We start from the raw sequence: 57671 nt of genomic DNA, 5'->3' as shown, positions 1-57671 counted from the left end.
TTGTTGCGGATGCGGGCCAGCTCGTCGTCGTTAAGCTGGGAGACGTCGTGGCCGTTGAGCCAGTAGCGGCCCTTGCTGGGAGAATCGAGGCAGCCGATGAGGTTCATCAGCGTCGACTTGCCCGAGCCCGATGGACCCATGATGGCGACATACTCATTGTGGCGGATGCGGATGTCCACGCCACGAAGAGCATGCACCAGCTGGTCGCCCATCTCGTACGTCTTCCACAGGTTGTCGGTGACGATCACGTCTCCGGGGTGGGGGCCGCCTGCGTTGACGCCCGGGGCGTCGATTGTCGGCGGTTCAACCATCGTGTCGGCCATCGGTCATCCTTCCAATTCTTCTAGCTGTGGCCCGATTGCGGGCCCAAGATCTTGTGATGCTGTGGTGGCCGGCTTGCGGCCACCACGGTTGGTAAGACGAGTTGGGTTTAGTCGCTCGAAGAGCTGCTGTCAGGAGTCACAGTCGTTGGTGCGGTGTCCCGCTTGACCGCCGTTCCGCTGCGCAGGACTCGAAGTACCTGATACCGGCCGGTGACGATCTCATCCCCGTCCTTGAGGCCACTGAGCACTTCCGTGTCTGTCGCGCCAACAATGCCAGTATTCACAGCGACGAACTTCACGCGCGTGCGACCCGAGTCCTTCACGAGCACGAAGACTCCCTGTTGAGCCTCAGACTTCTTGTTGTCCGTGGAGCTGGCCGAGGACGAGATCTTCCCGTGATCCTTGAAGTACGCTACCTCGGCGGCGGGGTCGCGTTCCACCAGTGCCTGGATCGGAATCGTCAGCACGTTCGGCTTGCGCGAGGTGGTGATCTTTGCCGTGCACGAAAGGCCCGGGCGCAGGTTGTCCGAGGTGTTGACGTCCAGCGTGACGACGACCTTGAAGTCCTTTGCCTCTTCGGTGCCGGTGGTCGACTGCGATGTGGCGACGCCGGTGGTGCGCAACAGCGCCTGGTCACCAACTTCGGTCACGCGACCGTGAAAGCTCTTGCCCGGGAACGCATCGATCGTGACATCCACGCTCTGATCGAGCGCTACGTTGACGATGTCGCTCTCGTCGACTTTGACCTCGGCGGTGATCACGCTCATGTCGGCAAGGGTCATCAGGGTCGAGCCTTCAGCGTTCTGAATGCCGACGACGACCGTCTCGCCCTCGCGGACGGGAACGTTGGTGACAAGACCGTCAAACGGAGCGCGGCTTATGGTCTTGTCGAGCGTGTCGTAGTTCGCTCGCTGGGTTGCGACCGCCTGGTTCATGTGGCCGCGAGCCGAGTCCGTCTGTGCCCTGGCCTGCGCCACCGATGCCTGGCGCTGGGCCAGCGTGGCTACGGACATGTCGTAGGCGGCCTTCTTGGCGTCGAAGTCCTGCTTGGCGATGAGGCGGTCGTTGAAGAGCTGCTGGGCACGGTTGTAGTCCAGCGTCTTCTGTTCGAGGTCAGCTTTGCCTTGAACGACGTTGGCCTCGGCCGTCTTCTCGGCGGCCTGGTAGCTGGCAATATCGGTCTGCGACGCAGCGATGGCGGCTTTCTGGGCGGAGACAGTCGCCTCCGGCTGCACGTTTTCCACGGTGGCGAGTACATCGCCCTTCTTCACGTGGTCGCCTTCCTTCACGTAGAGGTGCGTAATGCGACCGAACGAGGTCGCGCCCACGTTAACGTAGGTCTTCGGCTTGATCTGCCCGGTGCCGCTCACCGTCGCTACGAGATCCTGATGGGTCGCTTTCGCCGTGGTGACGGCTTGTACAGCGGACCGGTTGTAGATGATGGTTCCCGCCAGAAGACCTCCCAGTACAAGGAGGACAACGACGATCAAGGCGATCTTTTTTCCGCTCATGGACGCTTTGAGAACTTTCCGGGGCAGCCTCGGAGGTTCCGGCCGCTCCGGAATTCCCACGCGCCGATACCCTGATGGCACAACATACGCAGGCTGAGGGAGACAGGTTCCCGGCGTGCCTGACGTTCGCTGCGAAATTTGGTCACAGCCCGCTTACAAAAAGAAAACGGGATGCGTCGTAATGATAGCAACCCCAGTCCTTGTGTCGGCATCGCGCGAGCACTAGAATGAGAGGGTCGATTCGATGCAGGAGCAGGCCCAAATGAAGAAGCGGATTCTCCCCCCCAGTGCAACATTTCTGGCGTTGCTGTGCGTAAGTGTGGGGATCGTAGCCCAAAGCACGAGCACGTCCTCCGGCTCGAGCACCCCAGCTGCGCAGCCGCAGACCATTCACGACGACGGCAAGGTCGTCCAAACGCCGCCGGTCGAGGAAAAGCCCGACCCGCTGAAGCGTCGCATGTCGGATCACGACGAGGCAAATCGCCGCAAGGCCGCCAAGGTCGAGATCAGGGGCGAGTACAAGAAGTGGCTTGACGAGGACGTGCGCTGGATCATCACGGACGAAGAGGTTCGCTCCTTCAAGAGCCTCTCCAACGATGAAGAGCGCGATCAGTTCATCGAGCAGTTCTGGCTCCGCCGCAATCCGAATCCCGACTCCCCGGAGAACGAGTTCAAGGACGAGCACTATGCTCGGATCGCTTATTCCAACGAGCACTTTGCCGCTGGCAAGCCCGGCTGGCTCACGGATCGCGGCCACATCTATATCGCTTACGGCAAGCCCGACTCGATCGACTCGCATCCCTCGGGCGGTAACTACGAGCGCCCCATTGAAGAAGGCGGTGGCAATACCTCGACCTTCCCGTTTGAGGTGTGGCACTACCGCTACCTCGCCGGCGTGGGCGACAACGTGGATATCGAATTCGTCGATACCTGCATGTGCGGCGACTATCACGCCACCATCGATCGTTCCGAGAAGGACGCCCTGAAGCACACCCCAGGCGCCGGCCAGACGCTCTATGAGCAGATGGGCATGGCCAAGCAGTCCGATCGTTTCCAGGGCGGTATGGAGCAACTGGGCAACGGTCCGATGGCCTCGATGCAGCAGTCCAAGCAGTTCGACCGTCTCGATCGCTTTGCGAAGCTCTTCGCTCCGCCGCCGGTCAAGTTTGCCGACCTGGACGAGTTTCTGAGCTCGTCGAAGATCCTCAACGGACCGCCGTTTGTCTTCGACGTGCGCACGGACTACGTGAAGCTGACCAACGACACGGTCCTTGTGCCTATCACGCTGCAGATCAGCAACGGCGACGTGACCTACAAGAGCAAGGACACCGTATCGACTGGCACCGTGAACATTCTCGGCCGTGTCTCGACCATCACGGGGCACATCGTGCAGACCTTTGAGGACACGGTGTCCTTCGAGACGCCGGACGATTTGCTGGCCAAGAGTAAGGGCGGCTCACACGTGTACTGGAAGGCTCTTCCGCTGTCGCCCGGCCGCTACAAGGTTGAGATTGCGGTGAAGGACGTCAACAACCCGGACCACCTCGGCGCCTGGAAGCGCAGCCTCGATGTTCCGAAGTATGACGATGACCAGCTGGCGACCTCATCGCTGATCCTGGCTACCTCCATGGAGCGTGTGCCGTCGAAGGACGTAGGCACCGGCAACTTCGTCATCGGCAACACGAAGGTGGTTCCACGGGTTCCGACCACGATCACGACGCCGGTCACCTTCCACCGTGCGCAGAACCTGAACTTCTGGATGCAGGTCTATAACCTCGGTATCGGCGACAACCGTCGTAACAATGCGACGATCGACTACCAGGTGCTGGATCTGGCGACGAACAAGCAGGTTCTCCAGGCATCGGAGACCGCCGCAAAGATGAACCCCAACGCGGACCAGGTCACACTGGAAAAGACGATGCCGCTGGGCAGCCTCACGCCGGGCCGGTATCAGGTCGTCATCAAGGTCAACGACGGTGTAACGAACCAGGTGATTAGCCAAAGCGCTCCGTTCATCGTCGAACAGTAAGACACGATGGCCCGGGGCGGCGTGCCCCGGGCCATTCGCAACATGGGTTGAGTAGCCCGGAGTGGTCGCCAGCGGCCCCTTCGGGGTGGTAAATTTTGGATAACAATGGAAGCAGGCCGCGAGGACACGCAGAGCGCAGCCACTTCAGAGTTCAACCGCACGACGCTTCTCCTGGAGCCGGGGAAGCGAAAGCCGATGAGCCACAAGGCGCGCGGGAGGATCCAAGCGCGGTGAGACGAGCTGTACCAGGTCTTGTGCTACTGATCTCGCTGTACGGTGCTGCGGCCTCGCGGGCTGCGTCGCCTGACGCTGCCGTGTCGGGTGTCGTTCGCGACTCCCATGGCACGCCGCAGATGGGTGCCCTCGTGGTGCTCATGAGCGCTACCTCGTCCACGATTGCCTCTGCGTTTACCGACGACCACGGCCGTTACATCATGCCGTCGGTGCTGCCTGGGCGTTATCAGGTGCGCGCCACTGCCGCCTTCTTCTCCCCGACGACCAAGCCGAACGTTCGCCTGGCCGCCGGGGCTCAAGCCATCGTCAACCTCACGATGAGCACTTTGTTCGAGGTGGAGAACTGGCTTCCTGCCCAGAGACGCCTGCCGGACGAGCCCGCCGATGACTGGAAGTGGACGCTGAAGTCCACGGCGAGCCGCCCGTTGCTGCGTCTGGCCGATTCGTCCGACCCCGATAATGGTCAGTCGATCTCCTCCAGCGGAGAGTCGGCACACAAGTCCATCGACCAAGGTCGCGTGATGGTGCTCTCCGGTTCCGGGGTCTTCGGGGAGGGCGGGACGCACCAGGTCGTGGTGCTCAATCGCACCATCGAAAACAATGACAGTGCGATGTTCCGCGCCGATGTCGGGGATCCCGTCAGCCCGTATCCCTCCGGCGGTTCTGTAGCTGTGAGTGCGGGTTACGAGCGCCGGTCTGTCCTTGGAGGCAGTACCCGTCTGGTCTCCATCATGCAGTCGCACCCGGAGCTGATGGACGCGGGCAACGCGGGCTTTGAGGTGCTGGAGCTGGCGAGCACCCAGCAGATTGAGCTGGGCGACCTGATCGAGATCGACGCAGGCACGCTGATGGAGGCCGAACGCCTGGAGCGCACCCGGGTGATGACCCGGCCGTTCCTGCATGCGACGCTGCATGCCAGCGATAACGTACTGCTGGAGTATCGCTATGCCCGCAGCCGGGAGCTCGAGAGCTCCGAGGATCTGGACCGCCTGAAGCCCGCGGTAGCGGTTCTGTCCGATGCCCAGGGCCGTCCTATCGATCCTGACGCTGGCCACAATGAGATCGCTGTCAGCCGCAAACTCGGCGACAAGCGCGTCGTCACCTTCGCGGCGTACGCAGACCGATTCAACGCGGCCACGCTCACAGGTGGTGGTGCGATCGACCGCTCAGCGATCGAGTCGCTGCCAATGATCGCCGACCCGACCACGGGCACCTTCCGCTTCGCAGGGCCGGCCTACCAGGCCAAGGGCGTCAGCGTGACCTACATGGAGCCCATCACGCACACGCTTTCGGCGTACTTCGAGTACGACCTTGGGACCGCGCTGGTGCGTCAGGGCGGCTCTGCTGCAGGTACACCTGAGCTGGCCAGCCTTCCCGCCAGCCTGGTGACGAAGACGCAGCCGGCAGTGCGCGCTTCGCTCCGCGGCAATATCGCTCATACGGGAACGGCGCTCAAGGCAGAATACCGCTGGCAGAACCTGAACAATCTCACCGCGGTCAACGCCTACAACGCGTCGCCGAATGAGGCCTATCTGACGCTCTTTGTGCGGCAGCGGCTTTGGGCTGGGCGCTTCCTTCCCTCGGGGCTGGACGCAGTTGTGGAAGCGACCAACCTGCTCGAGCAGGGCTATCAGCCGGTACTGGCGCCCGATGGCAAGACGCTCTTCCTGGCACAGGTGCCCCGAGCGATCCAGGCAGGATTGGCCTTCAACTTCTAAAGGAAGACAGTAGAGGTTAGACAGTGGACAGTTCGAAGGACTGTGCAACAAGAAGGCCGCCCTTGATGGGGTGGCCTTCTTGCATTCGAGCCCAAAAGCAATCTCTACCCTCTACTGTCTGCTACTAGAACGTGATCCTCACCCCGCCCTGGTTCTCGCGGTGCGGGACCTTGCCGTTGGTCGAGGTGATCGTGCCCAGGGTGTAGTTGCTGGGGATGGTGCCGCCCTGCATGACGGTCACCGAGGAGTTGGGATCGGAGAACTGCGGGTGGTTGAGGACGTTGAAGGATTCGAACCGCAGCGAAACTTCGAGGTGCTCGAAGTGCAGCGTCTTGAAGGCGCTCATGTCCAGCGACTGGATGCCGGGCCCGCGAATCACGTTGCGGCTGCTGTTGCCGAAGAACCCTGCAGCCGGCTCCGCGAAGGCCGTCTGGCTGAACCAGTGGTTGACGTTCTTGACGAAGCCCGCGGGAAAGGGATTGCCGACGAGGTTGGCGCGCTCTCCGTTGGCCTCGTTGCAACCGTTGCAGGCATCCGTCGCACTCATCGAGAACGGAAAACCGCCCTGCACCGAGCCGATCGCGTTGAGCTGCCAGCCCCCGATCAGCAGGTTCATTCCATGCCCCACCGTGCCGCCGAAGTGCTCGCCCTGGCCGAAGGGAAGGTTGTAGACGAAGTTCGCCGCGATGCGATTGCCTACGTCATAGTCCGAGCGGGCGTAGTCACACTGACGGCAGAAGAAGTTCTGAAAGCCGTAGGGGCCACCAGCATCGCCCGTCACCGCCGCGGCGGCTGACTTGATGTCGAGCATCTTCGACCAGGTATAGGCGATCGTTCCGGTGAGGTCGTGCGAGCGGCGCTGCACCTTCACGTTCATCGCGTTGTAGTTGGAGAAGCCGCTCCAGTCCTCAATGATCATCTGGCCAAAGTTCTTGTAGCTGCGGCGCGGGAGACGACCGGCCACGGACTGGTTCGCCGCGAGCGTAGGATCGCAGCCATTGGCCAGCAGGCACTGGGTTGGCTGGTTGGCGTTCGTGCGGATGTTCAGGTGCGTACCGGTGTCGCCGACGTACTCCACCGAGGCCACCATCTTCGGGCCCAGCTGCTGCTCCACGCCGAAGGAGAACTGCTGCGCGTAGGGATTGAGCTTTTTGGGTGCTGCGATCTGCAGCAGCGAGTTCGCGAAGGTCGCTGTCGTTACACCAGCGAGGGACGTCGCGGGGAACATGGTGTCCGTCTCGTAGATGGTTCCTCCGGGCGTGGACACATAGGAGTACGTCGGCGCGAAGGGATAGACCGCGGTCGAAGAGACGAACTCGTTGGTCTCGAACTGGTCGTAGTAGATGCCGTAGCCACCGCGCACCACCAGCCCGCGATTCGTGAAGGGGCGGAACGCAAAGCCGATCCGTGGCGCGAGCACATTCTTCTGCGCGGGTCCCGGGCCACGCATGCCGTTGTAGGTGTAGAGCGTTCCTCCGTAGTTCGTCACCACGGACTGGTTGGCCATGTAGAGCCCGCCCGCGCCGCTGGGATTGAACCACGCGAGGTGGTTCTGCTCCTCATACGGAATCGTCTGAAAGTCATAGCGCATGCCAAGGTTGAGCGTCAGCTTGTCGCTCACCTTCCAGTCGTCTGCGATGTAGGGCGCCATCATCTTGAAGTGAAGGTGCACGGAGTTGCCCGTCAACACGTTGGAGATGGGGCCGGGCTGGGCGATGGTCGTCGATGCAGGATTGCCCAGCAGCAGGTCGGCAATCTCGTTGTGCGAGAGGATGCCGCTGAAGCTGTAGTTGCCCAGCGGGTTCACCGTGCTTTGGCGATCCAGCACCACGTCGCGATAGGTGAAACCAAAGGACAACGTGTGCTTGCCATGGGTGTAGCTCACGGAGTCGGAGAGGTCCCATGCCGGCTGCAGGCTGCCGGTGGGCAGGTTCGCAGGTCCGCCAACGGTGCTGAGCGTTTGCGTCGCGCTGCCCGCGGCTGTCTGCGAGAGACCAATACCGAGTGAGATGACCGGATAGTCCGCGTCGACCATCTTGAAGTTGTTCACGAGGCCCAGCGAGCTTGCATCTGTCGGATCGACGACGTAGCCCAGCCGCAGAACCTGCGCTTCGAGATAGCCGATGCGCGCCTGGTTCACGAAGTTCGGCGTGAAGATGTGGGTCTCGGTGATCTGGTAGTTCCGCGTCTGCTGGTTCTGCTGCTGCGAGGTGTACTTGGTGATGGCGGGCTGCACGACGAAGACGCTCGCATAGGTACCGCGCACGAACATCGAGTCCTTGCTGCCCAGGACCTGGTCGATGCGATAGGTCTGCTGATCTTCGTTCACCGTCGAAGGCGAGTTGGTGATGTAGTTGTACGCGGCGTTGCCAGTGACATTCGGTGTCGCGAAGAGCTTGCTGGCTGCGAGCTGTCCGAGCCGGGAGATGCGGCTCTGCGGGATCACATAGGCGCCATTGCTATTGGTCGGGAAGGGAAGCCCCGTCAGCGGATCGACGATGGTCGCCGTGGCGTTGCTCGTGAAGGTTGAGGTCTGGAAGACGCCCGTGAGCTCTGCAGGCTGCGGCATGTTGCCGGTGATTGTCTGTTGCGTTCGGATGCGGAGACCCTCGTAGTTGGCGAAGAAGAAGGTCCGGTCCTTGCCGTTGTAGATGTGTGGGATGCGGATGGGGCCGCCCAGCGAGTAGCCGAACTGGTTCTGCTTCAGCGGAGCGACCGGCTGTGGCTTCACGTTGAACCAGTCCCGCGCATCGACTGCGGTGTTGCGGATGAACTCGAAGACTGAACCGTGCAGGCTGTTGGTGCCGGCGCGCGTGGAGAAGTTCACCTGGTTGGAACCGAAGCCATACTCCGCGGAGTAGTTCTTCTCCTGCATCTTGAACTCCTGGACGGCATCCAGTGAGATGGCAAACGCAGGCGTGTCATACGCGGTGTCGGTGATCGTGGTGCCATCGAGGGTGAAGCTGTTGGACGCGCTGACGCCGCCTCCAATGCTGATGGCATCGCCCACGCCATAGCGATAGGTGGACTGCTCGCCGCCGGTGGTGACCGCGCCGGGTTCGAGGAAGAGCAGGTTGACGAAGTTGCGGCCGTTGAGCGGAAGGTCGTTGATCTGCTTCCGCTCGATGACCTGGCCGATGGAGGAAGTGTCTGTATCGAGGGTGAGGGCGGTCGCGTCTACCTCGACCTTCTCGCTCATTTCGCCCAGCTGCAGCGCTGCGTTCACGCGCACGGTCTGGTCGATCTCGAGTCCCACACCCTTTCTCTCATCGGTCTTGAAGCCCGACGCCGAGATGGAGACCGTGTAGGTGCCGGGCAGCAGCAGCGTGGCGGTGTAGTCGCCGCTGCCGTCGGTCGTCACCGTGCGAGTCGCTCCGGTGCCGGTGTTGGTGATGGCCACCTTCGCGTTGGGCACGACAGCACCGGTGGGGTCTGTGGCTCGTCCGGTGATCGTTCCGGTGGTGTTCTGCGCGTAAGCCGCCGGACCTAACAGCGTCGCTGCCGCCACCAGCAGCCAAATCCAAAGTCTGCGTGTCATCGCCATTCCTCGTTTCGCTTCCTGTCCCTTGCGGTGAGAGGAGAGTTCGTGTGGAGCAAACCGTCTCGATACCTTCCGCGGGAATGGCAGCCAACCTAGGTACGGCGCGATGCACTGTCAATCGCACGTTGCGCTGCAAGGGGGCTGCTTCGCGGATTCCGCTATGCGGGCAGGAGGGTAACTTGGGCCAAACCCGCTCCAGTATTGAAGAAACTGCCATTTCAGACCGTACGAGATGCAGATCGCTGCCCATCGTTGCAAGCTGAAACGAGGTGGTGGCACTCCCAGCATGCGGAACGATTTTCCGGGCAGTGAGCGAGGTGATGATTTTCATGGCGGACGGCATATTTATGGAAACGTTCTCTCGGGGCCGCGCGTTTCCTGCTTCCACGTGATCGGGTCAGCCCGCACGGCGTGCGCTACGCTCTGATACCTGCCGCTCGTCCCCGGTCTGCGGTAGGATGGGCACCCAAACGTATGCCGCCTATTCGTCGTCACCATCGCTCCGTCCTCGTCATGGCTATCGCTCCGTTGTTCGTGCTTGCCGGTAGCATCGCGCGCGCGGCCACTCCGCAGCGGTCTCTGCTCCTGGTCGCCAACCAGGGCGACGCTTCGCTGAGCCTCGTCGATCCTGCGACGAACATGCAGATCGTCGCACTGCCGGAAGGTGTGCCGAAGATGTTTGGGCACGAGGTCGCGACCTCACCTGACGGCCACTTCGCTTATCTGCCGCTCTATAGCGACGTCGGCGTGGGCAAGGTCGGTACGGACGGCAACGTCATCCTCATCGTTGACCTCGCGCAGCAGAAGATCGCGGACCGCATCGTCTTCGATCACGCGGTACGGCCGCATTGCGTGCTGTGGGAGCCGCACACCGGACTGCTCTACGTGACGACGGAGCTCGACAAGGCCGTGACGATCATCGATCCGCGCACCAAGAAGATCGTAGGGTCAATCCCCACGGGCGAAGAGCAGTCGCACATGCTGGTACTGAGCCACGACGGCAAACGCGGTTACACCGCCAACGTTGGCTCAGGTACCGTCTCCGTGCTGGACCTCGAGAACCGGAAGCTCATCACGCGCATTCCCATCTCGACGAACACACAGCGCATTTCGATCACGCCGGATGACCGCTGGGTCTTCACGTCGGACCAGGTCACGCCGCGGCTCGCGGTCATAGACTCCAGGACCAATGCCATTGCTCGCTGGGTCGATCTGCCGACGCCCGGCTACGGTGGTACCGTGACGCGTGATGGCAAGTTGCTGCTGCTGACCCTGATGACCGGAAATCAGCTGGCTGTCATCTACCTGAAGACATGGAAGGTGCTGCGTACCATCCCCGTAGGCCCCAAGCCGCAGGAGGTGCTGGTGCGGCCCGATGGCAAGCTCGCGTACGTCTCCTGCGAGGCCAGCCACATCGTCAATGTCATCGACACAGCAAGCTGGAAGATGGTCGCAACCATCAACGTGGGAGAGAAGGCCGACGGCATGGCGTGGGCGGGGAACTGATCTGGCTGGTACCTCGACTCGCTAGCGAATAGGTGGCGCCTGCACGGCTGCCGGTGGCCGATGCAAAGCGATCCACAGCCTCTCGCATCGAGTCGAATTCCCGTGCTATACTTCTCTAAGTGCGGTGATGATTCCCCGCGCGCAACTGAACCCTGACGCAACATGTGTGTTGAGGTTCGCTCTCCCCTCCCGGGGCAGGGCACAAGGTCTGGACGCGTAGCTCAGCTGGTAGAGCATTCGACTCTTAATCGACTGGTCGTAGGTTCGATCCCTACCGCGTCCACCATTCCTTCCTTCAAGATTCCCATACGGTCGATATTCAGCGAAGAGCATCAGGCTGGGAACTTTGTCTGGTTCCCATTGAGTGGCATCGCCATGAACGCAGAGATCGCCGAGCCAAGAGTCCTTCTGGCTGAAAACGAAGCGGTTGCCTAGGCAGCCGCGGGGAAGAATCCGTCGCAACCTGAGATCGGGGTGACCTTCAGGCGAAGAGTGGCGTGGCGTGGATGCCCACACTCATCCAGCAACTTCACATCGGCGCTTCGGCTAGTGGTGATGGAGACCAGCATCGGCGTACCAATGTGTGACTCGCCGAAATGAACGCACAGACCGCACTGACCCTTAAGCAGTGATTCCACGGTGGCACCTCTTACAAACAAAGATGCCGACCGTGGAATTTGGGTGCTGTTGCTGAAGGGAAAATTAATCGACGAAGTCGACGTTGGCCTTGTGCGGAATGATGCCGCGCTCGTAGCCCATATCGAGCAGCTTCCTGATGGCCTCGCGGCCGTCGGGACCGAAGTCCAGCGTGCGCTCGTTCACGTACATGCCGACGAAGCGGTTGGCGTCGCGGGTATCGAGGTCGCGGGCAAACTGCATCGCGTACTCCAGCGCCTGGTCGCGGTTGTCCAGCGCGTGCTGGATCGAATCGCGAAGAGCCTGCGTGGTGACCTTCTGGACCTCGGTGCCCAGCGAGCGGCGAATCGCGTTGCCACCCAGCGGCAGCGGGAGACCGGTCTGCTCCTTCCACCACACGCCCATGTCGATGATCTTGCGCAGGCCCTCGCGGCCATACGTGAGCTGGCCTTCGTGGATGATGAGGCCGGCTTCAAATTCACCTGCAAGAACCGCAGGGATGATCTTGTCGAAGTCGACGGTGACCGTCTCGATCTCCGGTGCGAAGAGCTTCAGCGCGAGGTACGCGGTGGTCAGCGTGCCCGGGACGGCGATCTTCACCTTCTTGATCTCGTCGAGCGTGTACTCACGCGGGGCCACGATCATGGGGCCGTAGTTCTCACCCACCGACCCACCGCAGGCCATCAGTGTGTAGTGCTCCTGCAGGTACGGATAGGCGTGGAAGCTGATCGCCGTCACGTCATACGTCTGCTCGGTCATCGCCTTGCGGTTCAGGGTCTCGATGTCGGTCAACGTGTGGGTGAATTTGTAGCCCGGGACGCGGACCTTGTTCGTGGCCAGGCCATAGAACATGAAGGCGTCATCGGAGTCGGGGCTGTGAGCAATGGTGATTTCGCGGACTGCTGCTGGTGCGGTAGACATGAATTCCTTAAGCCTGAAAAGGGGCGGTTCCTGTGTTTCGATGACCAACGGTCAAAGGGTTGCGACGGGCGGAGAGCGAAGGTTATCGGCTGCGCCGGAGGGTGCTGTAGATACCGGCGGCGGCGAGCACCTTGACGATCTCACCGGGAAGAAATGGAACGATGGCGCTCATGGCGACGAGTTGCAGCGAGACATGGCCGGGGGCCAGGATCTCGTTCCAGTGGGCAAGCCAGCCGGCGCCGAAGGCGAAGAGAATCGTCATCGCGGCGACGCCGCTCAATGTCGCGGCGAGGAAGCGCGGCATCCGCGGAGACATCCGCGTGGCGAGGCCGGCGACCATCGCGACCAGAGGGTAGCTCATCAGGTAGCCCCCGGTAGGGCCGACCAATTGGGCAACGCCGCCAGGACCTGTCGGGCTGAAGACCGGCAGGCCGCAGGCGCCCTCCAGAAGATATGCGGCGAGGACGGCGAATCCACCCATCGGCCCAAACGCTAGACCGACCGCGAGTACCGCGAGAGGCGTCAGGATGAAGGGTACCGGTGTAAACGGCAGGGGAAAGGCAACATGCGCGGCGGCTGCGACTACGAGGGTCGCGGCAAGTCCAAGCGCGATGCGACCGGGAACCGTACCGGCCAGCGACGCGGTGACCGAGCGCAGGGTGGGACGGGGAGCGGAAAGGGGCGAGACGGCTGTCTGCGACATAGCAGTTAAACCTTATCGCAAACCGGGTCGCGAAACATCCCCAGTGAGGCTGTGGAACCAGTCTCTATGCCTGGCGCTTCTGTTCTTCGGGAGTTCGTGGTTCTCGATTGCGTCCTCGTGGAGCGACGGGATCCGACAAATCGCCGAGATCCTTGCTGTAGTACGAGGAGAGATCGGGCCGGCGCAGCGGGGCGACCAGGTGACGCCCGGAGCTGTTGGCGGCGAGCTTCGGCGCCACGCGGTGGAACGCGGGCCCGGGGGGCATGATCTGCGATGGCGAGCCTAGCCGCGGAGCCCGCGAGATGTGAGACATGCCCGAGTCCATGCCGGCCTCGCGGAGCGCAGCAATCGCACCGGTGACGGTCTGGGCCTGCTGCGGACGGACCAGCGGAGGCGCTGGACGCTGCACCCGGAAGGGCACCGTCTTGTCAGATTTATCGGACTTGCCGGAATCGGGCTGATACCCAAAGGAGTGAGACACCGGGAAGGTCGGTGCGATCACTGGCTCGGAAGAGTCGTCTTCGGCCTCGAAAGAGCTTGCAGGCGCGGACGCCGGGATTACAAAACTTGAAGTTGCCGGGCGCAGTTCGGTCTCCTCCGCCGGATGGGCCAGAGGAGCCGGGGGCAGCGCGATTCCGGAGTGGGGCGCTGCTGTGCCACGGTTGATCTGGGCAAGATCCGCGACAGCCGACGGGACTTCGGCGTGCGTGAACTGGGATGACTCACCTTGCCAGACTGTTCCCGTTGTGTATGCCGTGCGGGAAAGCACTAACGGCCACGCTGGCGCCGTTGCCACCGTCGCCGGCAACGGCACCACTTCTTCGACGGTCAGCGCTGTCTCCGCGACTTCCATCGCGGGTTGCGGAAGTCCCCGAGCCATTACCGGCACAAAGATCGCCGAGAGTGGCTGGAGCTCTTCCGCTTCGACGAGTGGTTCCGGGGTCGTGGGCGCAACTTCGATCACCTCTGGAGAGGACGCAGCTCGAGCGAGGACCGGAACCATCATTCTGGCCGGAGCCACGTTGGGTTCGACGAAGGTCACGGGCTGTGTTGCGGACTGATCTGCCGGGATATCGTGCGCTTGAGGCTTTGGGACTGCCTCTGCTCGCGCTGAGGATTCTTCGGGGACGGGCAGTGTTCGCAGAATCGCGAGGACGGGCGGCCCGAAGGAGCTTGCTGCCGGAGTGGCTACGAATGCAGCGGCTGCGGTCACGACCGCCGCGCTTGCCTCCACTGCCATCGCGGGCTCGGGCGTCAAGGGAGTCGGAGACCACGTCACCTGTGGCTGTGCCTTTGGGGCTCCAGCAGAGCGCTGTGGCTTCGGCAGCGGACCGGTCTCGGCTCCGCGTGCAATCAGCTGCTGGGAACGGAGCGGTTCGAAGGTGAACGGTTCCCCGAAGAGCGTTGACGTGATCTGGCCCCGGGGAGTAACGATCGCGGACGGGAAGCTGCGCGAGGGCATGACGAAGTCCGGCATGGCCGTCTCTTCCCAGGCCTCCGACATCTTTGCGCGAGCCAGGAGAGCACGGTCTCCGCCGCTCAGCGTGCGAAGCAGGGATGTCTCCCACTCACCGTCTTCTTCGATGTCAGGCACCGCAGTGACAGGCGCAACAGCAGAGACAGGCTGAGCGACGGCCGCCTGCGGGATGGCGACCGGAGCCACGTCGGAACTCGGCGAGACCGCAACTGGAGCCGAGACGGGAAGCGTGGCCGTGCTGTTTGTGGGCCAGCTGAACGGTGCGGAGAACGTGGTGGACGCGATGACCGCCGCCGTCTCGTCGGAGATGCTGCCTGTCGGCGCGAGCGGCTGAGGCGCAGCCATCGCTGGTTCCGGGGTCACAGCTTCGAAGCCTGACCTGGACTGTGCGTCGAGGAAGTCGCTGCCGTCGGGAAGCTTGATTTCAGCGTCCGTTGTGCGACTTGAGGCTTCTTCTTCGAGCGAGGCCGCCACGACGACGGACTCCGAGAGCGAAGAACCGAGCGCGACAGTCTCAACGACAAACTGCTCCGCTGCGGATTCTGGCTCTGCGGCGAGGATTGCCGGAGCACTTGCATCCGAAACAGCAGGTGATTCTGGGTCGCGGAAGCTTAGCTCCGGGGCTTCGGGGATGAGGTCGATGCGCGAGTTGATCAGTCCCAGACCGAGACTGCCACTGGCGAAACTCTCATCTTCACGCAGACGTCTTGCGCGCCGGCGCGAACGCCGGACGTCCTGCACAATGGCCAGCACTGCCCAAACCATGGCCACCAGCGCGAGTACGAAGACCGCAACCACAACATCAATCACGCGCATGTGTGAAAATCCCGTCTCGAGCATAACAAACGAGATACCCTTTCCCGTCGCGTATTTTGTGACGATCTCAGGGGTTTTTACCGGTTTTTCCTCTGCTGCCGGCTGATTTCGTACCGCGTTGTCCACAGTGTGTTCAGCTGCTGGAAGCAACCTCAGTTACTGTCAGCAAGCTTGGTTCCCCCGCGTCATTGCTGAATGAAACGCGCCACGAGCTGAACGATACTGGGAAAGCAGCGCACCAAGCGTTGCGAAGCACGCCCGGGACAGCGCAGCAATGATCAGACCCGACCACAACATTTCAACCACGGACGACCAGCAACGGAAGCCACGCGGCGTACGCCATGCGGCTCCAGCGCTGGAGACCGCACGCGAGCGCTGGATGCGTTGGCGCCGCCGCGGTGCGACCGTGGCAGCGGGAGTGCTGGCCTGCATGATGGGCTACGGCGTGGTGTTCGGTCACAACGGGCTGATCGCATACGCGCACAAACGTGAGGAGTCACGCGATCTGACCAAGCAGGTCGATGTGCTGCAGCGCGAAAACCAGCGGCTCGAGGTTCACGTCGAGCGGTTGCAGAGCGATCCTGACGCCATCGAGCACCAGGCTCGCGAAGAGCTGCATTACACCCGCGCCGGTGAGGTGATCTACTCGCTGCCGGACAAGGAAGTCGCGCCCCAGGCTGCACCACAGGCCGCGAAGTAGATTTCTTCCGCGACTCTGAACTCCATCCGTCCGAAACCTTTGCCTTCAACAGGGATCCAAGCCTCCAGCAGTTACCCTGTACGAAGGGAAGGTGTGCGCCGCTTTGCAGTTGATCTCCACAGTGCAGGATTTTCTGGTTCAAGATTCTCTGGTTCATGGCGCGTTGGGCGCTGTGCTGGCAGACGTCCTGCGTGTGCCCCTGCTTCACGTCTCCCAGCTTCATGTGCGCGCCATCGAGCCGCTGGTTGCGGTGATTGGCGTGCAGCTGCTGGCCGCTGTCGCGGTCCTGCTGCTCAAGGAGGCGGAAGGACCGCTGCGTCGCGTGCTGCCCTTCGTCGTGAGCCTCGCTGTGGGTGTGCTGCTCGGAACCGGCGTCGTGCACCTTTTGCCGGAAGCGGTCGAGGCTCTCGGCAATCGCCCCGGCGTATGGACCACCCTGGTTGCCACCATCGTTACTCTCTATGCGTTTGAGCGGATCTTCCATGTGCTTGCGGGCGTCAGCGCCGAGCCCATGCAGGAGTTCGATCCGCACCACACCGACTGCGAGGAGCTTCACGGTCACCATTCGCACGCGCACGGAGCTTCGCGTCCTGCCACGCTACTGCTTGGCGCTGTGACGCACAGCTTCGTTGATGGGGCCAGCGTTGCTGTGGCCTTTGCGGTGGACGCTCGCATCGGCTGGATCACGGCTCTGGCTATTGGGCTGCACGAGATTCCCCATCGCCTCGGAGACTTCGCTCTGCTGTTGCACATGGGGGTTCATCGCAGCCGGGCCGCTACGCTGGCCATCGCCGCTGGAGGCTCGAGCCTTCTGGGCTGGGCGCTGGTCGCGTGGCTTGGTGCAACTCCCGGCTCAGGACTCACCCTCGTCCCCTGGCTGCTTCCCGTCAGTGCTGGAAGTTTCGTCTATATTGCTCTCGTCGATCTGCTGCCTGAGATCGGTGGAGAGCGTCGTCTCGGAGCCGCAATCGTCGAGGTCCTGGCGCTCGCCCTGGGACTGGCACTCGCGATAGCCTTGACCCGAATCCCCGGAGCCTGACGGGGAATTTTGAAGACCGGAGCTTGAAAGCACACGCATGCGCATCGGAATTGACCTCGGCGGTACGAAGATTGAAGCCATAGCCCTCGACGACCAGGGGGGAGAGCACAGCCGCATTCGCGTCGACACACCCCGCGGCGACTATCCCGGCACGGTCGCAGCCATCAAGGGCCTCGTCGAGCGCGTTGAGGCCAAGATGGGGATGAAGGGCACCGTCGGCGTCGGCATTCCGGGAACGGTGGTTCGCGCGACGGGCCTCGTCAAGAATGCCAACTCCACGTGGCTGAATGGGGAGCCGCTGGAAAGGGATCTCTCCGCCGCGCTGGGGCGCGAGGTGCGCTGCGCCAACGACGCCAACTGCTTTGCCGTGAGCGAAGCCACCGATGGCGCTGCGGCGGGCCACGCCATCGTCTTCGGTGTCATCCTCGGGACAGGTTGCGGAGGCGGAATCGCAATCCATGGAAATGTGCACTCGGGCCGCAATGGGAACGCCGGCGAGTGGGGACACACCCCGCTCCCCTGGGCGACAGGCAATGAGATTCCGGGCCGCCCCTGCTACTGCGGTCTCTCCGGCTGCCTCGAGACCTGGATCTCCGGCACCGCCTTCGAGAAGGACTTCACCGAGGTCACTGGCCGGACCCTGCGCGGTAAGGAGATCGTTGCCGGAGCGGAAAAGGGCGATGCTGAGTGCGCCGCAGCTTTGGATCGTCTCGAGAATCGGCTGGGCCGTGCGTTGGCGGTGATCGTGAATATTCTCGATCCGGACGTGATCGTGCTCGGCGGCGGCCTCTCCAACCTGGATCACCTGTACTCCGGTCGCGTTGAGAGCGTGATGCGCCAGTATGTCTTCGGCAAGCAGTGCGATACGCCGATTGTGCGCAACACGCACGGCGACTCGAGCGGAGTCCGTGGCGCAGCCTGGCTTTGGCCGGCGACTGCACCCGGCGGGGCGAGCTAAGGCCGGATTTCGCGGACGTTCACCGAAGTGGGGAGTCTCGGAGGGGCTCAGCGGCATCCCATGCTGCATGAGTCAAACCTCTGCCTCGCCCTCCGGAAACTCCCTCGGTTCATCGCTCCGCAAGGAGCTTGCAGCGCTGCTCGACGGCGGTCTGGCCCACGCAAGCTTCGCGCAGGCAGTGAAGGACTTTCCCGTCGAGCTGCGTGGAACCGTTCCGCAGGGACTGCCATACTCCGCCTGGCAGATCGTCGAGCACATCCGCGTGGCCCAGAAGGACATGCTCGAGTACTCAGACAACGCCGACGGCAGCTACAAGCCGATGAAGTGGCCGGCCGACTACTGGCCAAAGGACGCCGCCCCCACCAGCGACACCGCGTGGGACGAAACCATCGCAGCGATCTACGCTGACCGCAAGACCTTCGATGACCTGCTCGACTCGGCGAGCGACGATGAGCTGGTGACGCCATTCCCGTGGGGCACGGGCCAGACCCTGCTGCGCGAGGCGCTGCAGATCGCGGACCACAACGCGTATCACGTGGGAGAACTTATCGTTGTGCGGCGCATGCTGGGGGCATGGAAGTAGCCTTCTTCGAGGCATATCTGGTCGTTGAATCAGTTTTCTGTGGGCTTCTCGAGATGGTCGATCACGAGAACCTGCACTGGCGCTCTCGCATGCTCCAGCTTCAACCCCAATTGCTCCTGCACGGCCGTAAAGATTGAAGGTGCTGAAGGGTCCTCCGGTACGCTACCCGCAGTCGGGCTGGCATCGTCCGGTGTCCACTTCAGCGTGAAGTTGTAGTAGCCCATAAGCCCGGTCCTGTCTACAACGACGTGGCCGAGTTCCATCGTGAGCTGGTTGATCAGGGGCTTCATCGGCTGGCCCATGCTCTTGATCTGGCCCCGGCTTACCTGTCTTGCGCCACCCTCTTTCATGCCATTGGCACCAATAGCAGGTTGTATCTCCGTCATCCGGATGCCGTTCTTCCCGACAACCAGCGCATAGACGGGAAGCTCTTTCATCGCGTAATGGGATGTCAGGTGGAAGCGTTCCACCAGGAGCTTCTGCAGCATGGGCATGCGCTGAATAGGGTCAGTCACCTTGCGAAAGGCTGCTGCGTCTTCATCGGACACCTTCGCCGTGACATCGTAACGTTCCTGCCGCGCCCAGTCCGGTAGCCCTGCGATCTGGTCGTTCAGGAAGATTCCGAACGCCCATTGAAGGATGTTCTCCAACGGCATATTCGTGATGGTCACGCCATCGCTCATCGGCGGAGAGACGATTTTCATTACCGTTGAGCCGGAGTGGTTGGGCTTCACCGACATCACGTCGAACTCGATCGGCCTGCTGCCGTCTGCGGCCATCAACCTTGGTGTAGCGTACTGTGCGCCTGAAGCTAGCGGCGCGGCCAGCACCACCGATCCAACGAAAAGCAATACTTTCTGAATCACTCTCACGTCAATCTCCCGTTGATTTCGACTGGCGTTCCATCTCCATGACGCTCAACCGATGAGGCCGAACGACGAATGACTGGCGGCGCCCTCAGATGCCCAGCGCCGCAATCCATTCACTCGCGCTTTGCACCATGACGTCCGGTTTAGCCATTGCCAGGGAGGCCGGAGCCAGTCCAAAGCCGCACCCGACGCTGCGCGCGCCGATGCGCCGCGCCGTGAGCACGTCCACATCCGAGTCCCCGACCATCACCACGTCCGCCGGGTCGATGGGTGCGGCGCTGTGGTCCTCGTGACGCAGCGCCGCGCTGGCTTCGGCGATCAGTGCGAGCAATCCCTCCGGATCAGGCTTCTTCGTGGCGAAGGAGTTGCCACCGTAGTTCTGGAAGAAGTATGGCGTCAGACCCAGGGCGTCGCAGATACCGTGCGATGGGATCACCGGCTTGTTGGTAAGCACCGCCATAGGCAGCAGGGGACGGCGCTTGCGAATCTCCCGCAGCGCTTCCAGCACACCGGGGTAGCAATGCGTGTTGTCCAGCTTGTGCTCGCGGTAGTACTCGAGGAAGTAGTGGAAGGCTCGCTCGAAGAGCACCTCTCCCTCGGCCTTGTGGCGGCCGGAGTCCGCATCGCCCGGATCGGCCAGCGCGCGCCGCACCAGCATCGCCGCACCATCGCCGATGTAGGTCGCGATCAGTTCGTTTGGCAGCCGCGACTTGCCCACATGCTCCAGCGCCGCGTTCACGGAGTTGCAGAGATCCAGCGATGAGTTGATCAGGGTACCGTCGAGGTCGAAGACTACAAGCCGGGTGCGTGCCATTTAGCAAGTCTATGTTGCCATCGACGGAGCAGGCCAACCTGAGGTGCATCGGCGAGACCTGCGCAAGAAAAAAGGGGGCGTATGCATCGTCCCGCATACGCCCCGGCGCAAATCTTCAAACCGTTGTTTTCAGGAGGAGTGGGATTGGCGCCGAAAAGCTAGCGCGGCGAAATCTCGACGTCGCCCGAACCTGTGTGAATCTCCAGAGCCGGACCGCCACCGTTCACCGGGCCGGTGAGGTGATGACGCCAGTGCTCGCTCTGCTGCGGCGCATTGGGGAAGTGCACGCGGATGTCGCCTGAGCCGGTCGAGGCCTCGAGGTTGAAGTGCACGTCAGGGTTCAGCCGCAGCCGCACCGAACCGGAGCCCGTCGCTACGCTGGACTCGCCGTTGAGGCGGCCTTCGCCCTCGATGTCGCCGGAGCCAGTGCGGGCGCGCAGAGCACCGTCGAAGCCATGAATGCGGATGTTGCCGGAGCCGCTCTTGGCTTCGACCGCGCCGCCGCCGTCATCCTCAAGCTCAATGTCGCCCGAGCCCGTCTGCAGCTCGGCTGCACCATGCAGGCCATGCGCCCGCACATTGCCCGAACCGCTGTGACCAGAGAGATACCGGCCCACGTTGTCCACTTCGACGTCTCCGGACCCGGAGCGAAGGTTCAGCGCAGTCGACTTTGGCACGGTGATCTCGTAATCGATCGAGATGTTGTTGAACAGGTTGTGGTCGGTGTTCTCACCAATGTGGATGGTGTTGCCGCTCTGATCGATGGGGGGATTGTCCGCGACGCGGCGCACGCGCGCCTGCACATCGCCCATCGCGCTCCAGCCCGCATGAACGTGGCCGGTGATGTGGATCTGGTTATCGCTTCCAGGATGAATGCGAATGTTGCCAGAGCCGGTCGATACGTAGAGATCCGGCTGGCCGGAGATCGTGAGCGTGCGATCGAAGTTCGCGTCGGCGATTGCTGCTGTGGAGACTGCGAACGCCGCAGCCAGGGTGAGTAGTTGAATCTTCATCGTTGCCTCCTGTCGGCCCGCCTCTTTGGATCGGGGCGGTTCCGCATTGCCGTGCATTGCATTGCTGGTACAGCGTGGTCCTGGTGAGTTCCGACTTACGAAGTCTGTTGCAGCACAATCGTGTCGCCGGCCTTCAGGCCCGAGATCACCTCAACCTTGCTTCCGTTCGAGAGCCCAATCTTGATCGGCACCGCGCGATGGCCTTCCTTCTCCTTCGGATCGGGAATCCAGACGCTGGCGTTGCGGTCCTTGTCGTAGATGACCGCCTGCTCAGGGATCGTGAGCACATGCTTATGCTCTTCCATGACGATCTCGGCGTTGGCGGTCATGTTGGACTTCAGCTCGCCGCCCGGGTTGTCGATGGAGATCCACACCTCGAAGGTCGTGACGTTGTCCTTCTCCACACCCAGTGGCGCAATCTTCGTGACATGGCCTTCAAACGTCTTGCCTGGGAAGCTCTGCACCTTGATGCGCGCTCCCTGGTTCATGTACACCTTGCCGATGTCGGACTCGTCAACCTTGCCCTTGACGTACACCTGGTGCGTGTCGCCCAGCGTCATGACGAGGGTCGCCGTCGAGCCGAGCACGAGAATCGAGCTCACCGCGTCGCCTACCTGCACATCGCGCGAGAGCACCACGCCATCCATCGGAGAGCGCACGGTCGTGTAGCTGAGCTGCTCTTCGAGCTGCTTGAGCGAAGCTTCCGCCTGCTGCACCTGCGCGACCGCCTGCTTGTACTTCCCCTGGTCCACCAGCACCTGCGCCACACCCTTGTCGCGGACGTTGACCGCCGCGAGGTACTTCTGCTGGGCATCATCCAGCGACTGCTGCGAGACGACGCCTTCCTTCTGCATCGCGAGCTGCCGCTTGTAGCCGTGCTCGAGGTTTGGCAGGTCAGGCGCCTCGGCCGCAACCTTGTCATACTCCACGGCAGCAGCCGCGGACTTGGCGTTCGACTGTGCTGAAGCCAGTTGCGCCTGCTGGGCGGCGACCTGGTCCAGGATCTCCTGCTGATCAAGCTGGGCCAGCACCTGCCCGGTGTGCACCGGCTGGTTGATATCCGTGAACAGCTTGGTGACGATGCCCGAGGCCTTCGACTTTACCTCAACCTGCGTGATCGCCTGGACCTTGCCGGTCGCGACCACCGAGCGTGCCACGTCGGCCATCTCAGCGTGGGCCAGTTGGGTCGGATCGATCTTGGTTGAGCCCGACACCGACTTCACCGCGAAGACAGCAGCGATGACCAGGACGGTCAGTCCGGCCCCGAGGCCGATCCAAAGCTTCTTGCGTGATTTCTTCTGCTGCGACAAGGCCGCCATCCTCCGCGATTCGATTCAGAATCGTGTCGCTGGAGGATACGCAGCCTGCAGGGAATTGGTTCCAGCTAGGAATTTGAAGGCGAACCCGGACGGATTCCCGCCAGCGCAGGCCTAAGCGTACTTGCGGAGGATACCCAACACCTTACCTTGGATGGCCACCGATGCCGCTGGCGCGAAGATCGGGCTCATCTCCTTGTTCGAGGGCTGCAGCCGGATATACTCGCCCTCGCGGTAAAACCGCTTCAGCGTAGCGTCCGTGCCGTCTACCAGCGCTACGACGATCTCGCCCTCCCGGGCGGTGCGGGTGCGCTCGCAGAGCACGTAGTCGCCGGAGACGATATGCTCGTCGCGCATCGAATCGCCCCGGACTTCGAGCGCAAAGACATCGCGACTGCCAATAATGTCGCCTAGCGAGATCGTCTCGGAGGTCTCAACAGCTTCGACGGGCTTGCCTGCGGCAATGCGCCCCAGCAGGGGCAGCCGCTCCGATGCAGCCCGCCGTGCGCCACGCTGCGGCAGCACATCAATAGACCGGCTGCGGTTGTGCGCACGCTGCAGGAGGCCCTTGTTTTGCAGGTTCGTCACATGCTTGTGAACCGTTGCCAGTGAGCTGAGGCCAAGACCTTGCGCGATCTCCTCATACGACGGCGAATACCCGTTGGAAGTCGTGAAGGTGGAGAGGAAGTCGAGGACCTCTTTTTGTCGCCGCGTGATGGCCATGGCGGTCATTATGAGCGAATAAAAAGCGAACTGCAAGGGGAAAGTCGCAGATCTTGTGCACTTTCTCGATACTCTGGTGACGAAAGGGGTTCCATGACTCGGAACAAACGAGTTCTCGTGACGCGCGCGCCCGAACAGGCCGGCGAACTCGCCGACGCCCTCGTCGCCGCAGGCCTCGAGCCTGTTCTTGTCCCGACGCTCACCTTCCAGGAGGTTGCGTTCGACGATCTGGACGCGGCTCTTGGACGTCTCGACCACTTCGACTGGCTGGTGCTCGTGAGCGTCAACGCGGTGAAAGCGTTCGCCGCGAGGCTGGAGGCCAGGACGCACGTCCTTCCGGAGTCAATCCAGATCGCTGTGGTCGGGAGCGCGACAGGGAAGTCGGTGGAGCAGTTTCTTTTCGGCCGCCGCTCGGACCTGTTCTCCCCCGAGCCCATTGCCGACTCGCTTGCGGACGCGCTTGTGGCCCGGGTGTCGTCCTCCGATCGGCCGTCGCACCGCTTTCTCGTGGTGCGAGCGCAGGAGGGGCGCGAGATCATCGAGCAGAGGCTAAGGGCTGCAGGTGCTGAGGTTACCGTCGCGTCGGCCTATCGCACCGGAGCACCGGAAGAATCACTCGTCGCTCTCAGGGAGATGGCCACCTCCGGGGATTGGCCTGCCGCGGCCACCTTCACCAGCCCGTCCTCGGCGCGAAATCTGCTCGGTCTGCTGGAGCAGATCGGGGTCGAACTGCCTGAATCCGTCCGCCGGATTGTGATCGGACCAGTAACAGCGACGGCCCTCGAGGAACTCGGAACTCCTGCCCATGCTGTCGCCAATGAGCCGTCGTCTGCGGCCCTTGTGGCCGCAGTGCTCAGGACTTTGGCTGACTGAATTTCAGCTCATGAAAGTCTTTGGGGGTGCGACGGAGCGCGCATAATTATCAACTGCATTCATCTTGGCGAAACATCCGGGCTCGGGATAGCATCACGAATCACCGCTTTTCCAGGGATGCGGTTCCCAGACTGAATCGATGGAACGACGCTCCGCACCTCTCCTGCTGCCATAACAGGAGCGTTACTCACATGTGTCCTGCGGATATCGTGGCCAACGTAAATCTTTGCGTGAGGTTTTGGCCGTATCTGTTGCGAAACAAGTGCAAAGCTCAGTGGCTGGTCCACGTCTTGTCGCCTGAGTTGCACAACTTTTCCACCGAGCAATCGACGCAGTGCGGCTTCCGCGCCAGGCACACCTGCCGCCCATGATGGATCAGCTCGTGGGAGAACTGCACCCAGCGATCCTGCGGGATGATCTTCGTCAGGTCCTGCTCCACCTTCACGGGATCTTCATTCTTCGTTAGCTCCAGCCGCCGGCTCAGCCGCCCCACGTGGGTGTCGACCACGATGCCCGATGCGATGCCGAACCAGCTCCCGAGGACCACGTTGGCGGTCTTGCGCGCCGCTCCCGGGATCTGCGTCAGCTCGTCGATGGTCTGCGGTACCTTCCCGCCAAACTTCTCCACCAGCACCCGCCCGGCGCCCTGGATGTTCTTCGCCTTGGAGTGGAAGAATCCGGTCGGCTTGATGATCCGCTCGATGTCCTCGATCCGCGCCTTGGCGAGGGCCTGCGGGGTGGGGAAGTGGTCAAACAGCTCCGGCGTCACCTTGTTCACCGTGACGTCCGTCGTCTGGGCAGAGAGGATCGTCGCGATGAGGAGCTCGAAGGCATTGCGGTGGGTCAGCGCGCAGACGACGTTGGGGTAGGTCTTCCGCAGGGCATCGAGGATGGCAGCGATCCGCTCCGGCGCCAGGGGCTTCGCGGTTCCTCCCTTGGCGGACTTCTTCTTCGCCACCGGCTCGCCGCCGGCGATCTTCCGCGCCTTCGCTGCAGGTACACCCTCGATCGCCAGCTCGCGCTTCTTGGCGGTGAGCTTCTGCGGCGGCGTCAGGCCCCGGGTCGGCTGTTTGCCCGCCCCCGCCGCGTCGATGGACCGGCGCACGGCCTTCTTCGGGGCCGCGTTCTTCTGGCCTGCGCTCTTCTTTGATGTTGTCTTCGTTGCGGCACGCTTCACGGTCGTCATCTCGACCACGATAGCGCAGACGAACCTTTCGGCGCTTCCCTCGTCCCGCGGAAGCTGGCGTCAACGAAGAGCGCGTGCCGGAAGCTCAGTGGCTGGCCTGTTGAGTGTCGCGGACTTCGTAGCCGGCGGGGACCTCAAACAGAGAGGCGTCCGGTCTCGAAAGTACAAGGTGCGTCACCCTCTGCGATTCGCGGGTACCGTGCAGCGAGTCCGTCGCCGTGTGTTCGAGCACGATGCCGAGATCAGGATCCGTCCAGTCCTCGACGATCTGCGTGTCGGTCTTTCCGTTGATGGTGAACGTGCGGGTGAATCGCTGACCGGGAACCTTGAGGATACCTGCGATCCTCTTTGCCGGTAGCGGTTCGGCGACCCAGCCGGCGCCCGGAGGCACATTCGTACCCGGGGCCACGTACCCCGCTGCGATCCCGCGCAGCACGGTGGCCTGCTTTGGCACTGCCATACAGATCACCATGGTCCGCTGCGCAGAATCGCGAACAGTGCTCGCCATTAGCTGGCCGCTGTCGTAAAAGCTGTCCGTGCGGACTCTCCCCGCATCATCGCGGAACTCGAGCACTTCGCGGCTGGAGTTGGTCTGTCCGGTGTCGGCCGGCGAGCCAGGTGCCCCGGAGACCATCACCGTCGCGATGTAAGGCTGATGGGCCCGCCCCCACACGGCCGGGTCGCGATCCGGTGGGATGACGGAGGTGGTCTCCGTCTGAAACGCCCGCGCTCCCAGGCTCGTGGCAGCGCCAAGCAGGGCGGCGAAGAAGAGCGAAGATCTCTGCATACAAGGCTCCTTCTACTGGTTCGATTTGTACCTGCGATCCGGTGAAACGTGGGGCCAACGCGTCGAGGCCCCTTACCGCAGGACTATACCACGCAGATCGGAGCCGAGGGCAGAATCGTTGGGCTCTCCAGGGGCCTCTTTGTTTGCAAACCGTGGCGGGGCTCCTCGTTATACTGGCCCAACATGAACAAGCTCATCGCGTTCCTGGCGGGTCTCAGTGTCGGCGGCAAGTACACGCTCGTCTTTCTCCTGATGGCGGTACAGTCCGCCTGCATTCCGATCCCGTCGGAGGTCATCATGCCGTTCGCTGGATCGGCGCTGGCGCACTCGCAGACGGACCTGATCGTGCTCGCGGTGCTGGCTTCCATTGCGTCCAACCTGGGGTCCATTCCGGCGTACTTCGTAGGCGCCAAGGGCGGACGTCCGCTGGTGGAGAAGTACGGCCGCTACCTGCTCTTGAGCCGTCGCGACATCGACATGGCAGACAAGTTCTTCCTCCGCTACGGCTCGCTGGCGGTCCTGCTCGGCCGCATGTTGCCCATCGTGCGGACGTTCATCGCGTTCCCGGCGGGTATCGCGAAGATGAACCAGGTGCGCTTCCACATCTACACCTTCCTCGGCTCGCTGCCGTGGTGCTACGCGCTGGCGTACTTCGGCATGAAGCTGGGCGACAAGTGGCAGACGGATCCGCGCTTCAAGGAGGTCTTCGCGCGCTTCCACGTCGCCGTCGAAGCGGCGATTGTGGTGGGTTTCGTGTGGTTCGTCTGGACGCACTGGAAGAACCGCGACGGGCATTCGGCGAGCTAAATCGACCGGGGGCGCGGGAAATCAACGTTAGCGGTGTCAATCGCAAAGAAGAGAGGGGCCGGACGCGCGAGCGACGGCCCCTTTTGACTGCAGGCGGCGACCACGAAAACCCCTATGAACAGCGCTTCTCCTCGCTTGCAGACGATGGGACTTCAATCTCCGGACTAACCCTCGTCCGCTTATCGCCGAGGTAGAGGTAATGCCGCGAAACCCTCATGAATCAAGGCCTTTCGTCAGTGTTCGGACGTTTCTCCATTACGTTACCGCTGTCTTGTAACGTGCGAACGCGTGCGGAATACTCGCAATGTCTGCGCATTTGCGCAAGTCCTCCAGAAGGGTACGCACACCGACAATGGCAACACCTGAAGCTGCGCAACCAAGCGCGGCGAGCATCACTCCTCACACTGGCAAACTTGGCATCATGATTCCCGGCATGGGCGCCGTTGCAACCACCCTCATCGCGGGTGTGGAAGCGATTCGCCGCGGCTACGCCAAGCCGATTGGCTCCATGTCGCAGATGGGCACCATCCGCCTGGGCAAACGCACGGACAACCGGACCCCGCTCATCAAGGACTTCGCTCCGCTGGCTCCGCTGGACGACCTGGTCTTCACCGGCTGGGACATCTTCGGCGGCAATCTGTACGACGCGGCGAAGACCGCCGCCGTGCTCGATCGCGACCAGCTCGATGCGATGAAGCCCTTCCTGGAGTCCATCGAGCCGATGCCCGCGGTCTTCGAGGAGCGCTACGTCAAGCGCCTCACGCCGAAGCACCAGAAGGTCGGCAAGAACAAGTGCGACCTCGCGAACCAGATTCGCAACGACATTGCGGAGTTCAAGGCGAAGTCCGGCACGGATCGCCAGGTGATGATCTGGTGCGGTTCGACCGAAATCTACATTGAGCAGAAGCCGGTGCACCAGACGCTGGAGGCCTTCGAGAAGGGGCTGACCGAGGACGATCCCGACATCTCGCCCTCGATGCTCTACGCCTGGGCTGCGCTCAAGGAGGGCATCCCGTTCGCGAACGGTGCACCGAACCTGACGGTGGACATTCCGGCGATGCGCGAGCTCTCGAAGAAGATGAACACGCCCATCTGCGGCAAGGACTTCAAGACCGGGCAGACGTTCATCAAGACCGTGTTGGCACCGGCCTTCAAGACGCGCCAGCTCGGCGTGGCCGGATGGTACTCGACCAACATCCTCGGCAACCGCGATGGTGAGGTGCTGGACGATCCCGATAACTTCAAGACCAAGGAGGTTTCGAAGCTGGGCGTGCTGGAGCACATCCTGCAGCCGGAGCTGAACCCCGACCTCTACGGCGACATGTACCACAAGGTGCGGATCAACTATTACCCGCCGCGCGGCGACAACAAGGAAGGCTGGGACAACATCGACATCTTCGGCTGGCTCGGATACCCGATGCAGCTCAAGGTGGACTTCCTGTGCCGCGACTCGATCCTTGCGGCTCCGCTGGCGCTGGACCTGTGTCTGTTCATGGATCTCGCGCAGCGCACGCCGAGTCTTCGCGGGTTGGGTATCCAGGAGTGGCTGAGCTTCTACTTCAAGGATCCCGATGCAGCCCCCGGCGTGTACCCCGAGCATGATCTCTTCATCCAGTCGATGAAGCTGAAGAACACGCTGCGGCACATCATGGGCGAGGATCTGATCACCCACCTGGGCCTCGACTACTACGGCGAGTAGATCGCCGAAAAAACATCAACCTTGACGGACGCACACCCGTCAATCGCGAAGGTCCCGCGCCAGGGGGGACCTTCGTTTTTTTTGCCGCGCCGTGTCTTGCCGCCGTCATTCTGAGTGAGCGGAGCGAGCGAAGAACCCCTGTATTTCGTGCGAATCCGCACGGTAGCGCTGGAATGCAAGCTCGCCGACACAGGAAAAATACAGGGGTTCCTCGTCTGCGGCTCGGAATGACGAGTGATGTGCAGACCGGTCTGGCAACTACAATCAATGCAGTGCAAGCTCCCGATCAACAGCTCCAGATTCTCCGCATCTACAACCGCCTCATCCAGCTCCGCGAGGACTGGGCTGGCGCGCTCGTCTTCTCGTGTGGCGCCGAAGCTCCCCGCAGCGGCCTCGCCCCAGCCGCGTCCATCGCCGGGGCTACCTCGCTACTGGTCGCCGAAGACGGCCACGAGATCAAGAAGACGCTTCGCCGCGGTGAGATCGACTTCGTCGTCAACACGCTCGACGAGGCGATTCGAACGCTTAAGAACGAGGTCCGGAAGAAGCGCCCGCTCAGCGTCGCTCTTATCGGAGACGTCGATGCCACGCTCGCCGAGATGATCGAGCGTGGGATTAAGCCGGATGTCTTTCTTGCCGGTGACGCGTACCCCGCAGCCGCGCAGGCTCTCATCGACAGTGGCGTGCCCCGCCTCAACGTGGTCCAGAGCTCAGCGGAGCCTTCTGCGCCCGCCGAGACGGCGCATGGCGAGCAGCTGCACGAGCTCTTCATCGCGACGAAGACTCCAACGAAACTCCGCGAAGCCGATGAGCGCATCCTGCGCATGCTGCCGAAGGACGAGACGGCGCGCCGCCGCTGGATAGAACGCGCCTCGCACTACCTGCGGTCGGCGTCTGAAGGGCGATGGGTGAATCTCACCGGAGGCGAGGCCTTCCTGCTTGAGTCCGAAGGCCTGAAGCTCCACGATGTCGGGCCGGTCGCGGTTGAACCGGAAGCCACGCCTTCATCCCCAAAGGACGCTACACCTGCGTCCCCTGCAGAATCGCAGCCCACAGAGCTTTGATGCCCGCGTCGGTCTTGGACGAGATGGCAATCACGTTCTCGACCTCGTGTGCCTTCTTCAGCACCGCGACTGACTTCGCCAGCTGGTTGTTGCTGAGCTTGTCGGCCTTCGTTCCGACGACCACGTAAGGCCGCTGCATCTGCTGCAGCGCATGGATCAGCTGCGTGTCGCTGGTCTGCGGCGGGATGTTGGTGTCGACGAGGCACAGGCAGAGTGCCAGCTCCTCGCGCTCCTGCAGGTAGGGCTCGATGAAGGTAGGCCACTCAGCCGAGATGGACTTCGAGATCTTGGCGTAACCGTAGCCGGGGAGATCCGCGAAGACCAGCTTCGGCGTGAAGGCGTGCTTCTGCGGCGTGCCTTCGTGCAGCGCGAAGAAGTTGATGGCGCGGGTGCGGCCCGGCGTGGAAGAGACCTTCGCCGCGGCCTCGCCGATGAGGCTGTTGAGCAGGGAACTCTTGCCCACATTGGAGCGGCCCAGGAACGCGACTTCGGGAGCGCCACCGGTTCGGGCGTCGTTGGGAAACTGCTCGGGCTTCATCGCCGAGAGGAGAAATTTTGCTGTGAACTGCATAGCCTTCCAGCTTATCCCTTTCCCGCATACAGGACACGCCCGCATCCGTGCCCAACACCTGCAATAATTTCAGGGAAAGGTAGTCCATGACCGAACAGAATCAGAACTTGGCGCACGCCCAGGGCTTCGAACATGCCATGCTGCGGGAGATCTACGAACAGCCCGCCGCTCTCGAGCGCACCCTCGATCACTATCTCGTCCAGAACACCCTCAAGCCCGAGGCCTTCGGTGGAGCAGCGGAGGTCTTCCGCGCCCACAAGGACCTCATCATCTCGGCCAGCGGCTCCAGCCGCCACGCCGGGCTCGCAGCTGAGATCATGCTCGAAGACACCGCCGGCCTCTCGGTCGATGTCGAGTATGCCAGCGAGTACATCACCCGTTCCACCAACACCAAGCGCGACCCGGCGGTGCTGGTCATCTCTCAGTCCGGAGAGACGGCGGACACGCTGGCGGCACTGCGTGAGGCCATCAAGCGTGGTCACCCAACGCTCGCCGTGACCAACGTTGCGACTTCGACCATGATGCGCGAGGCCAGCGTGGCCCTGCCCACCGAGGCTGGCGTTGAGAAGGCCATTCCCGCGACCAAGAGCTTCACCGCGCAGCTCGTGGTACTTCGCCTGCTGAGTCTTGTGGCTGCGGAGGCCCGTGGCGCGATCAGCGCGGACGAGCTGCAGGCTGCGATTGCCGCTCTGCGGGGCGTTCCCGCGGCCATCGGCGCGCAGCTCGATGGCTGGAGCGAAGCCACGAAGGCGCTCGCTGAGCGCTACCACGATGCGCGCACGCTGCTCTTCCTTGGCCGCGGCATCCACTACGCCATCGCCCGCGAAGGCGCGCTGAAGCTGAAGGAATCCTCGTACATCCACGCTGAAGGCTACCCTGCCGGCGAGCTGAAGCATGGGCCCAACGCGCTGGTCTCCGATGCCGTGCCGCTGGTCGTCATCGCGACCCACGACCCCAACGACGCGGAGTCGGAGGCGCGCTACGAGAAGACCCTGGCTCTGCTCGACGACATGCGCAAGCAGGGCGCCCGCACCATCGTCCTCGCCAACCGCGGCGATGAGGCTGTGCAAAAGGTCGCCTCCGACGTCATCGAAGTGGACGCAGCCAACGAGTACGTCCTGCCTATCCTGGAGGTCGTGCCGCTGCAGCTCTTCTCCTACTTCATGGCCATCCGCAACGGCGTCGACGTCGACCGCCCGCGCAACCTCGTCAAGTCCGTCGTCGTCGAGTAACCAGTCGAGTTGCAAATTGCTTGGTGCGAACTCCGGTTCGCGCTAGCATGACAGCGAAATCCTGTTTTCGAATCCGTTGCATTCCGCAGAGGAGGATTCGTGGCTGTTTCGTGGCTCCGGCGTGTGCGCGGCCATCGCTGGCTATGCTGCCTGCTGACGATGGTTTGCGCTGTCGCGCGCTCTTCCTGCGCGCAATCGACCGCGATGCCCCTGCGGCCCGCAGCCGTGGCTTACGACGCTGCGGGCAATGCGTACTTCGCTGACACCGATCGCAATCAGGTCTATGAATCGACCCTGGGCGGAACCTTGCTGGTCGTGGCAGGCAATGGCTCTCAGGGCTTCGCGGGAGACGGTGGCCCTGCCACCTCGGCTGCGCTGAACGCGCCGCAGGGCGTGGCCATTGGCCCGGCTGGCGAGATGTATATCGCCGACACCGGCAACCAGCGCATCCGCGTGGTGCAGTTGGGCACGATCTCGACCTTTGCGGGCAATGGGGTTCGTGGCTTCGCTGGCGATGGCGGCTCCGCAATCGCTGCCAGCCTCGCGTTACCGACTGCCCTCGCGCTCGACTCCAAGGGGGCACTGCTCGTCTGCGATACAGGCAACCAGCGCGTGCGGCGCATTAGCAACGGGATCGTCGCGACCGTGGCAGGGAACGGCACACAAGGGTTCGCTGGCGATGGGGCGTCAGCCACTGGGGCCGAACTCGACGGCCCCCAGGGCGTCGCTACATCGATCGATGGCCGCATCTTCATCGCCGACTCGCGTAACCATCGCATCCGGGTGATCGATGGCAATGGAAACATCACGACGCTGGCAGGCACTGGCGCGCGGGGCTACTCGGGTGACGGCAGCGCGGCGACTGCGGCGCAGCTCAACCTGCCGCGCGGTCTCGTGCTGACGTCTTCTGGTGTACTGGTCTTCGCCGACTCCGACAACCGCCGCATCCGGGCAATCAGCCCGGACGGCGTCATAACGACGCTGATCGGGTCAGGCACTCAGGGGGCGAGCGTGGAGGGAACCACAAGCCTCTCCGCGTGGCTCAATGCACCACGCGCCGTCGCTCTGTCGTCCCTTGGCGAGGTGACCTTCGCGGACACGGCGAACCGCTCCATTCAGCTGCAGGCCCAGACTCAGGTCCAGACGCAAGCCTCAGACGGCGTCTTCACCGCAGCGGCCCTCGTGCCTGCCCGGACCTCCACCGTCGCGCTGACGGGCCCGCAGAGCGCGGTCTATGGCCAATGGAGCGGGCAGGTCAGTGTCTCGGGAGGCGCCTCAACGCCGCTGGGCGCCGTCAGCCTCTCCGAAGCAGGAATCACCCTGAGCACGGGGTCGCTCACCCCGGGGTCGGCGAACTTTGACTTGACCGGTCTTTCTGTGGGGCGTCATGCCCTCATCGCGTCGTATGCAGGCGACGTTGTAAACCCGGCGGCCAGCAGTTCGCTACAGACGGTGAACATCACCACGGCTGCTCTGCTGGCGACGGCGAATGCAGTGTCGATGCTCTACGGCGAGCCTGTACCTCTGCTTGGCGGAACACTCACGGGCGTTCTGGCGCAGGACTCCGGCAACGTGGCTGTGTCCTTCGGCACGATGGCGACCACGCTCTCTCCGGTGGGGAGTTATCCGATCACTGCAAGCCTCAGCGGGTCGGCGGCAGCGAACTACACGGTCAGTCTTAGTCCTTCGTCCGGAACGTTGACGGTCGCGCAGGCGCCCTCGTTTACGAATCTCCCTGCACAAGCCAGCGGAAGCTACGCTGGCGAGCCTTTCGTCCTGCATGCCATTGTTGGCTCGACCACGAGCGGAACACCCACCGGCACAGTGAGCTTTCTCGACGCAGGCGCGACGGTCGCGCAAGCCGCGCTGGTAGCGGGCATCGCGTCCGCGAGCTATGCCACCGCCACTGCAGGCACCCATACGTTCACCGCGTCCTACAGTGGAGATTCGAACTTTCTTGGCAGTACCTCCGCGGCTCAGTCCATCGTCATCAGCGCTGTGCCGGACTTTACCGTCAGCTCGGCTGGCGCCACTTTGCAGACCGTTCCCGCGGGCTCTTCGGCAACCTATTCGTTGCTCGTCGGAGCGCAGCCCGCACCTTTTTCCGGTGTCGTCGCGATGAGCATCACGGGGTTGCCCACGGGAGCCGTCGCCACCTTCTCTCCGCCCGCGATCGTGCCCGGGGCGTCGAACGTCGGCGTCACCCTCACCATCACCACGCCGGTGCACGCCGAGCTGGTGCGACCTCATCCGCTGCCTGCGCCACTTTACGCGACAGCCCTTGCTCCGCTCCTCCTCTTTCGCCGCCGCCGTGCGAGGCTCCCGTTGCTGGGCTTCGCTTTGGCATGCCTCGTGTCGGTTCTGGTGGCGAGTCTCGGCGGCTGCGGCGCACGCACGGTCGCGCCGGCGACGAGCTCGTCAACCAGCGCAACCTACACGCTCATCGTGACTGGAACTGGAACCAACGTCGCTGGACAAGTTATCACCCACAGCCTGCCGCTCACTCTCGTCGTCGATTGACGAAGCTTCACACTGGCGCGGGCAACCTCTGGCAGAGTTGTGGAACTTCAGGCTACAGGCAGCTTTGCACAGGCCCACCGCATCTACACCCATGCGATGACGCTCAGCCCTGTACTCTCCGGGGGGAGCTACTTCAGCCCTTTCTGTACGAAGCGAGACCCATGCGACGCACTCTTCTGCCCGGCAAACCATACCCGCTGGGTGCGACACCCAGCTCCCACGGCACGAACTTCGCCATCTACTCCGAAAACGCCACCGGCGTGAACGTCTGCTTCTTCGATGAGCAGGGCAACCAGATCGATTGCGTCGCGCTGAAGGAGCGCACCGCCTTTGTCTGGCATGGATTCATCCGCGGCGTCAAGCCGGGGCAGCTGTACGGCTTTCGCGTCGACGGCCCATGGGAGCCGGAGAAGGGCCTGCGCTTCAACGCCGCAAAGCTCCTCGTCGATCCGTATGCAAAGTCAATCACAGGCGACGTCGATCACAAGGGGCCCGTGTATCCGTACGACGTCGCGTCGGGCGATGATCTGAAGATCGACACGCAGGACTCCGCGAAGTTTGTGCCCAAGAGCGTCGTCGTCGATTCCTACTTCGACTGGGCTGAGGATTGTCCTCCCGAGACTCCGATCGCCGACTCTGTCATCTACGAGACGCACGTCCGCGGCTTCTCGATCAGAAACCCCGACGTCCCCGAGAAGCTGCGCGGTACGTACGCGGGCCTGGCGCACGATGCCAGCATCTCGTACCTGAAGAAGCTCGGAGTGACCGCCGTCGAGCTGATGCCCGTGCATCACTTCATCGACGAAGGCAACCTCCTGGACAAGGGGCTGCGCGACTACTGGGGCTACAACACGCTGGGGTTCTTCGCTCCGATGGCCCGCTACAGTTCCAGCGGAGAGACGGGCGGCCAGGTTGTGGAGTTCAAAGAGATGGTGAAGCGCCTGCACCAGGAGGGTATCGAGGTCATTCTCGACGTGGTTTATAACCACACCTGCGAAGGCAATGAGTTCGGCCCCATGGTCTCGCTCAAGGGCGCCGACAACACCACCTACTACCGCACCGTCGCCGATACACCGCGCCATTACATGGACTACACCGGCACGGGCAACACGCTGAACGCGTACAGCCCTCAGGTGCTCAAGCTCATCATGGACAGCCTGCGCTACTGGGTGACGGAGATGCACGTCGATGGCTTCCGCTTCGATCTTGCGTCCACGCTAGCCCGCGAGTTCCACGATGTGAACAAGCTCGGCGCCTTCTTCGACATCATTCACCAGGATCCGATCATTGCGGACGTGAAGCTCATCGCCGAGCCGTGGGATGTCGGCGAAGGCGGCTACCAGGTAGGGAACTTCCCCGTGTTGTGGGCGGAGTGGAACGGCAAATACCGCGACACCGTTCGCCGCTTCTGGAAGGGGGACAGTGGCGTGCTTGCGGACTTCGCGTACCGTCTCACGGGATCAAGCGATCTATACCAGTCCGATGGGCGCACGCCTTCGGCGTCGATCAACTTCATCACCGCACACGATGGCTTTACGCTCTGCGACCTCGTGAGCTACAACGAGAAGCACAACGAGGCCAACGGTGAAAACAATAACGATGGCAACAGCAATAACGACAGCTGGAACATGGGCGCTGAAGGTCCCACCGAGGATGAAGCAATCAACGCGCTTCGCGAGCGCCAGACGCGAAACTTCCTCGCCACGCTGCTATTGAGCCAAGGGGTTCCCATGATCTCCGGCGGGGATGAGATCGCCCGCTCGCAGCGTGGCAATAACAACGGCTACTGCCAGGACAACGAGCTGAGCTGGCACGACTGGAAGCTCGACGAGCCCCGTCATCGACTGCTGGAGTTCACCTCGCGGCTCATTCAGCTTCGCCGCGAGCACCCCAATCTCCATCGTCGCCGATTCTTTCAGGACCGCAAGATCCGTGGCTCTGTGGTGCGCGACGTAGCCTGGTACGGGACAGACGGCAAAGAGGTCTCCGACGAGGTGTGGAACGAAGATTGGAGCAAGTCCATCGGGGTGCTCCTCAACGGCCGCACGCTCGACGTGACGGACGAGGAGGGCGAGGCCGTGGTCGATTGCAGCTTCCTCATCCTCGTCAATGCGGCCCCGGATGGCGTGAACTACGTCCTGCCCGACCCGCCGAACAAGACTCCCTGGCGCCAGGTTCTCGACACCGAGAACATCGCAGACCCGTTCTATGAGACCGAGGTCCACGATCAGGTGATCCTCGGTGGCCGCACCATCCGTGTCTATAGCGATGGCGTGGAAGCGTCCGCCAAGGCACCGAGCAAGACACGCCCGGCCAAGACCCTCTAACCAACCTCGAAGCCACAACGGCGGGCGCGGTTATGCGCCCGCCATCAGCTCTTCGTACGCTACGATCTGCTCGAGTGTCACGTGCTGCAGATCCGCGCCCTGCTGCGAGGCTTTGTACCAGGTCACCAGCCACTCCAGCGCCTCCTGTAGACGAAGCCGCGGCCGCCAGCCCAGCTCGGCTCGGGCACGGCTGGCGTCCAGCTTCAGGAAGCCTGCCTCGTGTACGCCAGGGTCTTGATCGAGCACCCAGCTTGCGCCGTCGCCCCAGAACGTCACCATGCGCTCCACGATCCAGCTGACCGGCTGCGCATCGTCATCGAACGGCCCGAAGTTATAGGCCGTCGCATAGCGTGCGGGATCGCTCGACAGCAGCTTCTCCGCAAGCTGGATGTACCCAGCCAGCGGCTCCAGCACATGCTGCCACGGGCGAATCGCATCGGGCCTGCGGATGAGTACCGGCTCACCCTTGAGGAAACCGCGCACCAGGTCGGGGATGAGCCGGTCGGTCGACCAGTCGCCACCGCCAATGACATTGCCGGCACGAGCCGTCGCTACCGCGCAGCCGTGTTCGCCAAGCTTCGCTACAGGGAAGAAGCTCTGCCGGAACGCCGAAGAGACAAGCTCCGCGCAGGCCTTCGAGGCGGAGTAGGGATCGTAACCGCCCAGCGGATCGCTCTCGCGATAGCCCCACAGCCACTCTTTGTTCTCGTAACACTTGTCGGTCGTCACGCTCACGACCGCACGCACCGAAGGCGTTCGCCGCACCGCATCCAGCACCCGTGCGGTGCCGATGACGTTGGTCTCGAAGGTGCCGATCGGGTCCGTATACGAGAGCCGCACCAGCGGCTGCGCAGCCATGTGGAAGACCACCTCGGGAGCGAACTCCGTCAGCGCATGCTCCAGTGTCGCCGCATCGCGAATGTCGCCGCGCACATCGTCGATCACCGAGCCGATATTGGCCTGCTCGAATAGACTCGGCGTGGTCCATGGATCGAGCGCATAGCCGCGCACGACCGCGCCCTTCGACGCGAGCCACAGCGAAAGCCATCCACCCTTGAAACCGGTGTGCCCGGTGATGAAGACACGTTTGCCTTGCCAGAACGAAGCGTTGACCATCGTGACTAGCATAAGCCAACGGGATCAGGCATTCGAGAACTACGGCTGACGACGCTCCGGCAGTGGCGGCACGGCCTGGCTGCAATGGCCTGCGGCGTCGCAGGCTTCCACGCCGAAGAACACGTTGTCCTTGGACACAGGCACGTTGATCTCGGTCTTCTCGGTCGTGGTGTAGCGCTGCCAGTCGTTGGCTGTCGTATCGCGCCACAGCACGCGATAGACCGGCGTTGCGCTGGTCGATGCGGGTGCGCTCCACTTCAGCAGCGTGTTGTTGTCGAGGTTAGTGGTCAGCACCTTGACGTCCTGTGGCATGCCCGGCGAGGACGCCAGCGAGGCCAGCGTCGCCATATTCAGCCGCGCCACGTTGGCGATGTAGCTGAAGTCGTCGAACTTCAGCAGGTCGCCATACTCCTTGCCGTCTTCCACCCGAACCTTCTGGTGCTGATGCGCATAGTTCTCGCGCCACTCGGTAAAGCGAACCGCAGGGAAGTCCAGCGCCGAGAAGCTCGAGTGATCGCCGCCGCGCAGGAAGCGGTCGAGCCGCAGCTCCATGACGGCGGTGAACGCTGTGGACGTGTGCGGAAAGTAGCTGCGGTCGGTCTCCAGCACATACCGCGCCAACTCGCGCGAGCCCGAGTCGTTGTCCAGCCCGATCGACAGGTCACGCGCGATGATGTCCGCCGGGTCCTTCGGATTGATGCCCTGGGAGAACACCCGCACCAGCGACTTGTTCTGCAATGTCTCGCCGGGCGTGGTGTCTCCACCCACGATGTCGTTGTTCAGCACGCCCTCCAGCTGCCAGCCCTCTTTCTTCGCGAGCTCGGCGAGATGCTTGCTGCCGTTCAGCCCCTGCTCTTCGCCTGCGACCGTGACGAAGACCAGCGTCGCTGGGAACTTGTACTTCGAAAGCACGCGCGCAGACTCCAGCGACACCGCTGTGCCCGAGGTGTCGTCGTTCGCTCCGGGAGCAGGGCTATGCGTGTCCATCACATCGCCCACGCGCGTGTCGTAGTGGCCCGTCACGAGATACATCCGCTTCGCCGCGGTGGGGTCGGTGCCCTTCAGGATCGCGTAGACATTGCGCAGACGCGTCGGCTCGACGATGCGCGCGGCGCGTCCCTTGCCAGCAGGCTCGATGAAGTCATCGACCTTGACTTCGAGGCAATGATCGCAACCCTCGCTGATGGCATGGAACTGCGCTTCGATCCACTCCGAAGCAGCGATGATGCCGGTGTTCGGCGGAAGGTCCTTCGTCACCGAAGAGATCGTGCTGCGGTTGTTGAATGCGATCAGAGACTCGATGGTCTTGCGGATGCGCACCGGCGAGACCTCACGCAGAGCCTTCACCACCTGTGGGTCCGTCTTGTCGCCGACGAAGGGCTTGCCATACACAAGCGAGTCGCGCTGCGCGAACGCAATTGTTGGAAGCAGCAGGCAGCACGCAATCCCAATCCGCAAAACCTTCATCGATCCTCCTGAAACCCATCCCCGCACATGACTCTCCCATCGCGATATGGCCGAAGCTACCCGGAGGCTACCTGTCTGTGGAGATTCTCCATCGGAGACGCGGCAGAGCACGGAAAGGACGCATCGGCCTTGAAGCGGCTAAGGTTACGGGGTGGACCGGACCAGCATAGCTCCCCACAGACGGAATTGTCTTCGGGTTCGTTTTGGGTGTGCCGCAACCCCCGCGGGGCGGTACGTCGTCTAACGCCCTGTATGCGATTCCAAGCTGCAGTGAAAGCCTCCTCACTCGTCCTCCTGGCTCTTGGCCTCGTACCGCAACTGTGGGCAGATGACGAGGCGCGCTTCAATCTTGAGGGGCCGAAGATCTCCGTGCGCGTCACGCGCGGCACCATCACGCTGCCGATCGCAGAGGTTCCCAACCTCGTGGCGGGAGACAAGCTGTGGGTGAAGGCTAACCTGCCCGAGACGCAGCGCAACCACCTCGTGCTGGTCGTCGCCTTCCTGCGCGGCACCACCAACGAGCCCCCCGACAACTGGTTCACCGAGATCGACACCTGGGACAAGAAGTTCCGCGAGGGCTCGACCGTCGTCGTCCCGCAAGGCGCCGAGCAGGCGCTGATGTTCATTGCGCCCGAGACCGGTGGCGACTTCAAGACCCTACGCGGCGCTGTGCGCGGTCGCCCCGGCCTTTTTATCCGCGCTGACGCCGACCTCAACGAAGCCTCCTTCGAGCAGCAGCGCATCGAGCACTATCTTGCCGCCATGAAAGAAGCTCCGCAGGGCGACGCCAAGTCCATCCAGGAACACTCGACCAAGCTCGCCGCCACCCTGGAGCTCAAGCCGGATGACAAGTGCTTCAAGGAGCCGGTCGAGTCGCAGGTAACGTGCCTGACGCAGTCCAGCGCTCCGCTGCTGCTCAATGACGGCCACGGCATGGGAGTTGCCGAGGCGCTGTCCTCGGGGCCGTCCTCGGACTTCATCAACCAGGCCTCCTATACGCAGCCCGTGGGGGCGGGGTTATATTCGGCCTACGTCGGCGCGGTCGTCGACCTTGTCCATCTCGTCAGCCTGCTGAAGACTGCACAGTTCCAGTACATTCCCGGGCTCGCGTTCCCGCAGAATGAGGTCCTGAACCTGAAGCTGAACGCTCCTCCATCGTTCATCAATCCCAAGACGGTGATCGTCATTGGGCTCCCCGCGATTCAGAAGGCCAAGCTGCCGCCGCTCCATCCGCATGATGCCAACGAGGTCGCGTGCCTGCTCAATCCGAAGATGGTGCTACCGGTGGAGGGAGCTCCGCTCGTCTTCTCCACCAGCTTCGCGCATGACCTCGTGCTGCACCTCAATCGCACCGGAACGCCCGACGACATGCCTCTGCGCGCCGATGCCTACGAAGGTGGCCTCGTGATCGCCAAGGAGCCCGCACGCAAGCAGCTTGATCCGTTGAAGCAGGACGAAGCTCCCAAGGGCACGCCGAAGATCGGCTCCGCTTCCGACCTCGCCATCACCGGCACCATCGAGGGCTACTGGGGTTTCGATCACTTCACCGGGCCTACCATCACGCTGCAGCAGAAGGACGGCGGCGGCTGGAAGATCGCAGGCGACACGCAGCCGCTCGCCGGTGCGGAAAGCCACCTCAAGCTCACCGCCGATGGCACGGGTTGCGTTGAGCACATCGCTCTCGCAACCGAGAAGGCCAAGGACGTCGACGTGTCCTTTACTCCCGCGAAGGGAGGCGACGGCAAGGAAGCGAAGAACACGCTGGATATTGCGGTCTCGCTCAAGGGCGCCTCGCCCGGCGGCTACGCGCTGGGGATTCGTCAGTATGGCGACGCCAACGAAGAGAAGGTGCCGCTGACGGCGTACGACGCGGCAATTCATCTCGACTCGCTGAAGATTCATGCCGGAGACAAGACCGCAATTCTCGCAGGTAAGGGCCTGGGCGACATCGTCTCGGTGGAGGTGAGCGGGCAGACCTTTACGCCGGAGGGAGCTGCAGGCAACGATGGCACGCTGACTCTGGCCGCGAAGGAAGCTGCTTCGCCCAAGGATGGGAGCGACGCGAAGGCCAAGCTGAAAGATGGTCGCCAACTCACCGTAAAGGTGTCGGTTGAAGCGGCGCGTCCTACGCTCGCACTGCTGTCTATGACCAGCGCTCAAAGGGACGAGCAGGGCATTGTGCCGGTCAAGGTGGACTCCAAGGAGGCCATACCGCTCGACGGCACGCTGCACTTTGTCGTGCAGACGAAGGCGGTTTTCCCGCGTACGCAGATGGTTGAAGTTGCCACGGCCGATGGTTCGGTCACCACGAAGCTGTCTCTCGCGCAGGGCAATCTCGTGTTGCAGGACGACCACACCGCCGTCGCTACGCTCGATCCTTCGAAGGCGTTCGGCGCTTCAGCCTTCGGTCCTCTCGCGATGCGTCCTGTCTCATCGGACGGAACTGCGGGGGACTGGACGCGCCTTGGGGTCCTGGTTCGTTCGCCGCAGATCACTGGCGTGGACTGTGCCGTGGGATCGGCCTCCTGCACCGTGCATGGGCACAATCTGTTCTTTGCCGCAGCCTTCAGCGCGGATAAGGATTTCGCCCATCCCACGCAGGTGCCAACCGGGTTTGCCGACGAGTCGTTGCAGGTTCCAGTGCCCACCGATGGCAGTACGCTCTACGTGCACCTGCGCGACGATCCTTCGGCGGAGGCGGAGTTGACGCTGCCCAATCCCGTCAAGCCGGCAGTGGCGGCTACGACGCAGTCAAGCGCTGCAGCGCCGCCTGTACCGAATCCTAGGCCCTGATTCGAGCTACCAGGTCTTCCACGGAGCCTTCCCACTCGCCCAAAGCGACTCCAGGTGCTGCTTGTCGCGGAGGGTATCCATCGCCTGCCAGAAACCGTGGTGGAAGAAGGCCTGCACCTCGCCCGCGGTCACCAGCTTCTCGATGGGCTCGCGCTCGAACATCTGCAGATCATCGGTCACCGCATCGATGGCCTTCGGGCTCAGCACGAAGAAGCCGCCGTTGATCCAGCCACCCTCGTCCCTTGGCTTCTCCTGGAAGTTATAGATCGTGGTGTCCTTGATGCCCAGCGCGCCGAAGCGTGCCATCGGCTGCACGCTGGTCAGCGTGACGGCCTTGCCGTGCTGCTTGTGGAACGCAATCGATGCGGTGATGTCGACATTCGCGACGCCATCGCCATAGGTCATGCAGAAGGACTCTTCGCCTTCCAGGTACTTTGCCACGCGTCGCAGCCGGCCGCCCGTGCCGGAGTCTGCGCCGGTGTCCACCAGCGTCACGCGCCAGGGCTCCGCCACGCTGTTATGGACCGTCATCTTGTTCTCGTGCATGTCGAAGGTCACATCCGACGTATGCAGGAAGTAGTTCGCGAAGAACTCCTTGATGATGTAGCCCTTGTATCCGCAGCAGATCACGAAGTCGTTGATGCCATGCTGCGAGTAGATCTTGAGGATGTGCCACAGGATCGGCCGCCCGCCGATCTCCACCATCGGCTTGGGGCGCAGCGAGGTCTCTTCCGCGATCCGCGTGCCGAGTCCACCTGCGAGGATGACTGCCTTCATCGGATTCCACTTCCTTTTGTCCGCCAACTGCCGGTGGTTGGATGCAACACGGCCCGCCGGCGTCAGCTTCGCTCCATGATACCCGTTGGAACCAAAGCGCTTTGCTATCCTTAAACCAATGAACGAGCGCGCCGAACAGCTCCGTCAACAGATCCTTCAACTCACCGCCGAATATCACCAGGAAGCCTTCGCCCCGCGCACGTTCGTTCCCGGCAGCTCGGCTGTTCCCGTCTCGGGCAAGGTCATCGATGCCGCCGACATGAGCGCCGTGGTCGACTCCGCGCTTGATGGCTGGTTCACCACCGGCCGCTGGGCCAAGGAGTTCGAGCGCAAGCTGGCGAAGTTCATTGGCGTGCGATCAGCCTCGCTGGTCAACTCGGGCTCCAGCGCCAACCTCGTCGCGCTCAGCGCCCTCACCTCGCCCAAGCTTGGCGACCGCGCGCTGAAGCCCGGTGACGAGGTCATCACCGTCGCTGCGGGCTTTCCGACGACGGTCAATCCGATCTTCCAGAACCGCCTCGTTCCCGTCTTCATCGACGTCTCACTGCCAACCTACGAGATCGACGTGACGAAGCTTGAAGCCGCGCGCAGCGAGAAGACCCGCGCCGTCATGATCGCGCACACCCTCGGCAATGTTTTCGATCTCGACGCCATCACGGAGTTCTGCCGCAAGTACAACCTCTGGCTTGTCGAGGATTGCTGCGATGCGCTCGGCTCCACGTGGAAGGGCCGCAAGGTGGGCACCTTCGGCGACATCGCGACGATCAGCTTCTATCCCGCGCACCACATCACCATGGGTGAAGGCGGCGCTGTGCTCACCGATAAGCCGCTGCTGCAGACCCTCATCGACAGCTTCCGCGACTGGGGCCGCGATTGCTGGTGCGAGCCCGGCGTGGACAACACCTGCGGCAAGCGCTTCAGCTGGCAGCTCGGCTCGTTGCCGTGCGGCTACGACCACAAGTACACGTACTCGCACATCGGCTACAACCTGAAAGCGACGGACATGCAGGCCGCGCTCGGCGTGCGCCAGATGGACAAGCTCGAGCACTTCATCGAGCGCCGCAAAGCCAACTTCATCTACCTGAAGAACGCGCTCGCTCCGCTCGAAGAGTTCCTCATCCTGCCCGAGGCCACGCCCAACTCCGACCCCAGCTGGTTCGGCTTTCCCATCGCCGTCAAGCCCGGCGCACCGTTCAAGCGCGATCAGCTGACGATGGCGCTGGAGGCTGCGAAGATCGGCACGCGCAACATCTTCGCGGGCAATCTCGTGCGCCAGCCCGCCTATGAGGGCTGGGAGTATCGCGTCGTCGGCGACCTCACCAACACCGACTTCGTGATGAACAACGTCTTCTGGATCGGCGTCTATCCCGGCCTCACCAACGAGATGCTCGACTACATCGCGAAGACCGCGACCGAGTTCATCGCCAACGCGAAGACCGGCCTGGTTGTTGCATAGCGTCTCGATCTGTGCGCTCGAAACTCAAAGCCCGACACTCACAACTCGATCAGGCGTTTTTCTCTCGCTTTATCAGCGGTGACAGAGGACAACGATAGGTCGAGTTGTGGGTGTCGGGTCATCGTTTGTGAGTCTAGCTTAGACATCCAGCGACCGCTTGCCGTGCAGCAGCTGCTCCACGCTGAGGCCGCGAATCGAAGCATCGACGAGCTCAACCATGTGAAACGCAGGCAGCTCCGCCTCGCCTCGCCTCCGCAAGGAACTCATGATCTGCAGTAGGCAGCCGGGGTTCGCGCTCACCACCGCCTGCACGTTGACGCTGAGCATCTGCTCCGCCTTGATGTCGCCCAGCTGTTCCGCGCTCTCAGGATGCAGCAGGTTGTAGACTCCCGCTGAACCACAGCACAGGTTCGGGTCCGGAAGCTCCACCACCTCCAGCCCCGCGATGCGTGCGAGCACCTTGCGCGGCTCCGCGAAGACCTGCTGCGCATGACGCAGGTGGCAGGCATCGTGATACACGATGCGCAACGGCAACGGATGCCGCCGATTCACCGGCTCATGCTCCGCCAGGATCTCGCTGATGTCCTTGCAGCGCGCAGAGAACGCGGCTGCACGAGCGGCCCAGGTTGGATCGTCGCGCAGCAGGTGGCCGTACTCCTTCATCGTGCTGCCGCAGCCCGCGGAGTTGATCACGATCGTATCCACGCCTGCGTGCTCAAAGACGGCGATCATCTGCTTCGCGTGAGCCGCAGCCGACTCCTCCAGCCCTGTATGCATCGCCAGCGCACCGCAGCACTCCTGCTCCTGCGGAATCACAACCTCAAAGCCTTCCGCCGCCAGGACACGCGCCGTCGCGGCATTCACATGCGAGAAGTACGCGCTCTGCACGCAGCCGGAGAGCATGCCCACGCGGCCACGCTTGTGGCTCTTTGCAGACACCTCCGCGGGCAGCGAGTAGAACGGGTTCAGCGGCACCACAGGCAACAGGTTTTCCATCGCGGAGAGCCGCTTCGGCAGCAGATTCAACACGCCGCTCGCGCGCACCAGCGTCTGCAGTCCGCTACGCTGATAGATCGCCAGCGGTATGCCCATGATCTTCAGCCGGTTCTTGTGTGGGAAGGTCGCGAACAACATCTGCCGATACAGCCGGTCCAGCGGCGGACGCTCCGTGTGCCGCTCCACCTGGCCGCGCGTGTCCTCGATCAGCTTGTTGTACTGCACGCCCGAAGGACACGCCGTCATGCAGGCCATGCAGCCCAGGCAGTTGTCCATGTGCAGCTGGAAGTTCGCATCCAGCGGAGCTTCGCCCAGCGCACCTTTGCGCATCATCCAGATGCGACCCCGAGGCGAATCCATCTCCTCGTTCCACAGCGCATACGTAGGGCATGCGGGCAGGCAGAAACCGCAGTGAACGCATTGGTCCATCAGCCCCATCTCGGGCGCGTGATGCGCATCGAAGGCGCTCTTCGTGCTCCCGCCCAACTGCACAAGCTCCTGCAACACGCTCTGCGGCGCAAGCCCGATGGCATCAGCGGAAGGAAGCGGATTGGAGTTCGTGCTCACGCTAGATGCCTCCTACGAAGATGCCGGGGTTGAGCAGCCGCTCGGGATCGAACTCCTGCTTGATCGCACGCATGACGGTGATCGCCGCAGGCGCCGGGCCCCATGGATCAGTCTCGAACGGTAGGCCGCCCGGCGTAAGCACGGTGACCGAGCCTCCAGACGAGGCCAGCCGCTCGCGCAGATCGGTAACCAGCTCCAAGAGCAGCTTCGGCTCATAGTCGTTGGCGATTCGGATCGAAGCCGTCACGATGCCGACCGGATCGGCCATGCAATAGCAGGTGTGGTCGGGCAGCGAGTTTAGTTGCGCGAAACCCGCAACCAGCACCGCAAGCTTAGCCGGCAAGGCTGTCACCTTCAAGGTCGTGATGGGCGGTCCGGCAAATAGCCCCTCCCGCGCGCTGAAGATTTCACGGGTCGCCGGCTTTACCTCAAGCACTCCTGCGAGGCTTCGCAGCTTTGCTTCCTGCTCGACCAGCACTTCCGGCAACGATGCAAGCTCCACATCGAGCGCGAAGGCAAGGGAGCCGTTTCGCAACTGCATGCGCTCCACCGAGAGCCCCTTCTTCAGGACCGCGCTCATCAAATCCGCAAGCGGTGCAATCTCCTGCGACTCAATCGTGAATACCTTGGTATGCGGTTGCAGCCCATGCAGCCGGAACGTCGCTTCTGTGATGATGCCCAGTGTGCCAAAGCTTCCTGTCAGCAGCTTGGGGAGATCATAGCCTGCGACGTTCTTCACCACCTTGCCGCCCGTGCGTGCGATGGTCCCGTCCGCCAGCACGATCGTCATGCCCAGCACGAGATCTCGCAACGAGCCGTAGCGCATCCGCAACAGGCCGCTATCGTTGGTCGCGAGCACGCCGCCTACTGTCGCAAAGCCTGGATGCAGCGGATCAAGAGCTACGCGCTGTCCATGTTCTGCGAGTACATCCTGCATCTGTCGCCACGTCGTTCCGGCAGCAACGGTCGCCGTGAGATCACCCCAGCTGTGATCGAGCACGCCCGTAAGGCGCTTGGTGTGCAGCAGCACATGAGCGTCCACATACGTGCCCCACGGCTTCGTCGCCGAGCCCACCGCATGCACGATGAGCTTGTGCTGCGAGCACAGCTTCATCACCGCCGAGACTTCGTCGGTGTTGGCAGGGAAGACCGCGATGGCATGCTCCAGCGGCCGCACATGGGCTTCGCCGAGAGCAGCGATCATCTCCTGCAGGACCGGCCCTTCGACCAGAGCGCGTACGTCAGCCACTAGAACACCTCCGCGATGCCCGCTGCTTCGACGGGGTGAGGGATGTACGCTCCATGGCGGCGCTCGCCGCACAGGCGCGGCGTGGGGAAGAGCTTCTCAGGGTTGGCGATGTTCTGCGGATCGAAGGCGCGTCGTACGCGCTGCATCGTGGCGAGGTCGGGCTCGTGGAACTGGTAGCTCATCACACACTGTTTCTCGCGGCCCACGCCATGTTCGCCGGTGATAGAACCGCCGGCATCCACGCAGAGCCGCAGGATGTCATAACTCAAGATCAACGCACGGTCCTCTTCGCCTTCGATCGTGCGGTCATACAGCACCATCGGATGGAGATTGCCATCGCCCGCATGGAACACATTGGCGATGCGCAGTCCCGTCTCAGCGCTCATCTCATCCATACGCGCCAGCACGCGGGGCAACGCGGTTCGCGGGATCACGCCGTCCTGCACGATGTAGTTGGGCGAGACGCGACCCATCGCCGCAAAGGCTGCCTTGCGACCCTTCCACACGAGCGCCCGCTCGGCATCCGTCTGCGCGAGCCTTTGTTCCCAAGCGCCGTTCTTCGTGCAGAACTCGCGCACCTGGACCATCTGCGCATTCACCTCGGCGAGCGGTCCATCGAGCTCCACGAGCAACAGAGCCGTGCATTCGGGATAGCCAGCGTGCACGGCAGCTTCGGCTGCGGTGATCGAGATGCGGTCCATCATCTCCATCGCACTGGGCAGCATGCCGCTCGCGATGATGTCGCTCACCGTCTGTGCAGCGCCAGTGGTGGTATCGAACGCCGCGAGGAGCGTCTGCACCGCCTCCGGCTTGCGCAGCACGCGGAGCACGGCGCGGGTTGCAACGCCGAGCGTACCTTCCGAGCCGATGAACACACCAGCGAGGTCATAGCCCGGCGTATCCACCACGCCATGTTCCGACCCAAACCACATCACTTCGCCGCTCGGTAACACTACCTCGCAACCGAGGACGTGCGTTGTGGTGAAGCCATACTTCAGGCAATGGGCTCCGCCCGCGTTCTCAGCGAGGTTCCCGCCGATCGTGCACACCGTCTGCGACGACGGGTCTGGCGCATAGAAGTATCCCTCCGCCTTCACGGCACTCGTCACACCGGTGTTGGTCACGCCCGGCTCAACATGCACGCGCGAGTTCTCGAGATCGACAGACAGGATGCGGTTCAGGCGCGAGAGCCCGATGACGATGCAATGCTCCGTCGGCAGCGAGCCGCCGCTCAGCCCTGTGCCAGCTCCGCGGGCGACAAACGGCACGGCATACTTCGCGCACAAGCTCACCACGTCCGCAACCTCCGCGGTGGTACGCGGGAGTACCACCGCACCCGGCATCGTGCGAAAGTTGGTCAGCCCATCGCACTCGTAGGTCTGCAGCTGGTTCTGCTCCGCGATAAGACCATGCGGGCCTACGAGCGTCCGCAGCTCGTCGAGCACGGCTGGCGTCAGGTTGTTCGGTGCTGGATTCGGTTCGCTCATGCGGCGATTGGGAGGCTTCGGGACGGTCCGATCTATAGCCGGCGCGCGATCTCTCGCGGACCGGGATCGTCACGTCGACGTATAGGAACCCCACGGTGGAAGTGTAGCCGTTGAGGAAGTGGATGGGGAACGATAGCAGCGATCATCCACGCGGTAGGATTCTTACTTAAGGCGTGATATCGAGGGCATGATGCGGACATGGTGTGGGATGTATGGGGCGAGATTCGTCCTGGCGTTGGCCTTGGCGGCTTGTGTGGCTGGTTGCAAGGCTCCTGCGGGCGGAGATCTTGCCACTCAGCCAAAGACCGCAGCGCGTGCCGATGACGGCTTTGCCCAGAGCGGCAGCTCTTCTGCCGGAGGGTATTCGCAGGGCAATGAGCGGCGTCGCGATCAACGCCACGGTGGTGCACGTTCAGCCGCGCCGGGGCAGTTCGATTATTACCTGCTGACCTGGTCATGGTCTCCGGAGTTCTGCTACTCGCACCCCGACAAGCCCGAGTGCGCCACCGGACGGCGCTTCGTCGTGCATGGGCTTTGGCCCGAGAACAGCGACGGCGGTTACCCGGAAGAGTGCAGCGATGCGGCCGGTCCTGCCAATCCCGGACAGTACAGCGATCTGTACCCGGACCAGGGTCTGTTGCAGCATGAGTGGCAGACGCACGGCACTTGCAGCGGGATGCAGCCCGATGCGTACTTTAGCGCGATGCGACGCGAGGCAAACTCCGTCAAAATCCCCGGGCCTCTCGCGGACGTATCGAGCCGGATCAGCTTGTCTCCGGACCAGATCATCAACGGATTCGTTCAGGCAAACCCCGGAACCAGCGCGGCGGATTACAACCTTGGGTGCGCCAACAACTACCTGACGCAGGTCCAGCTCTGCGTGGACAAAAACCTGCACGCGACCGCCTGCATGGGCGTGCGTTCCTGCGGTGCGGACACGGTGATCGTGGTGCCGCCGGGAACTGCCAGGACGACAGGCTCCGGCGGCTACGGAGGGTACTCCGGCGGCGGTTCGCGGCGGCGGCATCACGCAGACGATCGAGGCTACTGAGCGAAGCCCGGACGCCCGTTACTCGCCGAGCATGAAACGCTGCGTGCGAAAGGCGCGGCCCGTGTTGCCGTCGCATTCGATCAGCGTGGCGCACATCTTGGGGTTGCCCTTGGCGGCTTCGAACTTGCCCGGCATGCCGGTCAGGAAGCGCTTGAGCACCAGCTCCACCTCGACGCCAATCACCGAGTCGAACGGGCCGCTCATGCCCACGTCTGTCTGGTAGGCCGTTCCGTTCGGCAGGATGCGATTGTCGGCCGTGGGGACGTGGGTGTGCGTGCCCAGGACTGCAGTGACGCGGCCGTCCAGGTACCAGCCCAGCGCAGCCTTCTCGCTGGTGGCCTCGGCGTGGAAGTCCACCAGGATGACCTTCGCGCCGGAGTTCTTCTCGATCTGAGCGAGCAACTCATCCGCCTTGCGGAACGGGTCGTCGCAGCTGTTCATGAAGACACGGCCCTGCATATTGATCACGGCATACTTCTCGCCTGAAGAAAGCTCGCCCTCGTAGAGACCGAAGCCTGGAGTCGTAACCGCATAGTTTGCTGGGCGGATGAGGCGGCGGGCTCGACCATGCGAGTCTGCCGGGACCGACATGTAGTCGAAGATCTCTTTCTTGTCCCAGATGTGATTGCCGGTGGTAATGACATGCGCGCCGAGATCAAAAAGTTCCTCTGCGATGGACGGCGTAATGCCGAAGCCACCGGCGGAGTTCTCGCCGTTGATGACCAGGAGGTCGACCGCATTGGACTCGACGACGTGGGGGATGTGTTCGCGAACGATGTGCCGGCCGGCGGAGCCAAAGACGTCGCCGACAAAAAGGATATTCACCCTACGAGTTTAACTCGCCCTCGTGTGCGTTACGGCTCGATGTCCGATTCGCAAGCAGAATCCCGAGGTCACCGTGGAATCCGCAGCCTGAACCGATATTCTGTTCGCATGATCGACCGCGCCCAGGCGGCTCCCATCGACCTCGTGTGGAACTTCCCGCTCCTGCCCACCCAGGGCGCGGAGTGGCAGACCTATCTCGAGCGCGCCGTACGCTCGCTGCATGTCGAGGACCCGGTCGAGATGCGGCCCAGCTTCCGCGGAGCCGATGCCGATCTCCGCGTCCGCGCGGCTCGCTGGCTTGGCTCCGATCCTGCGCTGACGTGGTTCACCTGCGGTGGCCACCATGCGGCGCTGGTGTCGCTGTTCGCAGCCGATCTTCCGGGCAAGGGCATCGCCGTCGAGCGTGTCACCTACGGCGGCATCATCGACCAGGCGAAGATGCTGCGCTCTGAGTTGGTGCCATGCGCGTACGACGCCGAAGGGATGCGCCCCGAGTCACTCGACGAGCGCTGCCGCAACGCCGAGGTACGGGCGGCGTTCCTGATGCCCACAGCGCACAACCCGCTGGGCTGCACCATGTCGCTCGAGCGCCGTGAGGCGATCGTTAAGGTCGCACGCAAGCACGACATCCTGCTCATCGAGGACGATGCCTACGGGTACATGGTGCCCGATGCCGCACCCAGCTTCCGCATCCTCGCACCTGAACGGACCTTCTACTTCCGAGGGCTCGCCAAGAGCATCTCTCCGCAGACTCGCACCGGCTTTCTCGTCGTGCCGGAACGCTTCAGCTCCGCGGTCGAGCCTGTGCTCAAGAACACCACCACCGGCACCTCGCTGGCCCACAATCTGGCTGCGATGCTGCTCATCGAAGACGGCGCGTGGCAGCGCAACGCGGACGCGAAGCTGGTGGAGGGAAGAGCGCGCAACGCTGCGGCGAGGGAGATCCTGGGCGATGCCGCCAGCGCGGGGCCCGCGTGCGCGTGGCATCTGTGGGTCTGTCTGCCGGAAGAGAGTGAGGTCACGGCACTCGAAGTGTCGCGCCGCTGCCTCGAGCGGGGTGTCATCGTCAGTCCCGCGGACGGCTTTACTCCGCCCGGATTGAAGCCCGAGCGCGCTCTGCGGCTCGCGCTCGGGGGGGAGTTGGAACGCGAGACGACGCTCGAAGGCGTGCGCCTCGTGCATGAGGTTCTTCAGGCTACAACCGCCGGGTCAGTGTCACGGGTGCAGTAGTCGCGATACCGTCGCGGTAGCATCGCATCGCGAAGGGGGCTCCTCGTGCAGCTGGCGTACCTGATCCTCGGACATGCTCATCCGGGGCAGATCATTCGCATGATCGAGCGGTTGCGGCCTTCGGCCAGCATCTTCGTGGTGCACATTGATGCCCGCGCCGATGCGGCTGTCTATGACGAGTTGGCCGCTTATGCGGTGACGGTGCATGATGTGCTGCTCGCGCCGCGCAAGCGATGCTACTGGGGCACGTACGGCATCATGGAGGCGGCTTTCGCCTGCATCTCGACGGTGCTCGCTAGTGGGAAGCCGTTCGACTATGCGGTGCTGCTCTCCGGGCAGGACTATCCCATCAAGCGACCGCAGGAGATTGCTGCCTTCTTCGCTCAGCATGCGGGAGCGGAGTTCGTCGAGGCGTTTCCGCTGGACAAGCCCAATCGCTGGACGCCGCAGGGCGGGCAGTTTCAGGCGATGGCGCGAGTGCTACACCTTACCGTGAACTTCCGCAGCCGCACATTGCATATCCCGTTGCGGAGGCGGTTCTACAAGGGCTGGGAGCCGCATGGCGGCTCGCAATGGTGGGCGCTTTCGCGGGCTGCTGTGGAATGGATCGACAGCTATCGCCGCTCGCATCCTGCGCTGGAACGCTACTTCCGCTACGTCTTCATTCCGGATGAAGCGATGATCCAGACGATGCTGGCGAACTCACCGTTTCGGGAGCGGATTGATGGCAGGGCGATCCACTACATCGACTGGGAGCGGCCCAATCCGAAGCTTCCGCGGACGTTGGACGAGGAAGATTTTGAGCGGCTGCGCGCGTCGGAGTGTTTGTTTGGGCGGAAGATGCATCCGGAGATGAGCGCGACGCTGCTGGAGCGGGTGGATGCGGATTTGCTCGGGTGACGGGTCCCCCCCTCCCCCCGGGTGTCTGCAAAATCTTCATGGGAAAGGTCTTACTCGAGGAGTTCCCGTGAAGCCGCTCATGCCCAATGTTTGCCTGTAACGTATTGATGGCAAAGGGGTAGTCTGTGCTGTCGGTGCAGTCGGAAACAGCTTCAGGTTTCCGAGGCGATCGGGTCGCTGCCGGAACGATACCCCACCCTTTCGCAAAGGACGCGAAAGGATGGGCCACCCAGCGTTGAGAAGATGGGCCACGGGCCGCTGTGGCGAGTTCGCCCGGGTCCCTCGAGGGACCCGGGGCACCCGGAGTCTTGCGGCTACTCGGCGGATTCGCCGTGGGAGGCGTCGGATTCCTTTTCCAGCTCGGACTTCTCCGCGTCTTTCTTCTCTGGGCGCATGAGGGGGAAGAGGATGACGTCGCGGATGGAACGGGAGCCGGTGAGGATCATGGTGAGGCGGTCGATGCCGATGCCTTCGCCGGCGGTCGGAGGCAGACCGTAGCCCAGCGCGCGCACGTAGTCCGAGTCCATCTCGCCCATGGCTTCGTCGTCACCGGCGGCCTTTTGCGCCAGCTGGTCGTTGAAGCGGCCTTCCTGGTCGACGGGATCGTTGAGCTCGGAGAAGGCGTTGCCGACCTCGAAGCCACCGATGTAGAACTCGAATCGCTCGGTCCATTCGGGCTCGTCGGGCTTGACTTTGGAGAGCGGCGAGACGGCGAGAGGGAAGTCGTAGATGATCGTGGGCTGGATGAGGTGCTCTTCGGCGAATAACTCAAAAATGTCCGAGTACGCCTTGTTGCTTCCGTCTCTAAGGTGCTTATCGAAGATTTGCTTGAGCGATCTTTGGAGTTCGCGAGTTCTGCGACGTAGTTCAAATACCTCCCGCAAGCTCTGGAGCGCCTCTGGATCGTCTGCTACTAATTGCGCTTCGTCATACTGGTCGCCCTCAGAAAAATTTTCAAGATAAGCTTCCATGCTCTTACTCGCATTGTGAAGGCAGTGATCCAGTTGTGTTGTGATGCTTTCGAGTGTTGGTGGCGTTCCGGCTGATGCTGGCCAGAACTTGATGATCGCCTCGCGCATGGACAGCTTCTGCCAGTTTGCGAGGTCGATCTCGACCCACTCGCCGGCGCGGGGGCCTTGGGGTAGTGGGAACTTGGCGATGGTTGTCCCGTTCACTTCCTTGGAGACGTCGGTGATGAGCTCCTGGGTGAGGTCCATCAGGTCGTGGTAGTTCGCGTAGGCCTGGTAGAACTCGAGCATGGTGAATTCGGGGTTGTGGCGGGGGCTGACGCCTTCGTTGCGGAAGTTGCGATTGATCTCGTAGACGCGATCTAATCCGCCAACCACCAGCCGCTTCAGATAGAGCTCGGGCGCGATGCGCAGGTAGAGCGGCATGTCCAGCGCGTTGTGGTGGGTGGTGAAGGGGCGCGCTGTGGCGCCGCCGGCGACGGGGTGGAGCATGGGCGTCTCGACTTCGAGGTAGCCGCGCGCGTCAAAGAAGGTGCGGATGGCGCGGAGGACGGCGGCTCGCTTGACGAAGGTGGCGCGGACGTTGAGCTCGGTGTCGGGTGTTGGTTGTTGGGTGTCGGGTGTGGGCGGAGATGCAGGTCTCTCCACTGCGTCTGCGCTTTGCTCCGACTCCGGTCGAGATGACACATCTGCGGAGGGTGCAGGCTTCGCCTGCGCGCCGGAGTTCATGATGAGGTCGACGTAGCGGCGGCGGTAGCGGGTCTCGATGTCTTCGAGGCCGGAGTACTTGTCCGGCAGGGCGAGCATGGACTTGGTGAGGAGTACGAGCGCGGGCTGGCCGGGCTGGATGTCGATGGCACGGGCGTGGAGGGTGAGTTCTCCGGTGCGGGTACGCATGAGGGTGCCGCGCACACCGACGATGTCGCCGAGGTCGAGGAGCTTGTAGAGGTCGAAGAGGGCTTGAGCCTGCTCAGGGCTGCTGCCGACGTCGTCTTTGCGGACGTAGATCTGGAGGCGGGTACCATTCTGCTGGAGCACCGCGAAGCCGGCCTTGCCCTGGGAGCGATGCGCCATGACGCGGCCGGTGATGGCGGCGGGGATGGGCGAGGCTTCGAGCTCTTCGCCGGTCTTAGGATCGCCCGCAGCGCGCAGGTCGGGGACGTTGATCGTGAAGGGGAAGCTGTTGGGGTAGCGGGCGGCCTGGAGTTGGGCGGGCGTGGCGTCGGGGCCGGTGGCCAGCGCGGCGATGCGGGCCAGCTTTTCCTGGCGCTCGGCGAAGAGCTTCTCTTCAAAGTTGCTGTCGAACTGGGGCAAAATCTTGTCTCGCTTGGGAAAGTCTTCAGTTGTCGAGTATAGCGGCGGGAGCGGTGTCCCCCCTTCAGCATCCTGCCAACCCACATCTCAGAAGCGAGATGGGGGCACCCGGATTGTGCGGGGAACAGGGGGAGATCGCTAGGGGCGGGAGCCGAGCAGCAGGATGTCTACGAGGCGGGTGGCGGTCTCGTGCCAGTCGGGAGTGTTGGCGAGGTAGGAGACGCCGACGAGCGCTTTGAGCAGGTCCACGGACTGCACGTCGGCGCGCATCTCGCCCATGGCTATGGCGCGGTTGACCAGCTTGCCGATGGCTCCGTAGATGAGCGTACCGGTGTTGGCGAAGATGCGTTGCGGGCCGCCGGCGACGTTGTTCAGCGCGGGCGCGATGATCTTCTTGGTGGCGATGTAGTCGATGAAGAGCAGCATCCAGCGGCGGACGGCCTCGATCGGAGGCAAGGTCTGGTCGAAGATGTCGGCGGTCTCGGCGAGGCGCTGGACCTCAGCGAGGTAGACGGCCTCGAGCAGCTCGTCGCGATTCGCGAAGTGGCGGTAGAGGGTGCCGGAGCCGATTCCTGCCTGCTTGGCGATGTCGTCGAGGGAGACCTCGGCGATGTCCATGCCGGAGCGGGTGAAGGCCTCGCGGGCGACGAGCAGGATGGCGTCCCGGTTGCGTTTGGCGTCGGCGCGGAGCTTGCGGGGGGCGGGTTTGGCGGCTTCGGTCATGAAATTGGTGCTGCTCCCCTTGTAAACGGAGAGTATCTCCGGTTATAGTACTCCTAAGCGGAGACACTCTCCGTTTTACGGGGTGCAGCTCCCGGAGTCAAGCGGCCGCAAGCGAGCAGGCCCGCCGGAAGCGCCCTCCGCGAGGAGGAAACTCAGATGGCAAACGCGACGATGCAGCAATTTGGATTGAAGTCGACCACCGAGGACGTGTTGGAGGGTGTGCGGCTGGATGGAATGCGCGTGCTGGTGACCGGTGTATCGGCCGGGCTGGGCGTGGAGACGGCGCGAGCGCTGGCGACGCATGGGGCGCAGGTGGTCGGCGCGGCGCGGGACCTGAAGAAGGCAGATGCAGCGACGGCAGAGGTACGAGGAGCCGCGGCCGCTGGCGGAGGATCGCTGGAGCTGATCGAGCTCGATCTGGCGAACCTGGCCAGCGTGCGGGCGTGTGCGGATGCTCTGTTGCATGCGGGACAGTTCTTCGACGTGGTGATCGCCAACGCAGGCGTGATGGCGACTCCGTTCGGCAAGACGGCGGATGGGTTTGAGACGCAGTTCGGGACCAACCACCTGGGGCATTTTGTGCTGATCAACCGGATTGCGCCGCTGCTGCGGCCGGGGTCGCGGGTGGTGAGCTTGTCCTCGGCGGGGCATCGGTTTGCGCAGCCGGATCTGGACGATCTCGATTTCAGCAAGACGGCTTACGATCCGTGGGTGGCGTATGGGCGGTCGAAGACGGCGAACATCCAGTTCGCAGTGGAGTTCGACCGCAGGCACAAGGCGCGGGGTGTGCGGGCGACGGCGGTGCATCCGGGAGGGATTGCGACGGAGCTGACGCGGCACCTGCCTGAGGGCTGGGCTGCGGATCGGATCGCGCAGATCAATGCACAGCGTGCAGAGGCAGGGCTGGGGCCGTTCGAGTGGAAGACGATTCCGCAGGGCGCGGCTACGTCGGTGTGGGCGGGTTTCGTGGGTGAACCGCAGGAGGTTGGCGGGCGGTATTGCGAGGACTGCCATGTGAGCCCCATCGTGCCGAGCACTACGCAGATCATGGGCCTGGGGCAGGGCGTGTATGACTATGCGCTCGACCCGTTAAAGGCCCAGGCGCTTTGGACGAAGAGCGAAGAGCTGGTCGGTGAGAGGTTCTAGGCGCCTTCCTTGAGCGGCAAGTAAGAGAGGGCGTCGCGAGGGCGGTGCCCTTTTGCTTTGCGGCGGAGCTGTAGAGGTGCGAGGTGGCAGGTGAGTGAGGCGTGAGGGGGCTTCCAGATGGGTTGGTGATAGTTTGGTTCACGTGGCGGACGAGAATGACAACAAGCAGGGCGGCGCGCTCAAGGATCTGGTAAAGGCTGAGGCGATGCTGCAGCTTGCCATCGCGCTGCCGCTGGGATGCCTGGTGGGCTATGGCCTGGGCACGTTGCTGGACAAGCACTTTCACACGACGTGGATCGCGATTGTGGGCATCATCCTGGGTGCGGCGGGTGGATTCATCCAGATCATCGCGACGGCGCGAAAGTTTCTGAAGCAGGATGGGCAATGATTCCGCTGGCTGAGTTTACGGATGCGGACGCGACGCGCACGATTCTGCGGTCGTTGAGGCTGCTGGCTGTGATGGTGGTGATTGCGGCTCCGGTGCTGGCGTGGAAGCTGGGCTGGCAGACGGCGGTGCTGTTCCTGGTGGGTGCGGCGATCTCCGGCGCGAGCTTGTGGAAGTGGCTGCGGCTGATGGTTGCAGCGCTGGCGCGGATGGAGGTTCCGGCGGACGGAGTTGCACCAGCTTCGGTGCGTCCGATGGCTCCTGTGCTGGTGGGTTTCTTCCTCACCCTGGGGGGAAGCGTGGTGGCTCTGTATGTTAGCCTTAGGTATCTGGATGGAAGTGTGTACGCGCTCGCCGCAGGTCTGGCGCTGGGTGTGTTCGCGCTAGTCATTGAGGCTCTCCGGCTGGTAAAGGCGTGGACGGTTTGAGGCTGGTTTTGGGCCAGCGACCGGGAATCCGCGTGTGGCCCCGGCAGCATCTCGAAGCCCTCCAGGACGGACGGATATGCTGAATCAATTGTTTGTTACCAAGGCTCTGAATCAAGTTCTCGCTGGCCCGGTGGATGCGCTGCTGCGTGCGGTACATGTGGCCCCGGCGAATCCTGCTGCGCCCATCAACAACACCTTCGCGATGGAGCTTCTGATCTTCGTCGTCCTGGTGGGATACTTCCTCGCGATTCGGACGTCGCTCAGCGTGGAGAAGCCGGGCGCATTTCAGCATCTGGC

Annotated in this window: 46 protein-coding genes and 1 tRNA gene (2 of these 47 only partly in view); 24 read left to right on the top strand and 23 right to left on the bottom strand. The window is 62.9% G+C overall.

Going from position 1 to position 57671, the window contains the following annotated elements; genetic code table 11:
* Both C4S68_RS05275 and C4S68_RS05270 read right to left on the bottom strand, forming a co-directional pair.
* Positions 1-311: the 5' portion of an ABC transporter ATP-binding protein gene (locus tag C4S68_RS05275; RefSeq protein WP_103932209.1), read on the bottom strand. 472 nt of this gene lie to the left of the window's left edge; the window shows 311 of its 783 coding nt (coding positions 1-311); the start codon lies at positions 309-311; the stop codon falls past the left edge of the window.
* A gap of 119 nt (positions 312-430) precedes the next feature.
* Positions 431-1834 (bottom strand): efflux RND transporter periplasmic adaptor subunit, encoded by a 1404-nt coding sequence (locus tag C4S68_RS05270; protein ID WP_103931892.1) that lies wholly within the window; start codon positions 1832-1834, stop codon positions 431-433.
* Between the two features lie 262 nt (positions 1835-2096).
* On the opposite strand from C4S68_RS05270, the gene C4S68_RS05265 reads away from it, so the two are divergent.
* Together C4S68_RS05265 and C4S68_RS05260 are read left to right on the top strand one after the other, a co-directional pair.
* Complete coding sequence (locus C4S68_RS05265; protein ID WP_103932208.1) at positions 2097-3863, top strand: GWxTD domain-containing protein; 1767 nt, start codon at positions 2097-2099, stop codon at positions 3861-3863.
* A gap of 230 nt (positions 3864-4093) precedes the next feature.
* Positions 4094-5815, top strand: a complete 1722-nt coding sequence (locus C4S68_RS05260; protein WP_146072021.1) for a carboxypeptidase-like regulatory domain-containing protein — start codon at positions 4094-4096, stop codon at positions 5813-5815.
* 124 nt (positions 5816-5939) lie between these two features.
* Here C4S68_RS05260 and C4S68_RS05255 read toward each other — a convergent pair whose 3' ends face one another.
* A complete protein-coding gene (locus C4S68_RS05255; RefSeq protein ID WP_160114999.1) occupies positions 5940-9353 on the bottom strand; it encodes a TonB-dependent receptor in 3414 nt (1137 codons plus the stop codon).
* Positions 9354-9830: 477 nt separating this feature from the next.
* Between C4S68_RS05255 and C4S68_RS05250 the strand changes: the two genes are divergently transcribed.
* Entirely contained in the window at positions 9831-10862 is a 1032-nt protein-coding gene (locus tag C4S68_RS05250) for a cytochrome D1 domain-containing protein (RefSeq protein WP_235011364.1), read from the top strand.
* A 210-nt stretch (positions 10863-11072) separates the two neighbouring features.
* Positions 11073-11148, top strand: a tRNA-Lys gene (locus C4S68_RS05245).
* Between the two features lie 416 nt (positions 11149-11564).
* On the opposite strand, the gene C4S68_RS05235 is transcribed toward C4S68_RS05245, so the two are convergent.
* The 3 genes from C4S68_RS05235 to C4S68_RS05225 form a co-directional block, all read right to left on the bottom strand.
* A complete protein-coding gene (locus C4S68_RS05235; protein WP_103931889.1) occupies positions 11565-12419 on the bottom strand; it encodes a menaquinone biosynthesis family protein in 855 nt (284 codons plus the stop codon).
* Positions 12420-12501: 82 nt separating this feature from the next.
* A complete protein-coding gene (locus tag C4S68_RS05230; RefSeq protein ID WP_103931888.1) occupies positions 12502-13122 on the bottom strand; it encodes a biotin transporter BioY in 621 nt (206 codons plus the stop codon).
* A gap of 64 nt (positions 13123-13186) precedes the next feature.
* On the bottom strand, positions 13187-15415 hold the full coding sequence (locus tag C4S68_RS05225) for a hypothetical protein (protein ID WP_146072020.1): 2229 nt from the start codon (positions 15413-15415) through the stop codon (positions 13187-13189).
* Between the two features lie 274 nt (positions 15416-15689).
* On the opposite strand from C4S68_RS05225, the gene C4S68_RS05220 reads away from it, so the two are divergent.
* From C4S68_RS05220 to C4S68_RS05205, 4 genes are all read left to right on the top strand, one after another.
* Positions 15690-16115, top strand: a complete 426-nt coding sequence (locus C4S68_RS05220; RefSeq protein WP_103931886.1) for an FtsB family cell division protein — start codon at positions 15690-15692, stop codon at positions 16113-16115.
* Positions 16116-16218: 103 nt separating this feature from the next.
* Entirely contained in the window at positions 16219-17154 is a 936-nt protein-coding gene (locus C4S68_RS05215) for a ZIP family metal transporter (RefSeq protein ID WP_235011363.1), read from the top strand.
* Positions 17155-17191: 37 nt separating this feature from the next.
* Positions 17192-18112, top strand: a complete 921-nt coding sequence (locus C4S68_RS05210) for an ROK family protein (protein WP_103931885.1) — start codon at positions 17192-17194, stop codon at positions 18110-18112.
* A 67-nt stretch (positions 18113-18179) separates the two neighbouring features.
* Positions 18180-18695 carry a DinB family protein gene (locus C4S68_RS05205; RefSeq protein ID WP_103931884.1) on the top strand — a complete coding sequence of 172 codons (516 nt, stop codon included), beginning with the start codon at positions 18180-18182 and terminating at the stop codon, positions 18693-18695.
* A gap of 29 nt (positions 18696-18724) precedes the next feature.
* On the opposite strand, the gene C4S68_RS05200 is transcribed toward C4S68_RS05205, so the two are convergent.
* The 5 genes from C4S68_RS05200 to lexA all read right to left on the bottom strand — a co-directional run bounded on the left by C4S68_RS05200 (position 18725) and on the right by lexA (position 23430).
* On the bottom strand, positions 18725-19561 hold the full coding sequence (locus tag C4S68_RS05200) for a TIGR03435 family protein (RefSeq protein WP_146072019.1): 837 nt from the start codon (positions 19559-19561) through the stop codon (positions 18725-18727).
* Between the two features lie 91 nt (positions 19562-19652).
* Entirely contained in the window at positions 19653-20378 is a 726-nt protein-coding gene (locus tag C4S68_RS05195) for an HAD family hydrolase (protein WP_103931882.1), read from the bottom strand.
* 158 nt (positions 20379-20536) lie between these two features.
* Positions 20537-21391 (bottom strand): DUF4097 family beta strand repeat-containing protein, encoded by an 855-nt coding sequence (locus C4S68_RS05190; protein WP_103931881.1) that lies wholly within the window; start codon positions 21389-21391, stop codon positions 20537-20539.
* A gap of 95 nt (positions 21392-21486) precedes the next feature.
* Complete coding sequence (locus C4S68_RS05185) at positions 21487-22701, bottom strand: efflux RND transporter periplasmic adaptor subunit (protein WP_103932204.1); 1215 nt, start codon at positions 22699-22701, stop codon at positions 21487-21489.
* Positions 22702-22821: 120 nt separating this feature from the next.
* The gene (gene lexA, locus C4S68_RS05180) at positions 22822-23430 is read right to left on the bottom strand and encodes a transcriptional repressor LexA (RefSeq protein ID WP_103932203.1); all 609 of its coding nucleotides are present in this window, start codon (positions 23428-23430) and stop codon (positions 22822-22824) included.
* A 117-nt stretch (positions 23431-23547) separates the two neighbouring features.
* On the opposite strand from lexA, the gene C4S68_RS05175 reads away from it, so the two are divergent.
* Positions 23548-24303 (top strand): uroporphyrinogen-III synthase, encoded by a 756-nt coding sequence (locus C4S68_RS05175; protein WP_160114998.1) that lies wholly within the window; start codon positions 23548-23550, stop codon positions 24301-24303.
* 271 nt (positions 24304-24574) lie between these two features.
* Here the strand turns inward: C4S68_RS05175 and nth are convergent, their stop codons facing one another.
* A complete protein-coding gene (gene nth, locus C4S68_RS05170; protein WP_103931879.1) occupies positions 24575-25489 on the bottom strand; it encodes an endonuclease III in 915 nt (304 codons plus the stop codon).
* An 85-nt stretch (positions 25490-25574) separates the two neighbouring features.
* Positions 25575-26276, bottom strand: coding sequence for a hypothetical protein (locus C4S68_RS05165; RefSeq protein ID WP_103931878.1), 702 nt, complete (start codon positions 26274-26276; stop codon positions 25575-25577).
* Between the two features lie 183 nt (positions 26277-26459).
* Here C4S68_RS05165 and C4S68_RS05160 point away from each other — a divergent pair, with 183 nt between their 5' ends.
* From C4S68_RS05160 to C4S68_RS05150, 3 genes are all read left to right on the top strand, one after another.
* Positions 26460-27083, top strand: a complete 624-nt coding sequence (locus C4S68_RS05160) for a DedA family protein (RefSeq protein WP_103931877.1) — start codon at positions 26460-26462, stop codon at positions 27081-27083.
* 352 nt (positions 27084-27435) lie between these two features.
* A complete protein-coding gene (locus C4S68_RS05155; protein ID WP_103931876.1) occupies positions 27436-28782 on the top strand; it encodes an inositol-3-phosphate synthase in 1347 nt (448 codons plus the stop codon).
* A gap of 227 nt (positions 28783-29009) precedes the next feature.
* Positions 29010-29846: a hypothetical protein gene (locus C4S68_RS05150; RefSeq protein ID WP_103931875.1), complete on the top strand. Its 837-nt coding sequence runs from the start codon at positions 29010-29012 to the stop codon at positions 29844-29846.
* On the opposite strand, the gene yihA is transcribed toward C4S68_RS05150, so the two are convergent.
* Positions 29803-30417, bottom strand: coding sequence for a ribosome biogenesis GTP-binding protein YihA/YsxC (yihA, locus tag C4S68_RS05145; protein WP_103931874.1), 615 nt, complete (start codon positions 30415-30417; stop codon positions 29803-29805). The two genes, C4S68_RS05150 and yihA, sit on opposite strands and share 44 nt — an antisense overlap.
* 86 nt (positions 30418-30503) lie before the next feature.
* Between yihA and C4S68_RS05140 the strand changes: the two genes are divergently transcribed.
* The 3 genes from C4S68_RS05140 (at position 30504) to glgX (ending at position 36496) form a co-directional block, all read left to right on the top strand.
* Positions 30504-31649, top strand: a complete 1146-nt coding sequence (locus C4S68_RS05140; protein ID WP_103931873.1) for an SIS domain-containing protein — start codon at positions 30504-30506, stop codon at positions 31647-31649.
* A gap of 99 nt (positions 31650-31748) precedes the next feature.
* The gene (locus C4S68_RS05135; protein WP_146072017.1) at positions 31749-34169 is read left to right on the top strand and encodes an NHL domain-containing protein; all 2421 of its coding nucleotides are present in this window, start codon (positions 31749-31751) and stop codon (positions 34167-34169) included.
* A gap of 161 nt (positions 34170-34330) precedes the next feature.
* On the top strand, positions 34331-36496 hold the full coding sequence (gene glgX, locus C4S68_RS05130; protein WP_103931871.1) for a glycogen debranching protein GlgX: 2166 nt from the start codon (positions 34331-34333) through the stop codon (positions 36494-36496).
* A 30-nt stretch (positions 36497-36526) separates the two neighbouring features.
* Here glgX and rfbG read toward each other — a convergent pair whose 3' ends face one another.
* Together rfbG and C4S68_RS05120 are read right to left on the bottom strand one after the other, a co-directional pair.
* A complete protein-coding gene (rfbG, locus tag C4S68_RS05125) occupies positions 36527-37624 on the bottom strand; it encodes a CDP-glucose 4,6-dehydratase (RefSeq protein ID WP_200821472.1) in 1098 nt (365 codons plus the stop codon).
* Positions 37625-37651: 27 nt separating this feature from the next.
* Positions 37652-39079, bottom strand: a complete 1428-nt coding sequence (locus C4S68_RS05120) for a M28 family metallopeptidase (RefSeq protein WP_103931869.1) — start codon at positions 39077-39079, stop codon at positions 37652-37654.
* A 270-nt stretch (positions 39080-39349) separates the two neighbouring features.
* Between C4S68_RS05120 and C4S68_RS05115 the strand changes: the two genes are divergently transcribed.
* On the top strand, positions 39350-41872 hold the full coding sequence (locus tag C4S68_RS05115) for a hypothetical protein (protein WP_146072016.1): 2523 nt from the start codon (positions 39350-39352) through the stop codon (positions 41870-41872).
* Between the two features lie 6 nt (positions 41873-41878).
* Here C4S68_RS05115 and rfbF read toward each other — a convergent pair whose 3' ends face one another.
* Positions 41879-42649, bottom strand: coding sequence for a glucose-1-phosphate cytidylyltransferase (rfbF, locus tag C4S68_RS05110; RefSeq protein ID WP_103931867.1), 771 nt, complete (start codon positions 42647-42649; stop codon positions 41879-41881).
* A 118-nt stretch (positions 42650-42767) separates the two neighbouring features.
* On the opposite strand from rfbF, the gene rfbH reads away from it, so the two are divergent.
* The gene (gene rfbH, locus C4S68_RS05105) at positions 42768-44105 is read left to right on the top strand and encodes a lipopolysaccharide biosynthesis protein RfbH (protein ID WP_103931866.1); all 1338 of its coding nucleotides are present in this window, start codon (positions 42768-42770) and stop codon (positions 44103-44105) included.
* A gap of 138 nt (positions 44106-44243) precedes the next feature.
* Here the strand turns inward: rfbH and C4S68_RS05100 are convergent, their stop codons facing one another.
* From C4S68_RS05100 to C4S68_RS05090, 3 genes are read right to left on the bottom strand one after another with little or no spacing between them, the layout of a single operon-like run.
* The gene (locus tag C4S68_RS05100; protein ID WP_235011362.1) at positions 44244-45668 is read right to left on the bottom strand and encodes a (Fe-S)-binding protein; all 1425 of its coding nucleotides are present in this window, start codon (positions 45666-45668) and stop codon (positions 44244-44246) included.
* 1 nt (position 45669) lies between these two features.
* Positions 45670-46917, bottom strand: coding sequence for an FAD-binding oxidoreductase (locus C4S68_RS05095; RefSeq protein ID WP_103931865.1), 1248 nt, complete (start codon positions 46915-46917; stop codon positions 45670-45672).
* A complete protein-coding gene (locus C4S68_RS05090) occupies positions 46917-48404 on the bottom strand; it encodes an FAD-linked oxidase C-terminal domain-containing protein (RefSeq protein WP_103931864.1) in 1488 nt (495 codons plus the stop codon). Before C4S68_RS05090 ends, C4S68_RS05095 begins: the two co-directional genes overlap by 1 nt.
* A gap of 253 nt (positions 48405-48657) precedes the next feature.
* On the opposite strand from C4S68_RS05090, the gene C4S68_RS05085 reads away from it, so the two are divergent.
* On the top strand, positions 48658-49455 hold the full coding sequence (locus tag C4S68_RS05085) for a ribonuclease T2 family protein (protein ID WP_160114997.1): 798 nt from the start codon (positions 48658-48660) through the stop codon (positions 49453-49455).
* A gap of 18 nt (positions 49456-49473) precedes the next feature.
* Here the strand turns inward: C4S68_RS05085 and C4S68_RS05080 are convergent, their stop codons facing one another.
* Positions 49474-50280 carry a TIGR00282 family metallophosphoesterase gene (locus C4S68_RS05080; protein WP_103931862.1) on the bottom strand — a complete coding sequence of 269 codons (807 nt, stop codon included), beginning with the start codon at positions 50278-50280 and terminating at the stop codon, positions 49474-49476.
* A gap of 108 nt (positions 50281-50388) precedes the next feature.
* On the opposite strand from C4S68_RS05080, the gene C4S68_RS05075 reads away from it, so the two are divergent.
* Entirely contained in the window at positions 50389-51510 is a 1122-nt protein-coding gene (locus C4S68_RS05075; RefSeq protein ID WP_160114996.1) for an aminotransferase-like domain-containing protein, read from the top strand.
* A 45-nt stretch (positions 51511-51555) separates the two neighbouring features.
* Positions 51556-52410, top strand: coding sequence for a beta-1,6-N-acetylglucosaminyltransferase (locus C4S68_RS05070; RefSeq protein WP_160114995.1), 855 nt, complete (start codon positions 51556-51558; stop codon positions 52408-52410).
* Positions 52411-52724: 314 nt separating this feature from the next.
* Here C4S68_RS05070 and C4S68_RS05065 read toward each other — a convergent pair whose 3' ends face one another.
* Together C4S68_RS05065 and C4S68_RS05060 are read right to left on the bottom strand one after the other, a co-directional pair.
* Positions 52725-54692 (bottom strand): lysine--tRNA ligase, encoded by a 1968-nt coding sequence (locus C4S68_RS05065; RefSeq protein WP_103931859.1) that lies wholly within the window; start codon positions 54690-54692, stop codon positions 52725-52727.
* A 138-nt stretch (positions 54693-54830) separates the two neighbouring features.
* A complete protein-coding gene (locus C4S68_RS05060; protein ID WP_103931858.1) occupies positions 54831-55415 on the bottom strand; it encodes a TetR/AcrR family transcriptional regulator in 585 nt (194 codons plus the stop codon).
* Positions 55416-55571: 156 nt separating this feature from the next.
* Here C4S68_RS05060 and C4S68_RS05055 point away from each other — a divergent pair, with 156 nt between their 5' ends.
* The 4 genes from C4S68_RS05055 to atpB form a co-directional block, all read left to right on the top strand.
* On the top strand, positions 55572-56561 hold the full coding sequence (locus C4S68_RS05055; RefSeq protein WP_103931857.1) for an SDR family NAD(P)-dependent oxidoreductase: 990 nt from the start codon (positions 55572-55574) through the stop codon (positions 56559-56561).
* Positions 56562-56703: 142 nt separating this feature from the next.
* Positions 56704-56949, top strand: coding sequence for an AtpZ/AtpI family protein (locus tag C4S68_RS05050; RefSeq protein WP_235011361.1), 246 nt, complete (start codon positions 56704-56706; stop codon positions 56947-56949).
* Positions 56946-57374: a hypothetical protein gene (locus C4S68_RS05045; protein ID WP_103931856.1), complete on the top strand. Its 429-nt coding sequence runs from the start codon at positions 56946-56948 to the stop codon at positions 57372-57374. The genes C4S68_RS05050 and C4S68_RS05045 overlap by 4 nt, the downstream gene beginning before the upstream one ends.
* A gap of 76 nt (positions 57375-57450) precedes the next feature.
* Positions 57451-57671, top strand: partial view of a F0F1 ATP synthase subunit A gene (gene atpB, locus C4S68_RS05040; RefSeq protein WP_103931855.1) — the 5' portion only. It continues 511 nt past the right edge of the window; the window shows 221 of its 732 coding nt (coding positions 1-221); its start codon is at positions 57451-57453; its stop codon lies off the right edge, out of view.

Origin of the sequence: Bryocella elongata, from assembly GCF_900108185.1 — a bacterium.
GTDB classification, from domain to species: Bacteria; Acidobacteriota; Terriglobia; order Terriglobales; family Acidobacteriaceae; genus Granulicella; species Granulicella elongata.
Note: the sequence above shows the minus strand (reverse complement) of the source record. Positions and strands in the feature narration are given on the sequence as shown.

Coding starts and splice junctions, on each gene's coding strand:
- C4S68_RS05270 (WP_103931892.1), bottom strand. CDS start 1,834: ATGAGCGGAAAAAAGATCGCCTTGATCGTCGTTGTCCTCCTTGTACTG.
- C4S68_RS05265 (WP_103932208.1), top strand. CDS start 2,097: ATGAAGAAGCGGATTCTCCCCCCCAGTGCAACATTTCTGGCGTTGCTG.
- C4S68_RS05255 (WP_160114999.1), bottom strand. CDS start 9,353: ATGACACGCAGACTTTGGATTTGGCTGCTGGTGGCGGCAGCGACGCTG.
- C4S68_RS05250 (WP_235011364.1), top strand. CDS start 9,831: ATGCCGCCTATTCGTCGTCACCATCGCTCCGTCCTCGTCATGGCTATC.
- C4S68_RS05235 (WP_103931889.1), bottom strand. CDS start 12,419: ATGTCTACCGCACCAGCAGCAGTCCGCGAAATCACCATTGCTCACAGC.
- C4S68_RS05230 (WP_103931888.1), bottom strand. CDS start 13,122: ATGTCGCAGACAGCCGTCTCGCCCCTTTCCGCTCCCCGTCCCACCCTG.
- C4S68_RS05225 (WP_146072020.1), bottom strand. CDS start 15,415: ATGCGCGTGATTGATGTTGTGGTTGCGGTCTTCGTACTCGCGCTGGTG.
- C4S68_RS05220 (WP_103931886.1), top strand. CDS start 15,690: ATGATCAGACCCGACCACAACATTTCAACCACGGACGACCAGCAACGG.
- C4S68_RS05210 (WP_103931885.1), top strand. CDS start 17,192: ATGCGCATCGGAATTGACCTCGGCGGTACGAAGATTGAAGCCATAGCC.
- C4S68_RS05205 (WP_103931884.1), top strand. CDS start 18,180: ATGAGTCAAACCTCTGCCTCGCCCTCCGGAAACTCCCTCGGTTCATCG.
- C4S68_RS05195 (WP_103931882.1), bottom strand. CDS start 20,378: ATGGCACGCACCCGGCTTGTAGTCTTCGACCTCGACGGTACCCTGATC.
- C4S68_RS05190 (WP_103931881.1), bottom strand. CDS start 21,391: ATGAAGATTCAACTACTCACCCTGGCTGCGGCGTTCGCAGTCTCCACA.
- lexA (WP_103932203.1), bottom strand. CDS start 23,430: ATGGCCATCACGCGGCGACAAAAAGAGGTCCTCGACTTCCTCTCCACC.
- nth (WP_103931879.1), bottom strand. CDS start 25,489: ATGACGACCGTGAAGCGTGCCGCAACGAAGACAACATCAAAGAAGAGC.
- C4S68_RS05165 (WP_103931878.1), bottom strand. CDS start 26,276: ATGCAGAGATCTTCGCTCTTCTTCGCCGCCCTGCTTGGCGCTGCCACG.
- C4S68_RS05160 (WP_103931877.1), top strand. CDS start 26,460: ATGAACAAGCTCATCGCGTTCCTGGCGGGTCTCAGTGTCGGCGGCAAG.
- C4S68_RS05155 (WP_103931876.1), top strand. CDS start 27,436: ATGGCAACACCTGAAGCTGCGCAACCAAGCGCGGCGAGCATCACTCCT.
- C4S68_RS05150 (WP_103931875.1), top strand. CDS start 29,010: ATGACGAGTGATGTGCAGACCGGTCTGGCAACTACAATCAATGCAGTG.
- yihA (WP_103931874.1), bottom strand. CDS start 30,417: ATGCAGTTCACAGCAAAATTTCTCCTCTCGGCGATGAAGCCCGAGCAG.
- C4S68_RS05140 (WP_103931873.1), top strand. CDS start 30,504: ATGACCGAACAGAATCAGAACTTGGCGCACGCCCAGGGCTTCGAACAT.
- glgX (WP_103931871.1), top strand. CDS start 34,331: ATGCGACGCACTCTTCTGCCCGGCAAACCATACCCGCTGGGTGCGACA.
- rfbG (WP_200821472.1), bottom strand. CDS start 37,624: ATGCTAGTCACGATGGTCAACGCTTCGTTCTGGCAAGGCAAACGTGTC.
- C4S68_RS05120 (WP_103931869.1), bottom strand. CDS start 39,079: ATGAAGGTTTTGCGGATTGGGATTGCGTGCTGCCTGCTGCTTCCAACA.
- rfbF (WP_103931867.1), bottom strand. CDS start 42,649: ATGAAGGCAGTCATCCTCGCAGGTGGACTCGGCACGCGGATCGCGGAA.
- rfbH (WP_103931866.1), top strand. CDS start 42,768: ATGAACGAGCGCGCCGAACAGCTCCGTCAACAGATCCTTCAACTCACC.
- C4S68_RS05090 (WP_103931864.1), bottom strand. CDS start 48,404: ATGAGCGAACCGAATCCAGCACCGAACAACCTGACGCCAGCCGTGCTC.
- C4S68_RS05075 (WP_160114996.1), top strand. CDS start 50,389: ATGATCGACCGCGCCCAGGCGGCTCCCATCGACCTCGTGTGGAACTTC.
- C4S68_RS05060 (WP_103931858.1), bottom strand. CDS start 55,415: ATGACCGAAGCCGCCAAACCCGCCCCCCGCAAGCTCCGCGCCGACGCC.
- C4S68_RS05055 (WP_103931857.1), top strand. CDS start 55,572: ATGGCAAACGCGACGATGCAGCAATTTGGATTGAAGTCGACCACCGAG.
- C4S68_RS05045 (WP_103931856.1), top strand. CDS start 56,946: ATGATTCCGCTGGCTGAGTTTACGGATGCGGACGCGACGCGCACGATT.